The following is a 57,671-nucleotide window of genomic DNA, read 5'->3' on the forward strand; positions in this document are numbered from 1 at the left end:
GGGCGCGGCGGCCGGACCCGGCGTGGCGGCCGGACCCGGCGTGGCGGCCGAACCCGGCGCGGCGGCAGGACCGATCGGGGCGGCCGGGGGTGGCGCGGGCGGTGGCGTGGGCGGTGGCAGGGGGCGGCCGTCGGGTGACCAGAAGGCGACCCTGCCCTCGCGCGGCAGCGCGGCGGGCAGGAACACCGCGGCGAAGGTGTGCAGCGCCTGCTGCCGCATGGTCGGTCACCTCCCTCAACCCTGGTCGTGTCCTGGATCTACGACCTTACGGGTGGGGTCTGACAATCGGTCCGAGCGCCGTCAGCGCACCCCCTCCCACAGCGCCCGCTCCGCCGCCCGCGGGTCACCGACCACGCCCGGCCCGACGTCGTCGAAGACCATCGTCGTACGGCTCTGCAGGTCATACGGGGCCCAGCCCGGCTCGCCGGTCGTCGCGAACGCCACCCACGCCCCGTGCATCGCGTCCGCCACGGCCTGCGGCGGGTCCTCGCCGGTCATCGGCGCGTACACCGGGTCGCCGAGCCGGTCGAAGACATAGGCGAGCTCGCCGGCGTGGCAGGCGCCGAGCCGCCCGTCGAAGGCGGTGGAGCGCCGGGCGAACTCGTACATGTGCGAGCCCGGCACCGACTCGGCCAGCCGGATCGCCGGGATCCGGTAGAACCAGTCCGTCGCCATCGCGTCGAACAGCTCGCCGGGCGCGGCGCCCGGTCGCGCGTCCCGGTAGACCGGGAGGGCCTTGTCGGGGTCGAGGCCGTAGGCCTGGGCGGTGGCCCGGAGCTTGGCCTCCGACAGGAGGTGCAGCCGCTCGGTGGGGACGAGGAACAGCCGGTACTCCTCGCGGTTGCTGCCGACCAGCAGGTCGACGCCGCAGTCGGGCCCCGGCAGCGCCAGGCCCTCGGTCACCGGCTCGAACGGCATCGCGTTGAGCGCCGCCTCACCCCACAGGGCGGGGTCGGGGCGGGCGCCGATCTCGCCGCGCAGTTCCGCTTGCGCGGCGAGGAACCGGCCGAGCGGTACGGCGGCGAAGGCGTCGGCGGTCGGTTCGATCGCCAGCTTCTCGGCCAGGCGCGCGGTGATCCGGCGGGCGGACGGGGGGCGCAGGAAGTGGTGCGCCGCTCCGCTCTGGAGGATCGCCCGGTGGAACAGGCCGCGCGCCCGTGCGTGGGTCAGCAGGACGCCGATGCTCATCGCGCCGGCCGACTCACCGAAGAGGGTCACCCGGTCGGGGTCGCCGCCGAAGGCCGCGATGTTGTCCCGTACCCACTCCAGCGCCGCGATCTGGTCGAGCAGGCCCCGGTTGTCCGGCACGCCGTCCAGGTGCAGGAACCCGTCCACGCCGAGGCGGTAGTTGAGCGACACGAACACCACGCCGTCCCGGGCGAAGGCACTGCCGTCGTACGCGGACGAGGACGCCGCCCCGTTGGCGAAGGCCCCTCCGTACAGCCAGACCATGACCGGCAGCCGGGCGCCGGGGCCGGGGGACGGCGTCCATACGTTGAGGTTGAGGCAGTCCTCTCCCGGAATCGTGGCCTCCGGGAGGAGGGCGTCGAAGGGAGGGGTGTACGGGGCCTTCGGCGGGGTGGGGCCGTAGGAGGTCGCGTCCCGTATCCCGCTCCACGCGCGCGGTGGGGCCGCTGGCCGGAAGCGCAGCTCACCGAAGGGCGGGGCGGCGTACGGGACGCCGAGGAAGGAGGCGACCCCGCCCGCCGACGCCTTTCCGCGCACCACGCCGTACTGGGTCGTGCACACCGGCCCCATCTGTGCCCCTCCGCTCATGTGCCCCGCCCGCCACCAGGCCCAGTCTTTCGTACCGCGCCGCCCTCGCCCGCGTAAAGGCCGCCCTTGAGCCGGACGACCGCGCCCTGCCGCACGCTACGCCCCGCCACACGCCACGCCCCGCCGCACGCCACGCCCCGCAGCACGCCGTGCCGCGGCTCACAGCCGCCTACGGGCCAGCTCCAGGAGCTCCGCGTTCCGGTGGCGACGCGTCCACGCGATCACCGCCGGGGACGGCGAGGATGCCTCTCATACGGCGGTGGATACCCCTTCGCGTGGGCCCAGGTGGTCGGACACCGCTCGGCCGGGTACCCGCCCCGCAGGAGGGCGATCACCATGCGTACTGGCAGTGAACCGAGAACCGCGCGCAGTCCCCTCCGGACCCGGTTCTGGCTCAGCGTCTGGGGCCTGATCTGGGCGGGAGCAGGAACGGCGGCCTTCGCTCTGGCCGGCCGCCCCGGCTGGGCGGCTGCCTGCGGACTGCTGTGCGTGGTCATCCTGGTGGACCTGGGGTTCATCGTGCGCCACATCCGCCAGGGCCCGCACTACCAACCGGGCCGGGACATACCCCCGTACGAGCCGGGGGACGGCAGCCCGCGCGGCCGGTGACGCAGGCCCGGGCAGCTGCCGGGCCGGGAGGGAGCGGCCTTATTCCTCGGGCGGCAGATCGGACGGGAAGTCGACCGGGAAGCGTGCGGCTTCCAGGTACTCCGGCTTCGGGTCGAGAGCGGCCGCCAGGCGGAAGTGGCGTTTGGCCCGGTCGGGGCGGCCTGAGCGCTGGAAGGTGCGGGCCAGGGCGAAGTGGGCGAACGCGTTGTCCGGCTCCCGCTCCAGGACCAGCTCGAATTCCAGCTCGGCCGGCCGGAGTTGGGCGGCCGCGAAGAAGGCGCGGGCACGCAGCAGCCGGGCGGCGGTGTTCTCGGGGTAGGCCGCGATCACGGAGTCGAGCAGCTTGACGGCTCCGCGTGGGTCCCGGGCGGCGAGCAGTTGCTCCGCCGCGCGGAAGTCGATGACGTGGGTCTCCGGGTTGGTCTCGGGCACACTCGCATCCTTCCCTCGCTCCGGCGGTTCAACGTCTGCGGGACGGGCGGTATTCCTGTGGCACGGGTGCGGATCAGGCGCCGCCGGGCCCGGATGAGCGGCGGGCGGCCCGCTCCCTCAGCTCCGTCCAGACCTTGCGGACCTGGGGTTCCAGGGCCTCCAGCGGTCCGTCGTTGTCGATGATGATGTCCGCGACGGCTCGCCGCTGCTCCCGTGTGGCCTGTACGGCCATCCGGGCGCGGGCCTCGGACTCGGTCATGCCGCGCAGCCGTACCAGCCGGTCCAGCTGCGTCTCGGGTGAGGCGTCGACGACCACGACGAGGTCGTAGAGCGGCGCCAGGCCGTTCTCGGTCAGCAGCGGCACGTCGTGGACCACCACCGCGTCCGGCCCCGCGGCCGCTTCGAGCTCCGCCGAGCGCGCGCCGACGAGGGGGTGCACGATGCCGTTGAGCGTGGCCAGCCGGTCGGCGTCGGAGAAGACGATGGAGCCGAGCCGGGGTCGGTCGAGGGCGCCGTCAGGCGTGAGGATGTCCGGGCCGAATGCCGCCACGATGGCCTCCAGCCCGGGCGTTCCGGGCTCGACCACCTCGCGGGCGATCTTGTCGGCGTCGATGAGCACCGCCCCGTACGAGGAGAGCAGCCGCGACACCTCGCTCTTTCCGGCACCGATTCCGCCGGTCAACCCCACCTTCAGCATGACCGGAAGCCTAGGGCCTGCCTTCCCGATCTTTCCAGGGCCGTGGGTCCTGTCCCGGCCCGGTCGACCGGACGGGCCCTAGGCGTCGCCCTCCCGCTCGGCGAGGAACCGCTCGAACTCGCGGCCGATCTCGTCGGCCGAGGGCAGGTCCACCGGTTCGGCGACCAGGCTGCCGCGCGTCTCGGCTCCCGCCATCGCGTCGTACTGGTGCTCCAGCCCCTGCACCAGCGCGACCAGTTCCTCGTCGCCCTCGCCGATCTGGCGCTCGATCTCGGTCTGGGTGCGCTGTGCCTGCGTACGCAGGGAGTGCGCGATGCCCGGCAGGACGAGGCCGGTCGCCGCCGTGATGGCCTCCACGGCGGTCAGCGCGGCGTCCGGGTACGCGGACCGCGCCACGTAGTGCGGTACGTGCGCGGCGACGCCGAGGACGTCGTGCCCGGCCTCCATGAGGCGGTACTCGATCAGCGCCTCGGCGCTGCCCGGTACCTGCGCCTCATCGAAGGGGCTGCGGTGGCCCGGCATCAGGTCGGTGCGGTTGCCGTGCGGGGTGAGGCCGACGGGGCGGGTGTGGGGGACGCCCATGGGGATGCCGTGGAAGTTGACCGAAAGCCGCACACCGAGGCGTTCGACGATCTGACGTACGGCGGCGGCGAACCGCTCCCACTCCACGTCGGGTTCGGGTCCGGACAGCAGCAGGAAGGGCGCACCCGTGGCGTCCTGCACGAGACGGACGTCGATGCTCGGGGTCTCGTACCCGCTCCAGCGGTCGCGCCGGAAGGTGAGCAGCGGGCGGCGGGCCCGGTAGTCCACGAGCCTGTCGTGGTCGAAGCGGGCCACCACCTGGTGGGGCAGCGAGTCCAGCAGGTTGTCGACGATCTGCTCGCCGGTCTCACCCGCGTCGATGTATCCGTCGAAGTGGTAGAGCATGACCAGGCCGGCCGAGTCCTGGGCCAGCGCCATGTCGACGGCGGCCAGGCCCTTCGGCTCCCATTCGTACAAACCCTGCGGATCAAGCACGATTACCGCTCCTCCTCGTGTCCGTAGGAAGAACGTCACTCGCCGTGGGCACATTCCCCGCGCAGGGGCCATATCCGGTCCGCCACGCGCCCTTTGACGCCCACGTGGTCGAGACCTTCGCCTGCTGGTACCCCCTCCCTACCGTCACGGGGCCACACGCCGCTTCAGATCCCCGCCCGGCGTACACCCACGCGACCTGACGGGAAGGCACCCCCCATGCGCACCTGCCGGGAACCACACGATGGAGGCCCTTCCCTGCCGGGGATCACACACGACTGAGGCCCGCCCCCTCCAGGGGACGGGCCTCAGTGCTAGCTACTGCTACCGCTCAGCGGTGAGCCGGGAATTCAGCTCTGACCGCCGGCCAGCTTCTCGCGGAGAGCGGCCAGGGCCTCGTCCGACGCCAGGGCGCCGGAGTTGTCGTCCGACTCCGAGGAGTACGAGCCACCGGAGGCACCCGCCGGGGCACCGGCCGGAGCGGCGGCGCCACCCTCGGCAGCGGCGGCCTCGTCGGCCTCGCGGGACTTGATGACCTGGGCCTGGTGCTGCTCGAAGCGCTGCTGCGCCTCGGCGTACTGGGTCTCCCACGCCTCGCGCTGGGCCTCGTAGCCCGGCAGCCAGTCGTTGGTCTCCGGGTCGAAGCCCTCGGGGTAGATGTAGTTGCCCTGGTCGTCGTACGACGCGGCCATGCCGTACAGCGTCGGGTCGAACTCCACCGAGGCCGGGTCGGTACCGAAGGACTCGTTGGCCTGCTTCAGCGAGAGGCTGATGCGACGGCGCTCCAGGTCGATGTCGATGACCTTGACGAAGATCTCGTCGTTGACCTGGACGACCTGCTCCGGGATCTCCACGTGGCGCTCGGCCAGCTCGGAGATGTGGACCAGACCCTCGATGCCCTCGTCCACGCGGACGAACGCACCGAACGGAACCAGCTTGGTGACCTTACCCGGGACGACCTGACCGATCTGGTGCGTACGGGCGAACTGCTGCCACGGGTCCTCCTGCGTCGCCTTCAGCGACAGGGAGACACGCTCGCGGTCCATGTCCACGTCGAGAACCTCGACGGTGACCTCCTGGCCGACCTCGACAACCTCGGAGGGGTGGTCGATGTGCTTCCAGGACAGCTCGGAGACGTGAACCAGACCGTCGACGCCACCCAGGTCCACGAACGCACCGAAGTTGACGATCGAGGAGACGACGCCGGAGCGGACCTGACCCTTCTGCAGGGTGGTGAGGAACGTCTGACGCACCTCGGACTGGGTCTGCTCAAGCCAGGCGCGGCGGGACAGGACCACGTTGTTGCGGTTCTTGTCCAGCTCGATGATCTTCGCCTCGAGCTCCTTGCCCACGTAGGGCTGGAGGTCGCGGACACGGCGCATCTCGACGAGGGAGGCCGGCAGGAAGCCACGGAGGCCGATGTCGAGGATGAGACCACCCTTGACCACCTCGATGACGGTGCCGGTGACGATGCCGTCCTCTTCCTTGATCTTCTCGATGGTGCCCCAGGCACGCTCGTACTGGGCGCGCTTCTTCGAGAGGATCAGGCGGCCTTCCTTGTCCTCCTTCTGGAGAACAAGGGCCTCGATCTCGTCGCCGACCTTGACGACCTCGTTCGGGTCGACGTCGTGCTTGATCGAGAGCTCGCGGCTCGGGATGACACCTTCGGTCTTGTAACCGATGTCGAGCAGGACCTCGTCCCGGTCGACCTTCACGATGACGCCGTCGACGATGTCGCCGTCGTTGAAGTACTTGATCGTCTCGTCGATCGCGGCGAGGAAGGCTTCCTCGTTACCGATGTCGTTGACCGCAACCTGCGGGGTGGTGGCGGTGGTCTCGGTGCTGCTCGTCATGTGGGAAAGGGCTCCGGTACGGACATTGAAGTCGTAGGTACTGCTACGCCGAGAGCCCGTATCGCAGCTGCAGAAGCCGGACAGCCAAGGAAGCGCCCTTCCCCGCCAGGGGTGGCGCCTCGACAACCGAGGGGACATACAACAGATGCGAGCGCGGCCTGCTCCGTCTGAGGCGCGCAGGCCCGCAGCGCAACCTTTAGCATACGGGGGCGGCCGGAGACGGTCAATGCGCGAAGGCGCACACCCGGGGCAGAACGTCACATACCCGGCACATTTAATGTTTCCCAAGGCCATAGTGGCCGCGCAGTCGGCCACGGTGGCCGCGCAGTCGCGCACCGCCGGTGCGCGCAGTGCGCAAATTACAACGGCGGGCGGGATGATCCAAGAGTACGAGCCTGAAGCCACTCGGCGCCACGTAGGCGACACGGAGAGCAGCCGCGCGAACCGTGGCTGGTGGGACCGGAACGCCGACGAGTACCAGTGCGAGCACGGGGCGTTCCTGGGCGACGACCGGTTCGTCTGGGGCCCCGAGGGGCTGGACGAGTCCGAGGCCCGGCTCCTGGGGGACGTCTCCGGGCTGGACATCCTGGAGATCGGTGCGGGCGCCGCCCAGTGTTCGCGCTGGCTGGCCTCCCAGGGCGCCCGTCCCGTCGCGCTGGACCTCTCCCACCGGCAGCTCCAGCACGCCCTGCGTATCGGACAGGACGTTCCCCTGGTGGAGGCCGACGCCTGCGCGCTGCCCTTCAGGGACGGCTCTTTCGACGCGGCGTGCTCGGCGTACGGGGCGGTGCCCTTCGTGGCCGATCCGGTTCAGCTCTTCCGGGAGGTGCACAGGGTGCTCCGGCCGGGCGGGCGGTGGGTGTTCTCCGTGACGCATCCGATCCGCTGGGCGTTCCCGGACGAGCCGGGCCCGGAGGGTCTGTCGGTGGCGGCCTCCTACTTCGACCGCACTCCGTACGTGGAGCAGGACGAGGAAGGGCGTGCGGTGTACGTCGAGCACCACCGGACCATGGGTGACCGGGTGCGGGACGTCGTCGCCGGCGGGTTCCGGCTGGTGGACCTGGTCGAGCCGCAGTGGCCTGCCTGGAACACCCAGGAGTGGGGCGGCTGGTCGCCGCTGCGCGGAAACCTGATCCCTGGGACGGCGATTTTCGTGTGCGAGCGCGCGTGATGCGTGCGCAGGCACGGGACCTTCCCGTACGGACCGCGCTGCCCGCGCTGGAACGGGCGCTGGACACGCACGGGGCGGCGGTGCTGTGCGCCCCGCCCGGGACCGGCAAGACCACTCTGGTGCCGCTCGCGCTGGCCGAGCGCGGAGCGCGGGTCCTGGTGGCGGAGCCGCGGCGGATCGCGGCGCGGGCGGCGGCCCGGCGCATGGCGTGGCTGCTGGGCGAGCGGGTGGGCGGCCGGGTGGGATTCACGGTGCGCGGCGAGCGGGTCGTGTCGGACGAGACGGTCGTCGAGGTGGTGACGACCGGTGTCCTGTTGCAGCGGCTCCAGCGGGACCAGGAGCTGCCCGGGGTCGACGTGATGATCCTCGACGAGTGCCATGAGCGGCACCTGGACGCGGATACGGCGGCCGCCTTCCTGCTGGACGTACGGGCCGCTCTGCGGCCGGAACTGCGGCTGGTGGCGGCTTCCGCAACGACGGACGCGGAGGGCTGGGCCCGGCTGCTGGGCGGTGCGCCGGTGGTGGAGGCGCAGGGCGTGGCGCATCCGGTGGAGGTGGTGTACGCGCCTGCCGCCGGGACGGTCCGGCCGCCGCGCGGGATGCTGGTCGATCCGGCGCTGCTGGCGCATGTGGCGTCCGTCGTACGGCGGGCGCTGGCCGAGCGCTCGGGTGACGTGCTGTGCTTCCTGCCCGGGGTCGGGGAGATCGCGCGCGTGGCGGGCCTGCTGTCCGGTGTGGACGCCGATGTGCTCCAGGTCCACGGCCGGGCTCCGGCGTCCGTCCAGGACGCGGTGCTGGCCGGCGCCGATCGCGGCCGCCGGGTGGTGCTGGCGACGTCCGTCGCGGAGTCGTCGCTGACGGTGCCGGGTGTGCGGGTGGTGGTCGACTCGGGCCTGGCGCGTGAGCCGCGCATGGACCATGCCCGGGGCCTCGGCTCGCTCACGACGGTACGGGCCTCCCGGGCGGCCGCCCGGCAGCGCGCGGGACGTGCGGGGCGGGAGGCGCCGGGAGTGGTCTACCGGTGCTGGGCCCAGGCGGAGGACGCGCGGTTGCCCCGGTTTCCGGCGCCGGAGATCCAGGTGGCCGATCTGACTGGGTTCGCGCTGCGGGCGGCCGCCTGGGGCGACCCCGACGCGTCGGGGCTGGCGCTGCTGGACGCGCCGCCCGAGGGCGCGATGGCCGCCGCGCGGTCGGTGCTGGGCGCGATCGGTGCCGTGGACGCGGCGGGGCGGGCGACGGACCGGGGCGTACGGATGTCCCGCCTGGGTCTGCACCCCCGGCTGGCCCGCGCGCTGCTGGACGGCGCTCCGGCGGTCGGTGCGCGGCGGGCCGCGGAGGTGGTGGCCCTGCTGAGCGAGGAGCCGCCGCGTGAGTACGGCGACGACCTGGCGGCCGCGTGGCGGGCGGCGCGGCGGGGCACCGACGCGTACGGGGCGCGCTGGCGGCAGGAGGCGCGGCGGCTGGCGGGGCATCTGGACGGCGCCTGGGGAGCACCGGCTGCCGCCCCGCCCGACGACGCCGTCGTGGGGACCGTCACCTCGCTCGCGTACCCGGAGCGGGTTGCCAGGGCTCGGGGCGAGGGCGCTTTCCTGATGGCCTCGGGCACCGGGGCGGAGCTGGGCGAGGGGTCGCGGTTGCGGGCCGCGCCGTGGCTGGCCGTCGCCGTCGCGGACCGGCCGTCGCATGCCGCCTCCGCGCGCGTGCGGCTGGCCGCCGTGGTGGACGAGGAGACCGCCCGGGCGGCCGCCGCACATCTGCTCGTGGCGCGGGAGGAGGTGCGCTGGGAGGACGGTGACGTGGTCGCGCGGGCCGTGGAGCGGCTGGGTGCCATCGAGGCGGCCGTACGGCCGCTGAGGGACCCGGACCCCGGTCTCGTACGCGCCGCCCTCCTGGACGGGCTGCGGCGCGACGGGCTGGGGCTGTTGCGCTGGTCGCGGGGTGCGCAGGAGCTGCGGCAGCGGCTGGCCTTCCTGCACCGGGTGCTGGGTGCGCCGTGGCCCGACGTGTCGGACGGCGCTCTGCTGGAGCGTACGGAGGAGTGGCTGGAGCCGGAGCTGTCGCGGGCGCGGCGCCGCGCGGATCTGGGCCGGATCGACGCCGGGCAGGCGCTCCAGCGGCTGCTGCCGTGGGCGACCGGGGACGCGGCCCGGCTGGATGAGCTGGCGCCGGAGCGGATCGAGGTGCCGAGCGGGTCGCGGATCCGGGTGGAGTACGGCGAGGGCGAGCAGCCGGTGCTGGCGGTGAAGCTCCAGGAGATGTTCGGCCTCGCCGAAACGCCCTCCATAGCGGGGGTTCCGGTGCTGGTGCACCTGCTGTCCCCCGCGGGCCGCCCCGCCGCCGTCACGGCGGACCTGGCGTCGTTCTGGCGCGACGGCTACCGCGCCGTACGGGCCGAGTTGCGCGGCCGCTACCCGAAGCACCCGTGGCCGGAGGACCCTTCGGCGGCGCAGCCCACCCGCCGGACGAACGGGCACCGCTGACGGCCGGGCGCCGGAGAGGCGGTGCGTGCGGCCGTGCCTGCGGCGCGTCCGTGCGGTGCGTGCGGCCGTGCGGTGCCGTGCCTGCGGTGCCGTGCCTGCGGCGCGTCCGTGCGGCGGGTCAGGCGACCTTGAGCTCGATGGTCAGGGTCGCGCCGCCGGTGGTGGTGAGGCGGAGCAGGAACGTGCCGGTCTCACCGTCCGCGTACATCCTGGGGAGCGTGAGCAGGCCATCGGCGTCGGTCTTCAGGTCCTTGAGGACGCGAATGGGGTTTCCCTGCTCATCCTTGGAGAAGTAGGGGCCCTTGGCGTTCACGGTGTCGTCGTCCGCGGCCGTGATCATGGTGGCGGTCACGGCGACACCGGAAGCGGCGGCGCCCTGGTAGGTCGCCTTCACCTGGACCTGGTCGGCGAACTGCGACTCGGGCTTGGCCGTCAGCTCCTTGCCGTCCGTCCGGGCGAGCGTGTCGGCCTGGCGGGCGGTGACGGTCGCCGTGTAGTCGAGCGCCGGGACCGAACGGCCCGCCACAGTGGCCCGGACGGTGAACTCGCCGGTCCGCTCGCCCGCCTGGAGCGCGGGAGCGGTGGCGGTGCCGTCTGCGCCGGTGAGGACGGTGGCGCTGGTGGCACCGTCCGGGAAGCGGGAGTCGGTGTCGCCGGCGACGGCGAACGTCACGCTCACCCTGGCCACCGGCTCGCCCGCCGCGTTCAGCGCCGTGACGGCGGGCCGCTCCGCGAACCGGGTGCCCGCCATCGCGGTCAGCGTGCCCGTACCGGCGTCCTTGAGGCGGGTGACGGTGGCGGACGGCGACGGCGAGGGCGCGGGGGCCGACGGTGGCGTGGGCTTCGGGGTCGGCTTGGTGGCGCCGGGGCTGGGCGTGGGGGCGGGCGTGGGGGTCGGCTTCGGCGTGACCGAGGGGCTCGGTGTCGGGGTGGGGCTGGGAACCGTGGGCGTGGGCGTGGGCGTCGTGCCCGCGCCGCTGTCGCTGCGGTCGACCGGCAGAACGCCCGTGCCGTCCGGCACCTCGTGGCTGCCGTTCTTGTAGAACTCGAACCAGGACAGCACCGTTCGCAGGTACTCCTGGGAGCGGTTGTAGCTGAGGATCGCCCGGTCGAGGTCGGCCTTGAGCGCCAGGTTCCGGTTGTTGGCGCACAGGTACATACCGGCGGCCCGCGCGGCGTCGTAGATGTTGTTCGGGTCCTTGCGGCCGTCGCCGTTGGCGTCCTGGCCCCAGTCGGCCCAGGTGGAGGGGATGAACTGCATGGGGCCGACCGCGCGGTCGTGCGTGGTGTCGCCGTCGTACGCGCCGTTGTCGGTGTCGGAGATGTTGGCGAATCCGACGCCGTTGAGGACGGGGCCGAGGATCGGGGTGAGGGTGGTGCCGTTGGCGTCGACGCGCCCACCGCGCGCCTGGCCGGACTCCACCTTGCCGATGCCGGCGAGGAGTTGCCACGGCAGGTTGCAGCCGGGGTCGTTGGTCTTCAGGTACTGCTCGGCCTGCTTGTAGGCCGCGAGAACGGTCGCCGGTATGCCCGCTTCCGCGGCGCCCGTCGCGGGCAGGTCGATGGAAGCGCCGGGCTTGGTGGGGGTGTTGAGCGGCGGCAGGTCCGTGTAGTAGGGGGAATTGCCGGTCGCCGTGCCGTCCGCCGAGGGGGGTGTCGCGTCGGTCGCCCGCTGGTCGGGGCCACCGCCCGCGGACGGCGTCACACCCGGCGCCTGCGAGGCGGAGAGCGCGGCCACCGCCGCGGCGGCGACCGCGGTGCTGGTGGCTCCCTTGCGCAGCCGACGGCCGATGTGCGCTGCCATGCGTCCGGTCCCTCCCCGTGTGACTGCCCTTCGCGCTCCCCAGCGCGATGACTCAGGCGACCTTACGTCAACTCATCACCCCGGGACACCGTCACCTGACCGGTTTTCACGCTTTCGTCACCTCCGGGCCGCCCGGAATCGGGTGAGGGAACGTCACGCATACTGAGCGTCATTGACCAGCGGGACCAATTCGGGGGCACAGTCATGCCGTTCACGCTCAGCCACGCCGCGGCAGTACTGCCGGGGATACGGAGGACCGGCACCGCACGCGGCCCCCTGGTGGCCTCGGCGCTCGTCATGGGGTCGCTCTCGCCCGATATGACCTACTTTGCGGATACGGCGATCCCGGGGGCGATGCTCTTCGGGGACGTCACGCACAGCCTGGTGGGGATTCTCACCGTCGATACGGTCATCGCCGCCGTACTGGTGGCGGTGTGGCTGATGGTGCGTGAGCCGTTGCTCGCGCTCGTGCCGGGACGGTGGCAGCGGCGGGTGCACGCGCTGGTACGGGGACGGGCCTGGCGCGAGCGGCACCCGGCGGCGCGGGCGGTCTGGTTCTACGTCTCGGCCGCCATCGGGGCGGCCACGCATGTGGTGTGGGACCTGTTCACGCACGCGGACCGGTGGGGCACCAAGGTCCTGCCCGTCCTGGGGGAGGTGGTGGCCGGCTTCCCGGTGTATCTGTACGCGCAGTACGGCGGCTCCGCCCTCGCGCTGGTCGCGCTGGTGTGGTTCGCCGGCGGCGCGCTGCGCCGGGTGCCCGTGGACGGGGCGGCGGCGGACCTGCCGCGGGTGCCGGTGCTGGGGCGGCGGGGGCGGTGGCTGGCGGCGGGAGTGCTGGGCGGGTGCGTGGCGGTGGGGATCGCGCACCGGTGCGCGCGGTGGTACGCGTACTGGGGGCGGATCGACACGCCGCTGGACATCATCCCTACGGCCTGCTTCGGAGCGGGCGCGGGGCTCGCGGCCGGGCTGCTGCTGTACGGGGCGGGGATGCGGCTGCGCCACGCCGGTGCCCGGCAGCCAGCGGGCTGAGCCGAGGCCCAGGTCGGCCGCCCCGCCGAGGGCTGCGCGCCGGGACCTGCCCCGCCGAGGGCTGCCGCGCCGGGGCCTGCCGCGTTGAAGGGCGGCCGGCGCGGTGGAGTCCCGGCTCCGGCTCCGGCCCGCTCGCGGCGCGGCGGGCAGGACCGGAGCCGGTCGACGGCGTCAGTGCGCGGCGGACTCCCAGTCCGGGCCGACGCCCACCGACACGTCCAGCGGGGCACGCAGTTCGACCGCCGTGGACATTTCGTGGCGGACGATCTCCTCCACGCGGGCGCGCTCCCCGGGGGCGATCTCCAGGACGATTTCGTCGTGGACCTGCAGCAGGATGCGGGAGGTGAGGTCCGCCTCGGTCAGGGCCCGGTCGACATTCAGCATGGCGACCTTCACGATGTCGGCGGCCGTGCCCTGGATCGGGGCGTTCAGCGCCATCCGCTCGGCCGCCTCGCGGCGCTGGCGGTTGTCGCTGTTGAGGTCCGGCAGATAACGCCGGCGGCCCAGCATCGTCTCCGTGTAGCCGGTGGCGCGGGCCTCGTCGACCACGCGGTGCAGATACTCGCGCACCCCGCCGAACCGTTCGAAGTACGTGTCCATCAGGGCGCGCGCCTCGCCCGCCTCGATGTTCAGCTGCTGGGACAGGCCGAAGGCGGACAGCCCGTACGCCAGCCCGTACGACATCGCCTTGATCTTGCGGCGCATCTCCGCGTCGACGGCGGACCGTGCCACGCCGAAGACCTGGGAGGCGACGGTGGTGTGCAGGTCCTCACCGGAGGTGAACGCCTGGATCAGGCCCTCGTCCTCCGACAGGTGCGCCATCACCCGCAGCTCGATCTGGCTGTAGTCGGCGGTCATGAGGGATTCGAAGCCCTCGCCGACGACGAAGCCATGGCGGATGGCGCGGCCCTCGTCGGTGCGCACCGGCACGTTCTGCAGGTTGGGGTCGGTGGACGACAGGCGTCCGGTGGCCGCGACCGTCTGGCTGAAGGTGGTGTGGATGCGGCCGTCCGCGGCGATCGTCTTGATCAGGCCCTCGACCGTGGAGCGCAGCCGGGCCTGCTCGCGGTGGCGCAGCATGATGACCGGCAGTTCGTGCTCGGTCTGCGCGGCCAGCCACGCCAGCGCGTCCGCGTCCGTGGTGTAACCGGTCTTGGTCTTCTTCGTCTTGGGCAGGTTGAGCTCGCCGAAGAGCACCTCTTGAAGCTGCTTGGGCGAACCGAGGTTGAACTCGTGCCCGACAGAGGCGTGCGCCTCCTTCACGGCCTGCTGCACCGCGCCCGCGAACTGCTGCTCCATGGCCTCCAGATGGGCGCGGTCGGCACGGATGCCGTGCCGCTCCATCCTCGCCAGCAGCAGGGAGGTGGGCAGTTCGACGTCGTGCAGCAGCTCGACCGCGCCGACTTCCTCCAGCTTCTCGCCGAGGGCGTCGCCCAGGTCGAGCACCGCGCGGGCCTGGGCCATGAGGGCGTCGGCCTCGGCCTGCTCGTCGGTGCCGAAGGCCAGCTGCCCGTCAGCGGCGGCCGGGGCGAGCTCGCGGTGGAGGTACTCGACGGACAGGGCGTCCAGCGCGAAGGACCGGCGGCCCGGCTTGACCAGGTAGGCGGCCAGCGCGGTGTCCATCGTGATGCCCTCGATGTGCCAGCCGTGCTCGGGGAAGACCCGCAGCGCCTCCTTGGCGTTGTGCATGATCTTCGGCCGGGCGGGGTCGGCGAGCCACGCGGCGAAGGCCTTCTCGTCGGCCTCGTCCAGCTGGGTCGTGTCGAACCAGGCGGCCCTCCCGTCGGCAGCGGCCAGCGCGACCTCGCTGACGTTGCCCACGCCCAGGGCCCACGTCGCGACGGTCGCCACGCCGAGCGGCTGCCCGCCGTGCTGCTCCAGCCAGGAGGCGAGCTCGCCGGCGCCCAGGACCGTGCCGTCCAGCTCCACACCGGCGGCCGTGGCCGGTGCCTGCTCCTCCTCCGCGCCCGGGTCGACGGACAGCAGCCGCTCCCGCAGGCTCGGGTTGCGGATCTCCAGGACCTCCAGGAACCCCTTCAACGCCGTCCGGTCGTACGGCCGGCGCTCCAGGTCCACGACCGTCTTGGGCAGCTCCACGTCCCGCACCAGCTCGGTGAGGTGGCGGTTGAGCTTGACCGACTCCAGGTGGTCGCGCAGGGCCTGGCCGACCTTGCCCTTGACCTCGTCGGCGCGCTCGACCAGCTCCGCGAACGAACCGAACTGGCTGATCCACTTCGTGGCGGTCTTCTCACCGACACCGGGGATGCCCGGCAGGTTGTCGGACGGGTCGCCGCGCAGCGCGGCGAAGTCGGGGTACTGCGCGGGGGTCAGTCCGTACTTCTCCTGGACCTTCTGAGGGGTGAAGCGGGTCAGCTCGGAGACGCCCTTAGTGGGGTAGAGCACGGTCACGTGGTCGGAGACCAGCTGAAAGGAGTCGCGGTCGCCGGTGACGATCAGCACCTCGAAGCCCGCGGCCTCGGCCTGGGTGGCGAGCGTCGCGATGACGTCGTCCGCCTCGAAGCCCTCCACCGCGAACCGCTCCGCGTTCATGGTGTCCAGCAGCTCGCCGATCAGCTCGACCTGCCCCTTGAACTCATCGGGGGTCTTCGAGCGGTTCGCCTTGTACTCGGGGAAGTCCTCGGAGCGCCAGGTCTTGCGGGACACGTCGAACGCCACGGCGAAGTGCGTGGGCGACTCATCACGCAACGTGTTCGCCAGCATCGACGCGAAGCCGTAGATCGCGTTGGTCGTCTGGCCGCTCGCGGTGGTGAAGTTCTCCGCGGGCAGCGCGAAGAACGCCCGGTACGCCAGGGAGTGCCCGTCCATGAGGAGCAGGCGCGGACGGTTGTCGTCGGTCTTCTTCGATGCTGTCTCTACCACGGGGACGATCCTGCCACGGCCCACTGACAATGCCGACCGAGCCGGCCTTGAGTCCGCCGTTGTCAGTGCCACGTGACAGGATCGCAGACGTACACAGGAGACAACCGCTCGAGGGGGAGCGCGATGGCCAGCAAGCCGCCCACAGGTGACCCGGTCCAGGACGCGCCGCAGGTCGCGCCGCCCCAGCACGCCGCCGCCGGGCTCCCCGCGATCGGGCACACCCTCAAGATCTCCCAGCAGCAGATGGGGGTGGCCCGCACCGCGCGCACCCTGCTCAAGGTGAACCAGAAGGACGGCTTCGACTGTCCCGGCTGCGCCTGGCCCGAGGGCGACAAGCGGCACATCGCGGAGTTCTGCGAGAACGGTGCGAAGGCCGTCGCCGAGGAGGCGACGCTGCGCCGGGTGACGCCGGACTTCTTCGCCGCCCATCCCCTCGCGGACCTCGCCACCCGCAGCGGGTACTGGCTGGGCCAGCAGGGCCGCATCACCCACCCCATGTACGCGGCCCAGGGCGCCGACCGGTACGAGCCGGTGAGCTGGGAGCGCGCCTTCGAGATCATCGCGGAGGAGCTGACGGCGCTCGACTCCCCCGACGAGGCCGTCTTCTACACCTCCGGCCGCACCAGCAACGAGGCCGCGTTCCTGCTCCAGCTCTTCGCCCGCGAGTTCGGCACCAACAACCTCCCCGACTGCTCCAACATGTGCCACGAGTCGTCCGGCTCGGCGCTGACCGAGACGATCGGCATCGGCAAGGGCAGCGTCTCGCTGGAGGACCTGCACCGCGCGGACCTGATCATCGTGGCCGGGCAGAATCCCGGCACCAACCATCCGCGCATGCTGTCCGCCCTGGAGAAGGCCAAGGCCGCGGGTGCGAAGATCATTTCGGTGAATCCGCTGCCCGAGGCGGGCCTGGAGCGGTTCAAGAACCCGCAGACCCCACTGGGCATGCTCAAGGGCGCCGCGCTCACCGACCTGTTCCTCCAGATCCGCATCGGCGGCGACCAAGCCCTCTTCCGCCTCCTCAACAAGCTGATCCTCGACAGCGACGGCGCCGTCGACGAGCGGTTCGTACGGGATCACACCCATGGGTACGAGGAGTTCGCGGCCGCCGCCAGGGCCGCCGACTGGGAGGAGACCCTCGCCGCCACCGGGCTGGAGCGCGGCGAGATCGAGCGGGCGCTGCGCATGGTCCTGGACTCGCGGCGCACCATCGTCTGCTGGGCCATGGGCCTGACCCAGCACAAGCACTCCGTGCCGACCATCCGCGAAGTGGTCAACTTCCTGCTGCTGCGCGGCAACATCGGCCGCCCGGGCGCCGGTGTCTGCCCCGTGCGGGGCCACTCCAATGTGCAGGGCGACCGCACCATGGGGATCTTCGAGCGCCCCTCGGCCGCTTTCCTGGACGCCCTGGACAGGGAGTTCGGCATCACCTCGCCCCGCCACCACGGCTTCGACGTGGTCCGCGCCATCCAGGCGCTGCGCGACGGGAAGGCCAAGGTCTTCTTCGCGATGGGCGGCAACTTCGTCGGCGCGACCCCCGACACCGGGGTCACCGAGGCCGCCATGCGCAAGGCCCGCCTCACCGTGCACGTGTCGACCAAGCTCAACCGCTCGCACGCGGTCACCGGCAGGCGCGCGTTGATCCTGCCCACGCTGGGCCGCACCGACAAGGACGTACAGGAAGCGGGCAAGCAGTTCGTGACCGTCGAGGACTCCATGGGGCTGGTCCACGCCTCACGTGGGAACCTGCCGCCCGCCAGCCCCCACCTGCTGTCCGAGCCGGCCATCGTGGCGCGCATGGCGCGGGCCGTGCTGGGCGCCGCCTCCGCCACACCCTGGGAGGAGTTCGAGCGGGACTACGCCACGATCCGCGACAGCATCGCGCGCGTGGTGCCGGGCTTCGAGGACTTCAACGCCAGGATCGCCCGCCCGGGCGGCTTCGCCCTGCCGCACGCCCCGCGCGACGAGCGCCGTTTCCCGACCCCGACCGGCAAGGCCCATTTCACCGCCGCTCCCGTCGAGTACCCCCAGGTCCCCGAAGGCCGGCTGCTGCTGCAGACGCTGCGCTCCCACGATCAGTACAACACCACGATCTACGGCCTGGACGACCGCTACCGGGGCATCAAGGGCGGCCGCCGCGTGGTCCTGGTGCACCCCGACGACGCGGCCGTGCGCGGCCTCGCCGATGGCGCCTACGCCGACCTCGTCAGCGAGTGGACGGACGGCACCGAGCGCCGCGCGGCGGGTTTCCGCGTCGTCCACTACCCCACCGCGCGGGGCTGCGCCGCCGCGTACTACCCGGAGACGAACGTCCTCGTGCCGCTGGAGGCCACCGCCGACGTCAGCAACACCCCCGCCAGCAAGTCCGTGATCGTGCGTCTGGAACAATCGCCGCCCACCTGAGCGTTTGCTCAGGCTGCACGGCAGAGCAGGGACACGACGGTACGACGATCGGAGCCGGCCCCATGGGCGAGCAGACACACGTGAAGTTCCCGCAAGAGGTCCTCGACGAGTACGCCACGCTCGGTGTGGACCTGCCCGCCCTGTTCTCCGCCGGTCACCTCGGCAACCGCATGGGTGTGCAGATCCTTGAGGCGTCGGCGGAGCGCGTCGTCGGCACCATGCCGGTCGAGGGAAACACCCAGCCGTACGGGCTGCTGCACGGCGGCGCCTCCGCCGTCCTCGCCGAGACCCTCGGCTCGGTCGGCTCGATGCTCCACGGCGGCGTCTCCAAGATCGCCGTCGGTGTGGACCTGAACTGCACGCACCACCGGGGCGTGCGCAGCGGACTGGTGACCGGTGTGGCCACCCCCGTCCACCGCGGACGCTCCACCGCCACGTACGAGATCGTCATCACCGACGAGCAGGACAAGCGGGTCTGCACGGCCCGCCTGACCTGCCTGCTGCGCGACGCCTCCCCCAAGGACGCGGACGGCATCCCCGCGCCCGGCGCCGCCGGGGGCACGGACTCACCGGCGGCCTGACGCGCCGCCCGGCCCGGCCCGTCATCCGCGTCCGGCCCGGCGCCCTCCCGTACCGCCGCTCTCCGTCGCTCTCCGTCGCCGACTCGCCGAGCCCCCGCCGGGTGGGCGGCGTCCGCGCGGGAGAAGACCGGCTGACGGTGTTCCGCCGCGCCCCGCGGCACCGGGTCGTCGTCAGCGGCCCTGCCGGCACCCGCGCCCGCCCGGCACCGAGCCGGGGCCCGGGCCACCCCCGTACCCCACATCCGGGCGGCTTTCGGGACCGCGCCCGCCGCCCGCAGGGGCCTGTGAGCGTGACGATCACGCGGGACGCACGTGCCCATCCCACCGCTTCCGCCCCAGCGACACCGGACGGCATCGGACACCACCAGCCCGCAACACCCGGAAAAGCCAGTGCCATTGTGTGACCGAAGGTGACCGCCTAGCGTTGCCGCATGAGGTTCACCGGCCGCCCCGGAGCAGGCCGGCGCGCCGCGGCCGCCGGGCCGGCGCTATGCGCGCTGCTCATCGCCCCTGCCACGACCGGCTGTTCGCAATCCGGACCCCCCGCACCGCACAGCGGCACACCTGCCGACATCTGCACCAGCCTCGTGTCCCACTGGGCCAAGCAGGCCATCGACGACAGCAGTTGGGCGGGGCTCGACTGGGAACAGAAGGGCCTGTCCAACGAACAGCTGACCATCCACGACGACGTGGTCGCCGCCGCCCGCGCCGCCGAGCGCCGCGAAGGCCGCGAGGCGGCGATACGGCTGATCGACCGCCGCGCGCGGCAGCGATGCGAGGCGGCCAACGGCGCCACCGGCAGCTCGCAGAACTGGCGGCCCACCACGACGACGGTCACCCCGCCACCGGTCACGACGACCGAGCGGACACCATCTCGACGTAACACTGCGTTACCCATCCGCAATGCGGAAGAGGCCGGATCACCCGCCCCGGCCCCCGGGTGAACCCCCTGCCAGGCGTGTGGGGACCCAGACCCCTGTCAGGACCAAGATCGGCCCAAGCCCCTTAGCGGAACTGGGCATTCTCACTATGTGAGCGGAGTGGCTGCGACCGGAAAACGCGTATCTGTCCACACCTCACACACGCTCTCTCCCATCCGGCATAACAAGACAGTCACATCCTGACTCCCATGTTCCCGGACTCCGCCGGCTGCGCTTAGAGTCACCGCCAGTCACCGCGCCGCCGGGCGCGACTGCTGCACGGTCAGTACCTATCCAGTGCGTACCAACCCAGTGCGGCCCGGCGACCACACGGCACCTCACCTCGAGGGGGCCGCGCCAGGAAAGGACTCATCGTGCGACACCGTTCCTTGCTCATCCTCACCACCGTGCTCACCACGGGGGCACTCACCCTCACCGCCTGCGGATCGCGCGACGACAGCAAGGGCAGTGGCGGGGACAACGGTGGCAAGACGACCGTCGTCATAGGCGTCGACGCTCCGCTCACCGGATCTCTTTCCGCACTCGGCCAGGGCATCAAGAACTCCGTCGACTTGGCGGTACAGACGGCCAACAAGAACAACGAGGTCCCGGGCGTCACCTTCAAGATCGAAGCCCTCGACGACCAGGCCGTCCCCGCCTCCGGCCAGCAGAACGCCACCAAACTCGTCGGCATGAAGGACGTCCTCGGCGTCGTCGGCCCGCTGAACTCCGGCGTCTCCCAGTCCATGCAGGGCGTCTTCGCCAAGGCGAACCTGGCACAGGTCTCCCCCGCCAACACCAACCCGGCACTCAGCCAGGGCGACAAGTGGGGCTCCGGCGAGCTGAAGCGCCCGTTCAACACGTACTTCCGCACCGCCACCACCGACGTCATCCAGGGCCGCTTCGCCGCCCAGTACCTCTACAACGACGCCAAGAAGCGCAAGGTCTACGTCGTCAACGACAAGCAGACCTACGGCGCCGGTCTCGCCGCGATCTTCTCCAAGGAGTTCCAGCGCCTCGGCGGCAAGGTCGTCGGCACCGACAGCGTCACCGTGAAGGAGACCGACTTCTCCTCCACCGCCGACAAGATCAAGAGCTCCGGCGCGGACTCCGTCTACTTCGGCGGCCAGTACCCCGAGGGCGGCCTGCTCTCCGACCAGGTCAAGAAGGCCGGCGCGAAGATCCCCACCATGGGCGGCGACGGCATCTACGACCCGCAGTTCATCAAGGCCTCCGGCGAGCCCAACGAGGGTGACCTCGCCACCTCCGTCGGCTTCCCCGTCGAAAAGCTCCCCACCGCCAAGAAGTTCATCGCCGACTACAAGGCGGCCGGCTACAAGGACCCGTACGCGGCCTACGGCGGCTACTCCTACGACGCCGCCTGGGCCATCATCCAGGCCGTCAAGGCCGTCGTCGCCGACAACGACGGCAAGGTCCCGGCCGACGCCCGCGAGAAGGTCGTCGAGGCCATGTCGAAGGTCTCCTTCGACGGTGTGACCGGCAAGGTCTCCTTCGACCAGTACGGCGACACCACCAACAAGCAGCTCACCGTGTACCAGGTCAAGGGCGGCGAGTGGAAGGACGTCAAGTCCGCCACCTTCGAGGACTGATCACCCCGCACTGCCCCGCACCGAACTGAACCAAGCCGCGCGAGGGCGCAAACAGCGCCCTCGCGCGGACTCATATCCGACACGCTCATCGGAGGCCCTGCGGTGAACGAACTGCCGCAACAGCTGGCCAACGGCCTGGCCCTCGGCGCCCTTTATGGTCTGATCGCCATCGGGTACACCATGGTCTACGGCATCGTCCAGCTCATCAACTTCGCCCACGGCGAGATCTTCATGATCGGGGGCTTCGGTGCCCTCGCCACGTACACGATCCTCCCCAGCGGCATATCCATAGCCGTCGCCCTGCCCCTCATGCTCATCGGCGGCGCGATCGTGTCCGTGGCGGTGGCCACCGCCGCCGAACGCTTCGCCTACCGGCCCCTGCGCGGCGCCCCCCGCCTCGCCCCGCTGATCACGGCGATCGGCCTGTCGATCGCCCTCCAGCAACTCGTCTGGCGCTTCTACCCCGGCGCCAAGGGACCCGTCAGCTTCCCCGAGTTCACCGGCGAATCGTTCAAGATCCTGGGCAACCTGGCCATCTCCCGCGCCGACGCGTTCGTCCTCGCCGCCGCCCCGCTGTGCATGCTCGCCCTCGGCCTCTTCGTCTCCAAGAGCCGCAGCGGCCGCGCCATGCAGGCCACCGCCCAGGACCCGGACACCGCCAAGCTCATGGGCATCAACACCGACCGCATCATCGTGATGGCCTTCGCCATCGGCGCGGCCTTCGCCGCCGTCGCGGCGGTCGCCGAAGGCCTCGACAAGGGCCAGATCCGCTTCGAGATGGGCTTCCTGCTGGGCCTCAAGGCCTTCACCGCCGCCGTCCTCGGCGGCATCGGCAACATCTACGGCGCCATGGTCGGCGGCGTCGCCCTCGGCATCGTCGAAACACTCTCCATCGCCTACGTGCAGGACATCCCCGGCATGGAGCAGTTCGGCGGCGGCGCCTGGAAGGACGTATGGGCCTTCTCGCTACTCATCCTCGTGCTGCTCTTCAGGCCACAAGGACTGCTCGGCGAACGCGTCGCGGACAGGGCGTGAGAACCATGACCACAGACACCACCACCCTCAAGACCCCCGAGCCGACCGCGGACACCGCCACCGGCACCGGACCCCTGTACTGGACCGTCGCCCTCGGCGGCGTCGCCACCATCGCCAGCACGTTCCTCTCCTGGACGTACACCGCCGAATTCCCCGGCGACCTCACCGTCTACGGCTACCCGGGCGGCCTCCAGGTCCTCACCCTCGTCGCCGGCGCGCTCCTGGTGCTCTTCGCACTGGCCGCCCTCGACACCAAGGGCCTGCGCTGGCTCACCCCCGCCGGCGCCAACAAGCCCCTCAAGCTCCTCGCCCTCGGCGCGTTCGGCACCACCTGGTACACCGTCCTCGCCATCGCCGTCGAGCTCGGCGGCCTGGTCAACCTGGAGCCCGGCGGCTTCGTCGCCGCCGTCGCCACCCTCATCCCCCTCGCGGCACTCCGGCTCCCCGACGACGCCCGCCCGCTCAGCCGGCCCAAGGAACTCCCCTCCTGGGCCGAGATCCTCATCATTGTCGCCGCGTTCGCCATCGGCCTGTACGCCGTCACCTACGGCATCGACACCGAGTACCCCGAGCTGTTCATCGGCTACCTCATCACCCTCGGCTTCGCCGTCGCCGCGCTGATCAAAGCCGGACTCGTCCAGCGCTTCTCGGCACTGACCGCCACATACCGCGGCATCGCCGTCATCGCGGCCTTCGTCGCCGCCGCGGCGTTCCCCTTCACCCAGAGCACCGACCAGTACACCCTGATCGCGGTCAACATCCTCATCTTCGCGACCGTCGCCCTGGGCCTCAACGTCGTCGTCGGCCTCGCCGGCCTCCTCGACCTCGGATACGTCGCCTTCCTCGGCGTCGGCGCCTACACCGCCGCCATCGTCTCCGGATCGACCGCCTCCGCCTTCGACATCCAGTTCCCCTTCTGGGCCGCCGTCCTCACCGGCGCCGTCGTCTCACTGATCTTCGGCGTCGTCATCGGCGCGCCCACCCTGCGGCTGCGCGGCGACTACCTCGCCATCGTCACCCTCGGCTTCGGCGAGATCTTCCGCATCGTCATGCTCAACCTCGACGGCGAATCGGGACCACAGATCACCAACGGCCCCAACGGCATCCCCAACATCCCCGACCTCAACTTCTTCGGGTACGACTTCGGGGAACCCCACACCGTCCTCGGCATGGAACTCGGCTCCTACGCCAACTACTACCTGCTGATGCTGCTCGCGATGATCCTCGTCGTGCTGGTCTTCAGCCGCGCGCAGAACTCCCGCATCGGCCGCGCCTGGGTCGCCATCCGCGAGGACGAGACCGCGGCGACGGCCATGGGCATCAACGGCTTCCGCGTCAAGCTCATCGCCTTCGCGCTCGGCGCCACGCTCGCCGGCCTCGCCGGCACCGTGCAGGCCCACGTACAGAGCACCGTGGTCCCCGAGATGTACCAGTTCGCCGGCCCCGTGCCACCCAACTCGGCGTTCCTCCTCGCGGCCGTCATCCTCGGCGGCATGGGCACCATCAGCGGACCCCTGCTCGGCGCCTCCCTGCTCTACCTCATCCCGGCCAAGCTGGAATTCCTCAAGGACTACCAGCTCCTCGGCTTCGGCATCGCGCTCATCCTGCTGATGCGCTTCCGCCCCGAAGGCCTCATCGCCAACCGGCGCGCCCAGCTCGAATACCACGAGACCGGCCAACTCGACGTACCACAGCAGCAGAAGCTGACCGACGACCCGGCGGCCGGCACGGCGAAGGCGGGGGCGTGACCACCATGACGACCACGACCACCACCACGACCACCACCGCGCACACCGCGGCCACCGTCCTCGACGCGAGCGGCGTCACCATGCGCTTCGGCGGCCTCACCGCCGTACGCTCCGTCGACCTCACCGTCCGCGAAGGCGAGATCGTCGGCCTCATCGGCCCCAACGGCGCGGGCAAGACGACCTTCTTCAACTGCCTCACCGGGCTGTACGTCCCCACCGAGGGCAAGGTCAGCTACAAGGGCACCGTACTGCCCCCCAAGCCACACCTGGTGACCAAAGCCGGCATCGCCCGCACCTTCCAGAACATCCGGCTCTTCGCCAACATGACCGTCCTGGAGAACGTCCTCGTCGGACGCCACACCCGGACCAAGGAAGGCCTCTGGTCCGCGCTCCTGCGCGGCCCCGGCTTCAAGAAGGCCGAAGCCGCGTCGCACGAACGTGCCATGGAACTGCTGGAGTTCATCGGCCTGGAGCACAAGGCCGACCACCTGGCCCGCAACCTCCCCTACGGCGAACAGCGCAAGCTGGAGATCGCCCGGGCCCTGGCCAGCGACCCCGGCCTGCTCCTGCTGGACGAGCCCACGGCCGGCATGAACCCCCAGGAGACGCGGGCCGCCGAAGAACTGATCTTCGCCATCCGCGACAAGGGCGTCGCCGTCCTCGTCATCGAGCACGACATGCGCTTCATCTTCAACCTCTGCGACCGCGTCGCCTGCCTCGTCCAGGGCCAGAAGCTCATCGAAGGCACGCCGGCGGTCGTCCAGGGCGACGAACGCGTCGTCGCCGCGTACCTCGGCACCCCCTTCGAGGGCGAACCCGGCACGGCGGAAGCCGCCGAGGTCGCCGCGGCGGAGGCGGCGGCGGGCCCGGTATCCGAGGCCCAGGCCCCGTCCGGGGCGGCTGACGCGGCCGACCCGCCTGCCCCGGCTGCCCCGGCTGACGCGGCCGACCCGGTTGACCCGGCCGACCCGGCCGACCCGGCCGACGGTGACCCCGTCACCGCGGCGGCCGACGCCGCGGAGGACGCCACCGGCAGGGTCGACACCGCCGCGGAAGCGGCCGACACCACCACGGCCGACACCGACCCTTCCGCGGACGCGCACAGCACCACCACAGAAGGAGACTCCAAGTGACCGCACTCCTGGAGGTCGAGGACCTCAGGGTCGCCTACGGCAAGATCGAAGCCGTCAAAGGCATCTCCTTCTCCGTCGAGGCCGGCCAGGTCGTCACCCTCATCGGCACCAACGGCGCCGGCAAGACCACCACACTGCGCACCCTCTCCGGGCTCCTCAAGCCCTCCGGCGGCAAGATCCACTTCGACGGCCAGGTGCTCAACGGCACCCCCGCCCACAAGATCGTCGCCCTGGGCATGGCCCACTCCCCCGAAGGCAGGCACATCTTCCCCCGCCTGACCATCGCCGAAAACCTCCAGCTCGGCGCCTTCCTCCGCAACGACAAAGCCGGCATCGAAAAAGACATCCAGCGCGCCTACGACCTCTTCCCCATCCTCGGCGAACGCCGCAAGCAGGCCGCCGGAACCCTCTCCGGCGGCGAACAGCAAATGCTCGCCATGGGCAGGGCCCTCATGTCCCAGCCCAAACTGCTCATGCTCGACGAGCCCTCCATGGGCCTCTCCCCGATCATGATGCAGAAGATCATGGCCACCATCAGCGAGCTCAAGGCCCAAGGCACCACCATCCTGCTCGTCGAGCAGAACGCCCAAGCCGCGCTGTCCCTCGCCGACCACGCCTACGTCATGGAAACCGGCACCATCAAACTCTCCGGCACCGGCCAAGACCTCCTCCACGACGAGTCCGTCCGCAAGACCTACCTCGGCGAGGACTGACCCCTACGCACACGAGAGGGCCCACCCGGTAACGGGCGGGCCCTCTCGTCGTCCACGTACTACTGACCCTTCGCGGCCTTCTTCTCCTCGGCGTCCTCGATGACCGCCTCCGCCACCTGCTGCATCGACATCCGCCGGTCCATCGACGTCTTCTGGATCCACCGGAAAGCCGCCGGCTCCGACAGCCCGTACTGCGTCTGCAGAATGCTCTTCGCCCGGTCCACCAGCTTCCGCGTCTCCAACCGCTGCGAGAGGTCCGCGACCTCCTTCTCCAGCGCCTTCAGCTCCGCGAACCGCGACACCGCCATCTCGATGGCCGGCACCACATCGCTCTTGCTGAACGGCTTCACCAGATACGCCATCGCCCCGGCGTCCCGAGCCCGCTCCACCAGATCCCGCTGCGAGAACGCCGTCAGCATCAGCACAGGCGCGATCGACTCACCCGCGATCTTCTCCGCGGCGGAGATCCCGTCCAGGACGGGCATCTTCACATCCAGGATCACCAGATCCGGCCGGTGCTCCCTGGCCAGCTCCACGGCCCGGGCGCCGTCACCGGCCTCGCCGACGACCGAATAGCCCTCTTCCTCAAGCATCTCTTTCAGGTCGAGGCGAATGAGGGCCTCGTCCTCCGCGATGACGACACGGGTCGTCAGCGGCGGGACGTGAGACTTGTCGTCATCGTCGGCGGCGACGGGCTGGGGCGACTCGGGGGCGGTCACGCGGGCTCCTCGTTCCAAGGGCAGGTACAGCTCCCCATGAGCCTACCTAGCTGCGGTATGGTGGACGAGCAGCAGGTGAAGGGAAACCTTCGATTCTGCGAGCCCCGGTAGCCCAATCGGTTAGAGGCCGTGCTCTCAAACAGCATCCAGTGTGGGTTCGAATCCCACCCGGGGTACTTTTCCTTCGTTTCCAAGGTCGCCGTGCGGTCACTCAAATTCTCTTGATCGCGGTAGGCTGCCTTCTTTTGCCTGCGGAACAACCGGCCACGCCGGCCTCGACCGCGGGTACGACATCCAGTCACGCAACTCCGTCGCCCGACGCGCGTCCGTCGCGCTCATGGACGCGCATGTCGGGCCGAAGCACTGAGGTGTTACGCGAGCGGTTCGCCGATGCGGTGGACGCGGACCAGGTTGGTGGAGCCGGAGACGCCCGGTGGGGAGCCGGCCGTGATGATGACGACGTCGTCCTTCCGGCAGCGGCCGATCTTCTGGAGGTGCTCGTCCACCTGGGCGACCATCGCGTCGGTGGAGTCGACATGGGGGCCGAGGAAGGTTTCCACGCCCCAGGTGAGGTTGAGCTGGGAGCGGGTGGCCGGGTCGGGGGTGAAGGCCAGGAGCGGGATCGGGGAGCGGTAGCGGGAGAGGCGTTTGGCGGTGTCGCCGGACTGGGTGAAGGCGACGAGGTATGTGGCGCCGAGGAAGTCGCCCATTTCGGCGGCCGCGCGGGCGACGGCGCCGCCTTGGGTGCGGGGCTTGTTGCGTTCGGTGAGTGGGGAGAGGCCCTTGGCGAGGACGTCTTCCTCGGCGGCTTCCACGATGCGGCTCATGGTGCGGACCGTGGCGATGGGGTAGGCGCCGACGCTGGTCTCGCCGGAGAGCATGACGGCGTCGGTGCCGTCGATGACGGCGTTGGCGACGTCGCTGGCCTCGGCGCGGGTGGGGCGGGAGTTGTCGATCATCGAGTCGAGCATCTGGGTGGCGACGATGACCGGTTTGGCGTTGCGCTTGGCGAGTTTGATGGCGCGCTTTTGGACGATGGGGACCTGTTCGAGGGGCATTTCGACGCCGAGGTCGCCGCGGGCGACCATGATGCCGTCGAAGGCGGCGACGATGTCGTCGATGTTGTCGACGGCTTGGGGTTTCTCGATTTTGGCGATGACGGGTACGCGGCGGCCTTCTTCGTCCATGACGCGGTGGACGTCTTCGATGTCGCGTCCGCTGCGTACGAAGGAGAGGGCGATGATGTCGGCGCCGGTGCGCAGTGCCCAGCGGAGGTCTTCGACGTCCTTGTCGGAGAGGGCGGGGACGGAGACGGCGACGCCGGGGAGGTTGAGGCCCTTGTTGTCGGAGACCATGCCGCCTTCGACGACGCGGGTGTGGACGCGGGGTCCGTCGACGCCGGTGACGTGGAGGGCGACGCGGCCGTCGTCGACGAGGATGCGTTCGCCGGGGGTGACGTCGGTGGCGAGGCCGTGGTAGGTGGTGCCGCAGGTGTGGCGGTCGCCTTGGACGCCGGGTTCGGCGGTGATGGTGAAGTCGTCGCCGCGTTCAAGGAGTACGGGGCCTTCGCGGAAGCGTCCGAGGCGGATCTTCGGGCCTTGAAGGTCGGCGAGTACGCCGACGCTTCGGCCGGTTTCGTCGGAGGCTTTACGTACGTGTTGGTAGCGCTGTTCGTGGTCGGCGTAGGTGCCGTGGCTGAGGTTGAAGCGGGCGACGTCCATTCCGGCTTCGACCAGTGCCTTGATCTGGTCGTATGTGTCGGTGGCTGGGCCCAGGGTGCAGACGATTTTGGCTCGGCGCATGGTCCGAGCCTATGGCTTACCGGTGGGTAGACCACGGGTGTCGTGTGACTGCTCAACCACCTTTGTGTTGAGGCGGAGTTGACAAGTGTTGAATTGTGCGGAGGGGCGCTCTGTTGAGCGCCCGGATGGCGTGGTCAGAGCCGTGGGGGGTGCATGGTGAATCGGGCGTTGACCTGCGCGGTGACGGTCTGGCGCTGGGGTTCGAGGTCGAGTGCGGGGGCGGCCTGTTCGGTGGCTTCGGCGGCGGCGAAGGCCATGCGGGCTCCGGCGGGGGCCGGGGGGAGGTAGGGGGTGGTGTTCTCGGCGCCGAGGTCGGCGAGTTCGACGAGGGCCGCGAGGTGGGTGCCGAGGGCCTGGGCGTATTCGCGGGCGCGTTGGACGGCTTCTTTGACGGCTTGGCGGCGGGCTTCGCCATGGGCGGGTGAGTCGGGGCGCAGGGCCCACCAGGGGCCGTCGATGCGGGTGAGTTCGAGGTCGGCGAGGCGGGTGGTGAGTTCGCCGAGGGCGGTGAAGTCGGTGAGTTCGGCGGTGAGGTGGACGCGGCCGTGGTAGGCGCGGACGCGTTCGGCGCGGCCGTGGCGAGTGAGTTCGGGGGTGATGGAGAAGGCTCCGGTTTCGAGCTTTTCGACGGCTTCGCCGTAGGACTTGATGAGGTCGAGGGCGGTGGCGTTGCGGCGGGTGAGGTCGTCGAGTGCGCTGCGCCGGTCGGTGCCCCGGGCGGAGACGGTGATGCCGATGCGGGCGATCTCGGGGTCCACTTCGAGGCGGGCTTCGCCGCGTACGGCGACGCGTGGCGCGTCGGGGGTGCCGTAGGGGAGGTCGCTGGTCATGGCGGGTCATTTCCTCCTGGTCATCCAATCGAAACCTGGCGCGTCTACCGCTGGGTAGCTGCTCTGCGCCAGAATCTACGCGCGTTGTGCACTGGACGAAGGAGATCACATGCCGCTGAACCGTAGGACTTTCCTGGAGCGGTCGGCCGCCGCCGGCGCTGGTGTGGCCGTTGCCGGGGCGGTGGGGGCGCCGGCGTCGGCGGCGGCGCGGGAGAAGCGGTACTCCTTCACCGTCATGGGCACCACGGACCTGCACGGCAATGTCTTCAACTGGGACTACTTCACGGACCGGGAGTTCGACGACAAGGCGCACAATGACGTCGGTCTGGCGAAGATCTCCACGCTGGTGGAGCGGGTGCGTGCGGAGAAGGGCCGGGGCAACACTCTGCTGATCGACGCGGGTGACACCATCCAGGGCACCCAGCTGTCGTACTACTACGCCAAGGTGGATCCGATCACCGCCGAGCGCGGGCCCGTGCATCCCATGGCGCAGGCGATGAACGCGATCGGGTACGACGCGGCCGCGCTCGGCAACCATGAGTTCAACTACGGCATACCGGTGCTGCGGAAGTTCCAGGAGCAGTGCGACTTCCCGCTGCTCGGTGCCAACGCGCTGGACGCGAAGACGCTGCGCCCGGCGTTCCCCCCGTACAGCATGCACCGGCTGCGTACGCCGTGCGGCCGGGATGTGCGGGTGGCGGTCCTCGGGCTGACGAACCCCGGTATCGCCATCTGGGACAAGGCGAACGTCAGCGGCCGGATGGTGTTCCCGGGTCTTGAGGAGCAGGCCGCGAAGTGGGTGCCGAAGCTGCGCTCGATGGGCGCGGACGTGGTGATCGTGTCGGCGCATTCGGGGTCGAGCGGTACCTCGTCGTACGGGGATCAGCTTCCGTACGTCGAGAACGCGGCCGCGCTGGTGGCGGAGCAGGTGCCGGGCATCGACGCGATCCTGGTCGGTCACGCGCACACGGAGATCCCGGAGTACCGGGTGAGGAACAAGGAGACGGGCAGGGACGTCGTGCTGTCGGAGCCGCTGAAGTGGGGGCAGCGGCTGACGCTGTTCGACTTCGGTGTGGTGTGGTCGAAGGGGCGCTGGGTGGTGGAGAGGGTCGGCGCGCGGGTGCTGAACTCCAACACCGTCGAGGAGGACCCTCGGATCGTCAAGCTGCTGGGTGATGAGCACGAGAAGGTCGTGGCGTACGTCAACCAGGTGATCGGCACGGCGACGGTGGCGATGTCCACGGCGCAGGCGCCGTGGAAGGACGAGCCGATCATCGATCTGATCAACCATGTGCAGGCGGAGACGGTGCGGGCGGCGCTGGCGGGTGGCGAGTACGCGTCGCTGCCCGTCTTGTCGCAGGCGTCGTGTTTCTCGCGTACGGCGAGGATTCCTGCCGGTGAGGTGACGATCCGGGACGCGGCGGGGCTGTACCCGTTCGAGAACACGCTGGAGGCCCGTGTGCTGACGGGGGCGCAGCTGAGGGACTATCTGGAATTTTCCGCGCGGTATTACGTGCGGACGCCGGCGGATGCTCCGGTGGACACCGCGAAGCTGACGAACGCCGGCGGGACGCCGGATTACAACTACGACGCTGTGTATGGCCTGACGTATGAGATCGACATCGCGAAGCCGGCGGGTTCGCGGATCGTGAATCTGTCGTTCGAGGGGAGGCCGCTGGACCCGGCGGCGCGGTTCGTGCTGGCGGTGAACAACTACCGGGCGTCCGGTGGCGGTGCGTTCCCGCATGTGGCGGGGGCGAAGCAGGTGTGGGCGAACTCGGAGGAGATCCGGAACACGATCATCCAGTGGGTGCGGGCGCAGGGGACGGTCGACCCGGGCCGGTTCGCGTCGGTGGACTGGAGGCTGACCCGGGACGGCGTGCCGGTCTTCTAACGGTTGCGTGGGGTGTGCAGGGGCGTCTGGCTGGGAATGCCGGGCGCCTCGTGCCGTTCGAGGCCGAAGGTGGTGAAGGCGGTGCGGCGCGGGAGGGGGTAGGGCTCCTTGCCGGTGAGGTGGTTGAGGATGGTGGCGCTGCGCCAGGCGGCGAGGCCGAGGTCGGGGGCGCCGACGCCGTGGGTGTGTGTCTCGGCGTTCTGTACATAGATGGAGCCGGTGACGGAGGGGTCGAGGACGAGCCGGTAGTGGGCGTCGATGCGGGGGCGGTCGTGGGAGTCGCGCCGCATGTAGGGGTCGAGGCCGGCGAGGATGCGGTCCAGGGGGCGTTCGCGGTAGCCGGTGGCGAGGATGACGGCGTCGGTGGTGAGGCGGTCGCGGGTGCCCTGCTGGATGTGTTCGAGGTGGAGTTCCACTTTGGTGGTGGCGAGGCGTCCGGCGGTGCGGACGCGTACGCCGGGGGTGAGGACGGCGTCGGGCCAGCCGCCGTGGAGGGTGCGGCGGTAGAGCTCGTCGTGGATGGCGGCGATGGTGTCGGTGTCGATGCCTTTGTGGAGTTGCCATTGGCGGGGCACGAGGTCGCTGCGTACGTGTTCGGGGAGGGCGTGGAAGTAGCGGGTGTAGTCGGGGGTGAAGTGTTCGAGGCCGAGTTTGGAGTACTCCATGGGGGCGAAGGCCTCGGTGCGGGTGAGCCAGTGGATCTTCTCGGCTCCGGTGGGGCGGGTGCGCAGGAGGTCGAGGAAGATCTCGGCGCCCGATTGGCCCGAGCCGATGACGGTGATGTGTTCGGCGGCGAGGAGCCGTTCGCGGTGGTGGAGGTAGTCGGCGGAGTGGATGACGGGCACGGCGGGTTGTTCGGCGAGGGGCCGCAGGGGGTCGGGGATGTAGGGCTCGGTGCCGACGCCGAGAACGAGGTGGCGGGTGTGGGTGCGGCCGAGGGCTTCGGCTTCGCCGGTCTGGTCGAGCTGGGTGTAGTCGACTTCGAAGACGTCGCGTTCGGCGTTCCAGCGGACGGCGTCGACCTGGTGGCCGAAGTGGAGGGTGGGGAGGTGGCCGCTGACCCAGCGGCAGTAGGCGTCGTATTCGGCGCGGTGGGTGTGGAAGCGCTCGGCGAAGTAGAAGGGGTAGAGGCGGTCGCGGCTGCGGAGGTAGTTGAGGAATGACCAGGGGCTGGTGGGGTCGGCGAGGGTGACGAGGTCGGCGAGGAAGGGGACTTGGAGGGTGGTGCCTTCGATGAGCTGGCCGGGGTGCCAGCAGAAGGTGGGGCGCTGTTCGTAGAAGGCGGCGTCGAGGCCTCCGGGTACGCCGTCGGCGAGGGCGGCGAGGGAGAGGTTGAACGGGCCGATGCCGATGCCCACCAGGTCGTGGGGGTGGTGGGGGTCCATCCGCGCCGCCTGGGTGGCCTGGGTGGGCTGGTGTTCCTCGGCGTGCGGGGTGGGTGCGGGCTGGGGCGTGCCGGTCATCGGGTGGTGCTGCCTTCCACGAGTGCGGTGAGGTGGGCGAGGTCGTCGGGGGTGGTGTGGGGGTTGAGGAGGGTGGCTTTGAGCCAGAGGCGGCCGTCTGCGCGGGCGCGGCCGAGGACGGCGTGGCCCTGGGTGAGGAGGGCGCGGCGGGTGGCGGCGACCGCGTGGTCCGTGGCGTCGGTGGGGCGGAAGAGGACGGTGGTGAGGGTGGGGCGCTGGTGGAGCTGGAGGTGGGGGCTTTTCTCGATGAGGTCGGCGAGGTGGTCTGCGGTGGTGCAGACGCGGTCGACGAGGGTGCCCAGTCCGGTGCGGCCGAGGGCGCGGAGGGTGACGGCGACTTTGAGAATGTCGGGGCGGCGGGTGGTGCGCGGGGAGCGGCCGAGGAGGTCGGGGATGCCGGCGTGGGTGTCGTCGTCGGGGTTGAGGTAGTCGGCGGTGTGGCCGAGCGCGGCGAGCTGTGCGGTGTCGGATACGGCGAGGAGTCCGGCGGCGACGGGTTGCCAGCCGAGTTTGTGCAGGTCGAGGGTGACGGTGCGGGCGCGGTCGAGGCCGGTGAGGAGGTGGCGGCGGGCGGCGCTGAACAGGAGCGGTCCGCCGTAGGCGGCGTCGATGTGGAGGGTGGCGCCGTGCGTGTCGCACAGGTCGGCGATGTCGGCGAGGGGGTCGATGCTGCCGGTGTCGGTGGTGCCGGCGGTGGCGGTGACGAACAGGGGGCCGCGCAGGTCGGTGAGGACGGCGGCGAGGGCGGTGAGGTCGATGGTTCCGCCGGGGGCGGGGACGGTGACCGGTTCGGGCAGGCCGAGGAGCCAGGCGGCGCGGCGGATGGAGTGGTGGGTGTTGGCGCCGCAGACGGTCTGGAGGGTGGGGCCGTGGTGCTCGCGGGCGAGGAGGAGGGCGAGTTGGTTGGACTCGGTGCCGCCGGTGGTGACGAGGGCGTCGGGGCGCGGGGCGGTGGGGTAGGTCTCGGAGGCGAGGGCGCGGGTGACGAGCTGTTCGAGTACGGAGGCGGCGGGGGCCTGGTCCCAGGAGTCGAGGGAGGGGTTGAGCGCGGAGGCGGCGAGGTCCGCGGCGGCGGCGAGCGCGAGGGGCGGGGTGTGGAGGTGGGCCGCGCAGTGCGGGTGGGCGGGGTCGGCGGCTCCATGGGCGAAGGTGCCGATGAGGGTGCGGAGGGCTTCGTCGGCGCCGGTTCCGGTGTCGGGGAGTACGTCTCCCACGGCGCCCCGCACGTGTGCGGCGACGGCGTCGGGGCCGCCGGCGGGGAGCGGGCCGCTGCGGGTGACGGCGCCGTGGTGGAGGGCGTCGAGCACGGTGTCGAGGAGCGGCCGCAGGGCCTCGGGACCTTCGGGGCCTCCGGCGAGGGGCGGGGTGCTCATGCTGCCAGCGTGGCCCGGCGGGGCGGGGCGTGGCCGTGCTGCGGGGGGATCGCAACCCGAAAGGGGGACGGCGGTGGGGGCGGGCGGGCCGGGCGTGCTATGGGCGGGGCGCACCGCCGGGGGGCGCACCGCCGGGGGGCGCACCGCCGCGGGGGCGCACCCGCGGGTAAGGCGCCCCGCGGGTGGGGGCGCCCCTGGGGGGTCAGGCTTTGCGGGCGTGGAGGGCGCGGCGGAGGTCGTCGATCTGGTCGATGAGCTTGCGGCGGAGGGCCGGCAGGAGGGTGTCGTCGGTCAGGTGCTGTTCGCCGAGGCGGAGGTGTTCACGGTCCACCGCGTGGGCAGGGAAGGCGTACCGGCCGGCGGCCTCGGCGATGGCGGGGCCGCGGCGCTGGGCGAGGGCGGCGGCGTCGGGGTAGAAGCGGGGGACGTACTCCCGTACCAGTTCGGCCTGTTCGGGTTGCCAGAAGCCCTGCGCGGTGGCGGTGAACAGGTAGTTGGACAGGGTGTCGGAGCTGAACATGCGCTCCCAGGCGGCCGCTTTCGCCTCGGGCGTCGGCAGGGCGGCGCGGCAGCGCGCGGCGCCCTCCTGGCCGGTGGCGCTGGCGTCGCGGTCCAGCTCGGCGGCGATGGCGGCCTCGTCGGTGGCGCCGAGGACGGCGAGCCGGCCCAGGATGCGCCAGCGCAGCTCCGGGTCGAGGTCGGGTCCGCCGGGCACGGCGCCCTCGTCGAGCCAGCCCTGAAGGGTGGCGGCCCGGTCGGCGACGTCGATGAAGTGGCGTACGGCGGTGAGGCGCAGGCCGGGGTCCTTGCCGTCCTCGGTGCGGCGGATGAGGTCGCGGGTGAGGTCGGTGAGCAGGGCGAGCGCGGCGGGGCGGGCCTCGGCGGGCAGGTAGCGGTCGGCGATGTGGACCGACGCGAAGCCGAGGACGCCCTGGACGATCGCGAGGTCCTTTTCGTGCGGGAGGTGGGCGCGGGCGGCGTCCAGGTAGGCGGTGGGGGCCAGTTCGCCGTCGCGGACCATGTCACGGGCGGCGTTCCAGACGACGGCGCGGGTGATGGGGTGGGGGATGCCGGACAGGGAGCGTACGGCGGTGTCCCACGAGGTGGTGTCGAGGCGGACCTTGGCGTAGGTGAGGTCGCCGTCGTTGAGGACGACGAGCGCGGGGCGGGGCCCGGGGAGGGCGGCGGGGGCGTCCTGCGGGACGTCGGCCTCCAGGCGGTCGCGCAGGACGAGGCGGGTGTCGTCGGCCAGGTCGTGGTCGTAGACGCCGATGGTGATGCGGTGGGGGCGGCTGCCGGCGCGGCTGATGGTGAGGGTGCCGCTGGCCTGGTCGTAGGCGGGGGTGAGGGTGTCGACGCCGGTGGTGCGCAGCCATGCCTCGGCCCAGCCGTGGACGTCGCGGTCCGTGGCGGAGGCGAGGTTGTCGATGAAGTCGGCGAGGGTGGCGTTGGCGAACTTGTGGCGGGCGAAGTGGGCGTTGATGCCCGCGAGGAACTCCTTCTCACCCATCCAGGTGACCAGTTGCCGCAGCGCGGAGGCGCCCTTGGCGTACGAGATGCCGTCGAAGTTGAGCATCGCGGCGGCGGTGTCGGGCACGGCCTCGGGGTCGGGGGCCACGGGGTGGGTGGAGGGGCGCTGGTCGGCGTCGTACCCCCACGCCTTGCGTACGACACCGAAGTCGACCCAGGTGTCGGGGTAGCGCGTGGTGGCCTCGTTGATGATCTGGTAGCCCATGTACTCGGCGAAGGACTCGTTCAGCCAGATGTCGTCCCACCAGGCGAGGGTGACGAGGTCGCCGAACCACATGTGTGCCATCTCATGGGCGATGACCATGGCGCGGGTCTGGCGTTCGGTGACGGTGACGGCGGAGCGGTAGACGAACTCGTCGCGGAAGGTGACCAGGCCGGGGTTCTCCATGGCGCCCGCGTTGAACTCGGGGACGAAGGCCTGGTCGTAGGAGTCGAAGGGGTACGGCTCGTCGAACTTCTCGTGGTACCGGTCGAAGCACTGCCGGGTGACCTCCAGGATCTCCTCGGCGTCCGCGTCGAGGTGGGGGGCGAGGGAGCGGCGGCAGTGGAGGCCGAAGGGCAGTCCGGCGTGCTGGGTGCGGATGGAGTGCCAGGGGCCGGCGGCGACGGCGACGAGGTAGGTGGAGATGGGGGGCGTGGGCGCGGCCTGCCAGCGGCCGTCGTCCTGGCGGGTGGTGATGCCGTTGGCGAGGACGGTCCAGTGGGCCGGGGCGGTGACGGCGACCTCGAAGACGGCCTTGAGGTCGGGCTGGTCGAAGGCGGCGAAAACGCGCTGGACGTCCTCCATGAACAGCTGGGTGTAGGTGTAGGTCTCGCCGTCGCTGGGATCGGTGAAGCGGTGCATGCCTTCGCCGGTGTGCGAGTAGCGCATGGCGGCGTCGACGCGCAGGGTGTGCTCGCCCGGGGTGAGGGTGAGGGGCAGCCGGTTGTCGGTGAGCGTCTCGGGGTCGAGCGGCTGCCCGTCGAGGGTGACGGAGCGGAGGGTGGCGGGCTTCAGCTCGACGAAGGTGTTCCCGGCGGTGCGGGCGGTGAAGCGGATGAGGGTGGTGGAGTCGAAGGTGTCGTCGCCGGTGGTCAGATCGAGGTCGACCGTGTACCGGTGGACGTCGAGGAGCTGGGCTCGGGTCTGCGCTTCGTCGCGCGTCAGTACGGGCATGGGGCCATGCTGCCCGATGGGGTGGGGGCGGGGCACGGCGGTTCATCTCACGGCTGATCCGGCGCCGGGCGCCCGGGACGGGGTGGTAGGGCGGCGGCTATGGGCGTCGGGAGCTGCCGCTACCGCGCGCGGCGATCGCTGCACTGGGGGCGCGGGTGCCGACACGTGGCGATCACCGGGCGTCGCGGGTGCAGATACCGCCTGCGGCGATCACCGGACGTCGCGGGCGGGGGTGCCGCCCGTGGCGATCACCGGACGTCCGGGGCGCGGGTTCTGGTCTGCGGCGTTCACTGGACGTCAGGACGGGGATGCCAGCCGCGACGGTCACCGGGCCGCGAGGGGCAGGGACGCCGCCGCGACGGTCAGCGGGTGTCGCGGGCACGGGTGCCCATCCGCAGCGATCACTCGACGTCGGACCGGGGATACGCCGCGGCGATCACTGGACGTCGGGGACGGGATGGCAGCCGCGAGGGGCAGGGACGCCGCCGCGACGGTCAGCGGGTGTCCGGGGCGCGGGTGCCGTCTGCGATCGTCTCGTGGTGGCGGATCACCTCGGCGATGATGAAGTTCAGCAGCTTCTCGGCGAACGCGGGGTCGAGTTTCGCGCTCTCCGCGAGCTGCCGCAGCCGGGCGATCTGGCGGGCCTCGCGGCCGGGGTCGGCCGGGGGCAGGTGGTGGCGGGCCTTGAGGTGGCCGACCTGTTGGGTGCACTTGAACCGCTCGGCCAGCATATGGACGACCGCCGCGTCGATGTTGTCGATGCTTTCGCGCAGCCGTGTCAGTTGCGCGCGTACGGACTCGTCGAGGACGGGTTCGATCACGGCCTCGTCGCTCTCGTCGGGCCGGTCGGTCTGGCTGGTGCTCATGGTGAGCGAGCTTAGACGGCTCCCGTGGGGATGGTCGGCGGGTGGTCGGGATGCGGGATCCGGTCGCTCCAGCCGCCGGGGACGGCGCGGCCCTGCTGCTCGCGGAAGCGGATCGGGGCGGTGCCGACGCGGCGGGTGAACAGGCGGGAGAAGTACGCGGGGTCGTCGTAGCCGACGCGGCGGGCGATGGCGGCGACGGGCAGTTCGGTGCCGGTGAGGAGCTCCTTGGCCCGGCCCAGCCGTATCCCGAGCAGGTAGTCCTTGGGGCTGCGGCCCGCTGTGCGCCGTACCGCCGCGCGCAGTTCGGCGGGGGACATGCCGTGCCGGGCGGCGTGTTCGGCGACGGTCAGCGGCCGGAAGGCGTCGCGGGCCAGGGCCTCCAGGACGGGGTCGCCGTCGGGGTTGGTGTCGGCGCGGGCGCGGCGCAGCGCGACGAGCAGCTCGTGGACGGCGGCGGCGGTCTCGACTTCGAGGAGGGGGTTGCCGCGTCGGGCCGCCCGGGCGATGCGGCCGATGGCGATGCGGGCCGGGCCCGCGTCGGCGAGCGGGACGACGGGGCGGTCGGGCTCGATGTAGCCGAGTTCGGTGTACGTGGCGGTGACCGGTCCGGTGAAGTCGACGAACCCCTCGTCCCAGCCGGTGGCCGGGTCGGGTCCGTAGTGGTGCGGGACCCCTGGGGTGAGCCAGAGCAGCGCGGGCGCGGTCACCGTCAGGCGCCGCCCGTCCGGGCACCGGTACCAGCCGCCGCCCGCGCTGATGACGACGGCGACGTGGTGGTCGAGGGTGCGGGGGCCGACCGCGGGCAGGGTGCCGTGCTGGAGGCCGACGCCGAGGCAGACCAGGCCGAGGCGCTGGTGCAGCGGGCCGGGCGTGAAGAAACGCATCCAGGTGTGGTACATCCCGCGGCCTCCCCGAGCCTCCCGGCTGAACCGTTTTTGCGTCCAAACAGCGCCGATCTTTGTCCATGGACCGCCCGCCCGCCAGAGGGCGAGGGTGGGCCGCGGCAGGTGATCAAGGGAGGCAGGGGTACGTGGCCGGGTTCGCGGTGGGTGATGAGGACTTTCTGCTGGAGGGCCGGCCGGTGCGGCTGCTGTCGGGGGCGCTGCACTACTTCCGGGTGCACGAGGAGCAGTGGGACCACCGGCTGGCGATGCTCCGGGCGATGGGCCTGAACTGCGTGGAGACGTACGTCCCGTGGAACCTGCACGAGCCTCGGCCCGGGCGCTACCGGGACGTGGGCGCGCTGGGGCGGTTCGTGGACGCGGCCGGCGCGGCGGGGCTGTGGGTGATCGTGCGGCCGGGCCCGTACATCTGCGCGGAGTGGGAGAACGGCGGGCTGCCGCACTGGCTGACGGGGCGGCTGGGGCGGCGGGTGCGGACGGCTGACCGGGAGTACCTGTTCCACGTGGACCGCTGGTTCCGGACGCTGCTGCCGCAGGTCGTGGCGCGGCAGATCGACCGGGGCGGTCCGGTGATCATGGTGCAGGCGGAGAACGAGTACGGGAGTTACGGCTCCGACCAGGGCTATCTGCGGTACGTCGCGGATCTGCTGGGCGCCTGCGGGGTGACCGTACCGCTGTTCACCTCGGACGGGCCGGAGGACCACATGCTCACCGGCGGATCGATTCCGGGCGTGCTGGCGACGGTGAACTTCGGGTCGGGGGCACGGGCGGCGTTCGAGGACTTGCGCCGGCATCAGCCGCGCGGGCCGTTGATGTGCATGGAGTTCTGGTGCGGCTGGTTCGCGCACTGGGGTGACCGGGGTGACGAGGGTGCCGCGCGGGACGCGCGGGACGCGGCGGCGGCGCTGGCGGAGATCCTCGGCCTCGGGGCGTCGGTGAACATCTACATGGCGCACGGGGGCACGAACTTCGGCGGCTGGGCGGGCGCGAACCGGGCGGGCGAGCAGCATGACGGTGCGCTGGAGGCGACGGTGACGTCGTACGACTATGACGCGCCGATCGACGAGGCGGGGCTGCCGACCGCGAAGTTCTGGGAGTTCCGGTCGGTGCTGGCGCAGTACGCCGAGGGCCCGCCGCCGCCGGTTCCGGCGCCGCCCGCGCGGCTGGCCGCGCCCGTGGACACCGGTTTCACGTGGTGGGCGCCGCTGGACGACGTACTGGACGCGCTGGGCGAGATGGAGCGAGACGGTCCGGTGCCGCCCACGTTCGAGGACTTGGGCGTCGACCGGGGCCTGGTGCGCTACCGGCTCCGGGTGCCGGGGCCGCGGCGAGCGTATCCGCTGTACGTCACGGGCCTGAGGGACCGGGCGGTGGTGTACGTGGACGGGGTCCGCGCGGGCGTCCTGGACGCCGAGGACGCGGTCCTGGCGCAGCCGGTGGCGGGGCCGGCGGTGGTGGACCTGTGGGTGGAGTCGCTGGGGCGGGTCAACTACGGGCCCCGGCTGGGTGAGGCGAAGGGCATCACGGGCGGCGTACGGCACGAGCGGCAGTATGTGCACGGGGTACGGGCCCGGGGGCTGCGGCTGGACGCGTTCACCGCGGACGGGGTGGCGAAGGTGGCGTTCAGGCCGGTGGCGGGGCGTGAGCCGGGGCTGTACCGGGGGGTCGCCGAGGTGTACGGGCCGGGTGACGCGGCGCTGGAACTGCCCGGCTGGACGCGCGGGTTCGTGTGGCTGAACGGGTTCTGTCTCGGGCGGTACTGGGGGGTGGGGCCGCAGGAGTCGCTGTTCGTGCCGGGGCCGGTGCTGCGGGAGGGTGCGAACGAGGTCTGGGTGCTGGAGCTGGAGGGCGCCGGGACCTGCGTACGCCTGGCATAGCGGGAGGGGCAGGCCCCGCCGGGCCTGCCCCCGCTGATCGGTCTGCCGTACGACAGGCGTACGGCAGACGTACGACGGACGTACGACGGACGTGTTACAGACTCGCCGCCGCGGACTTGATGGCGGAGGCGAAGGTGGACACCTCGGTGTAGACGCCGGGGTAGTCGGGCCGTGCGCAGCCCTGGCCCCAGCTGACGATGCCGACCTGTATCCACGCCCCGGCGTTGTCCCGGCGGAACATGGGACCGCCGGAGTCGCCCTGGCAGGTGTCGACGCCGCCCTGGGTGTAGCCGGCGCAGAGCTCCTCGGCCGGGACGAGCTCGTTGCCGTACGACTGCTTGCAGGTGGCGTCGGAGACGAAGGGCACCGTGGCCTTGCGCATGTACCGCTGCTGGGTGCCGCCTTCGCGGGTGGCGCCCCAGCCGGCGACGGTGAAGGTGCCGGTGTTGTACGCGGTGTTCGTGGCGATGTTCAGGGTGGGCAGGTTGATCGGCTGCGCGAGCTTGATCAGCGCCCAGTCCTTGCCCTTGCCGTTGTAGCCGGGCGCCTGGAGGACCTTGGTCGACTTGACCTTGATGGCGCTGGAGCTCTGCAGGTCCACGACACCGGCGGTGGCGGTGATGCTGGTGTTGTTGCCGGAGCCGCTGACGCAGTGGGCGGCGGTCAGCACGATCTGCTGGGTGAGCAGGGAGCCGCCGCAGCCCATGGACAGGCGGACCATCCACGGGAACTCGCCCTGCGCGGCGGTGGTGCCGCCGACGACCGGCTGGGGAGCCGCGGAAGCGGTGGTGGGCTGGAGGCTGACCGCGGCGAGGGCGACGGCGCCGACCGCAGCACATCTTTTGAGGGTGCGGAGAATGCTGGACAACTGTCTGCCTTTCGTGGGGGGTTGAGTCGTGCGCGCACAACGGAGCCTCTGCCGCCAGGCAGCGCGGTGACATGGGCTCGTCAAGGCGTGCTGGGATTATCCGGAGGCGATCACACGCACCACAAGGCCGACTTTTCAGCCATCGCGCCCCGGGCGGCACACGGCCGGTCCGGCCCCGCGCGAGGGCGGGAGCCCGGCTCGTACAGTGGAAGGGAGTCGACGTCGCACATGGGGGCAGGGACGTGACCAACGGCAGTGAGGTCGTGCACGGCTACCCGCACCTCGACACCGTGCGGGCGGCGATCACGGCGCTGTACCGGCGGCTCTCCCAGGAGGGGCTGTACGCGTACGCCGGCAGCGTCGCCCCCGCCGACGTGGCCTTCGCGGACGATGACGACCTGCACCTGGGCGCACAGCGGGTGGCCCACGCGCTGGTGCAGCAGCTGCGGCTGCCGGACGCGCGGATGATCGTCAGCTTCCGGGAGATGTCCCACGCCGCGAGCGTCGAACTGGCGGCGGGGCCCGAGTACTTCATCGAGCTGAACGACCGGTTCCGTACGCATCGCCGCGACATCGGGGCGGCGCTCGCGCATGAGGTCACGCATGTACTGCTGCACCGGCTGGACCTGAGCTTCCCGGGCACGCGGGACAACGAGATCCTCACCGACACGGTGACGACGTATCTCGGGGCGGGCTGGCTGCTGCTGGACGCGTACCGCGAGGACGGTGTGTCGAGCCAGAAGCTCGGCTATCTGACACCGGAGGAGTTCGGGTACGTTCTGGCCAAGCGGGCCCTGGCCTTCGGCGAGGACCCCTCGCCGTGGTTCACCAGCCCGCAGGCGTACACCGCCTACACGGAAGGGCGGGCGCGGGCGCTGCGCGACGGGCGGCAGCCGCCGCTGACCGCGGCGGGCTGGACGGGCCGCCACCGCTACGCCAAGGACCGCCGCTACGCCCAGGACCACCCCGGTGCGGCCCCGGCCCCCGGCCCCGCGTACGCCTTCGAGGGCGGCGGCCGGGACGTCGCCCTGCGCGTCTCCTTCCCGTGCCCGACCTGCCACCAGCGCATCCGCATCCCGGTACGGGGACGGGTGCGGGCGCGGTGCGGACTGTGCCGGACGGTGCTGGAGTGCGACACGTAGGCCGTAGGGGCGCCAATCCCGCCTTCCCTCGTCCGGCTTCCCTCGTCCGGCTTCCCGCGTCCGGCTTCCCGCGTCCGGTCGGGGCTGCCCGCCGGTCGCGGCGCGGAGGGCGGGTTGTCAGCGCAAGCGGAGCACGCCCGGGGCCGTCTCCCGGATGATGTCCACGAGCCGGTCGAAGAGGGCCGGCCCCTCGCCGGCCTCGGCGTGCGCCAGTTCGGTGCGGATCCGGTTCCGGTGGGACGGGTGGGCGCGCGCGAGGCGGAGCCGGAGTTCGCGTGCGGTCTCCGGGTGGCCGAGGGCGCGCCGCGAGACGTCGTGGTCGCGCCACTCGATGACGAAGTCGTCGCCGTCCGGCGTGCCGAACCCTCCGGACAGGCAGTCCGCGAACGCGTCGAGGTTGCGGCCGAAGTAGCCGCCGGGGCCGTTCACGGCTTCACCGATCACCTGCCAGAAGCTCTCCAGCCCGGTGACCCGTCGGCCCTCGATCACGTACACGGTCGTCATGGCGGGCTCAGCATCCGTGGTCGACGAGGTCGAACGACTCGTAGTGGTCGGCGGTGTAGTAGTCCTCCCGCTCGGTGTCGCCGGTGACGATGCGGCGGGCGCCGCGGGTCTGGGAGCCGGGGGTGATGACGGTGTACTCGTGGTAGTAGCCGGTGGTCCGGCTCGGCAGGACGCGTTCGCGGTTCTGGAAGACGGTGCCGTCCTGGCGGAAGGGGTAGGGCCCGCCGTCGTCGATGAGGTCGAGGGTGTCGTGGGCCTGGGAGGGCAGGTCGGAATAGCAGATGTCGCCGACCGCGGCCGCGGCGGAGGGCGCCGCCGTCGCCGGGCCGGCGAGCAGCGTGGACAGGAGGGCGGCCGCGCCGCCGAGCAGAGTGAACCGTGGGGGGATTCGCATGCGCCGATGATGACGCGTGTAGACAGGTCCGCGTCAACGCCAACGCCGTTGAGTTCTCCGGACGTTGACACGCCCGACACCTACGGGTCGAGACGGTGAACGTCTCCCTCGTACGCCGTCGCCATGGGCCCGAGCACGCATACGGCCGCTTCCCCCGTATGCGCTCGGTGCCGCGCCACCCGGTTGCCCGGCATGCCGCTGGGCCCGGCTCGCCGCGCGGTGGCGGCGGGCCGGGCCCAGTGAGGTGGTGTCGTTACGCGGCGGTGCGGCGGCCTCCGCGGCCCGTGCCGGAGCCGTTGCGCCCGGAACCGGCACCGGCACCGGAGCCGTTGCGGGTGGCGGCTGCGCCCGTGGCGGCACGGCGGCGGCGCGGGGCGCCGGCCTGGGTGCTCGCACCGGCGGCGGTCGCGCCGCCCTGGCCGCTACCGCCACCGCTACGGCGGGGGCGGCGGCGTCGCGACGCGGACTTGCCGTCGGTCGGCGCGGCCTGGGCCGGCTGCGGAACCTCGATGGTGACCGGTATGCCGGAGGGCTCGCGCGCGCCGGTGAGGCGGGCCAGTTCGTCGTCCGACGACTTCACGCGGGCGGTGCCCGGCGTGATGCCCGCGTGGGACATCAGCCGGCTCATGTCGCGCTTCTGGTCCGGCAGGACGAGCGTGACGACGCTGCCGGACTCACCCGCGCGGGCGGTACGGCCGCCGCGGTGCAGGTAGTCCTTGTGGTCGACGGGCGGGTCGACGTTGACGACGAGGTCGAGGTCGTCCACGTGGATGCCGCGGGCCGCGACGTTGGTCGCCACCAGGGCGGTGACCTGGCCGTTCTTGAACTGGTCCAGGGTCCGGTTGCGCTGCGGCTGCGAGCGGCCGCCGTGCAGGCCCGCCGCGCGTACGCCACTGGCGAGGAGCCGCTTGACCAGCCGGTCCACGGACCGCTTGGTGTCCAGGAAGAGGATCACCCGGCCGTCGCGGGCGGCGATGCGCGCGGTGACGGCCTTCTTGTCGGTCTCGTCGGCGACGTACAGAAGGTGGTGCTCCATGGTGGAGACCGCACCCGCCGACGGGTCGACCGAGTGCACGACCGGGTCGGTGAGGAACATCCGGACCAGGCGGTCGATGTTCTTGTCGAGCGTCGCCGAGAACAGCATGCGCTGCCCGTCCGGCTCGACCTGCTTCAGCAGCGCGGTGACCTGCGGCAGGAAACCCATGTCGGCCATCTGGTCGGCCTCGTCGAGGACGGTGACGGCCACCCGGTCGAGCCGGCAGTCGCCACGCTCGATCAGGTCCTTCAGACGGCCGGGCGTGGCCACCAGGATCTCGGCGCCGCGCCGCAGCGCGCCCGCCTGCTTGGTGATCGACATGCCGCCGACGACGGTGGCGATCCGCAGTTGCACGGAGGTGGCGTACGGGCTGAGGGCGTCCGTCACCTGCTGGGCGAGCTCGCGCGTGGGGACGAGGACCAGACCGAGCGGGGCCTTCGGCTCGGCGCGGCGGCCCACGGTGCGGGCGAGCAGGGCGAGGCCGAAGGCGAGGGTCTTGCCGGAGCCGGTACGGCCGCGGCCGAGGATGTCGCGGCCCGCGAGGGAGTTCGGCAGCGTGGCGGCCTGGATGGGGAACGGCTCGGTGACGCCCTGCGCGGTGAGCGTCTTGAGGAGGGCGGCGGGCATGTCGAGCTCGTCGAAGGCCGCGACCGCGGGGAGCGCGGGGGTGCCGGTTTCCGGCAGGGTGAATTCGCGCGGGGGTGCGAGGGGAGCGCGGCCCGCCGCTTTACGGGAGGGTCCGTTTCCGGATCGGACACCGCCGGACTTCGCATGGCCGGAGGTCATGCTTCCGGTCCTGGCGCTGCCGGACTTCGCGGGGCGCTGACGGGCGGGGCGTTCGGGTCGAGTCGTCAAGGAGTCTGCCTTCCTGGCCTGAGCACAGCACAAGCCGGGACCCGCACCAGCGCGTGGTGCGGGTCCCGGCCGTGAGATACCGAGCTGCGTATCCGTGTATCCGTGATCAGGCGGGGAGGATGTTCTCCGCCTGGGGGCCCTTCTGGCCCTGCGTGACGTCGAAGGTCACCTTCTGGCCTTCCTGGAGCTCACGGAAGCCCGAGGTGGCAATGTTGGAGTAGTGGGCGAAGACGTCGGCGCCGCCGCCGTCCTGCTCGATGAAGCCGAAGCCCTTTTCCGCGTTGAACCACTTCACGGTTCCAGTGGCCATGTGTATCTCCTGATGGTGTAGGGGCCCCATCCGGAGATGCCGGTAAAACAATAATGCGCCTGAGGAACATTCCCGTCAGGCGCACATAAAGTTCATGGGTACCAAAACTGCAACGTGGCCAACCGTAGCACGCCCTCCACCGGGCGACGCAAGCCCCCCCAGGCGTGACGGGCGTCACTCACACCCCGGGAAACACCCGCCCGGAAAACCCCTCCCCAGGGCGCCGGCCGACTCGGCGAGTTCGCCGTCATGGCCGACCCCCAGGGAAGCACCGATGCCCGGCACCCCTGCGCCGGGCATCGGCTTATCGGCTATCGGCTTCAGAGGCCCGCGTACGGGTTCGCGGTGATGTACCGCGTCTCGCAGTGGTCGGGCATTCCGGCGGCCCTGCGGCACAGGGTCATCGACAGCCTTCTGATTCCGCTCGCGTCGGTGGTACGCACGCCTCGGTGCTCGGCGACCGTGCCGCAGCCGCCCGTGTTGTGCTTGTCGCCCAGCGAGAGGATGCCGCCGGCGCCCGTCTGGATGGTCAGGGTGACGTAGAACGACCGCTCGTCGCACGTCTGGTCCGCGACGGCGAGCGTGATGCCCCGGAGGGAGTTCCGGTCGTTCCAGGTCACCTCGATCCGGGCCCGGTCTCCCCAGCTGGCGGTGATGTCACCGCTGGAGGTGGAGCTCGCCCAGCCCTGCCCGGCGGACCCGAGCGTGAGCGCGGTCGCCACGGCGACGACGGAACCTGCACGGCGCATATGAATGTCTCCTGTCCGTTGGCCGGCCCCGAGGTGCAGCACTACCCGCCGGACGCCGCCGTCCACGGCGAGCCGGGCAAGACCACACGGCCGGCTCAGCCCGTCCGGCTCAGCGTGACCACCGCGGCGTGCCCGTCCGTGCACAGCAGCTCCTCCGCCGACCCGGTGCACAGCACGGCGTCATACCGCCCCAGTTCCACATCCGCCACCCGCGCCGGGCCGTCCAGGGCGACGATCAGCACCGTCGCGCCGGAGGGCACCCCCACGGGCAGCGTGCCGCGTACGACGGCGACCGTCGCCGTGACCGCGCCCCGCCGGTGCATCACGTTCAGGTTGACGACCGGCCCGGCCAGGAGCCGTCCGTGGGTCGGGACGTCACCGGGAAAGGCCCGGGGGACGTACCGCTCCGCGAGCAGGCGGCTCCCGCCCGCCGTGAGGTGCATCCCCGTGCCGTCGGCGACCGTCAGGATCCGGTCGGTGCCGGGGAAGGACGAGAACGCGCCGTCGGCGCCGACGTCCGCGAGGCTCACCCGCCAGTCGAACCCGTCGCCGAGGTGGCCCGCCCGATCCCCCGCGACGTTTCCCACCCCGACCCCGGTCCCGGCCTCCGCCCACTCCCCCGCGCCGTCCCTGGCCTGGTCCCCCGCGCCGACCCCGGTTCCGTTCTCCGGCCGGGCGGCGGCGATCTCCCGGGTCACCCCGCCGCCGTTCTTCCACGGCACCGCCGTACGGTCGGCCGCCCGCAACACCCGTACCGTCATCGCACGATCCCCCGCGCCCGTGCCGCGGCCAGCCACGCCGGGAACTCGGCGAGCAGCCGGTCGTACAGCTCGGCGTCCGGGACGCCGCGCGGGTCGGTGCCCGCGGGGAAGAAGCCCGCGTTGTCGACGCAGCGCTTGCCCGGCACGGCCAGCTCGTCCAGCCGCCGCAGGAAGTCGAACTGGCGACTGTCCGGGTCGCCGAAGCCGATGAACTGCCAGAAGAGCGGCAGCTCGGCCGCCTTGCACAGGTGGCGCTCGGCGGCGATCTTGCTGCTCGGTCCCCCGTCCGTCTGGAAGACGACGAAGGCCGGGTCGGTGGCGCCGCTGTCCAGGTAGTGGTCGATGACCGCGTCCATGGCCAGGTGGTAGTTGGTCCTGCCCATGTGGTCGAGGTTCGCCACGATCCGGTCGATCCGGCCCTGATGGTTCGCGAGGGCTATCTCCGTCTCGGCGTCGATGTCCGTGGAGAAGAACACGACCGGCACGCGCCCGTCGTCGTCCAGGTTCGCCGACAGGCCCAGCACCCGGTCGGCGAGCGCCTGGACGCTGCCGTCCTTGTAGTACGGCCTCATCGACCCGGAGTGGTCCACCACCAGGTAGACCGCGGCGCGCTCGCCGCTCAGCCCGTGTTTGCGCAGGGACACGCCCGCCGTCTTGTAGAGGCTCACCAGCGCGGGGGCGGTCTCTTCGATCTTCTGCAGGCTGATCGGCATACGGCGAGACTATGCGATCCTCTCGGCGATTCCCCCGGCGGCAACTCGCCCAACTCCCCCGCCACATCGCCCTGGTGCCTGCGGCCCCCGGGAGGGCCGGCGTGCGCCGGGCAAGGCGCAGCGCCTGCCATCGGTCCGGTCGGGGACGCGGCAGGCGCTGCTGTGTTCCGTACGCCGTTGTACGGGACGACTGTTCCCTTGCTCTCCCGCACCGGAGGAGCGATCCGGCGCGGGGGGAGCGTCAGACCGTGAGCGCGCCGTCCGTGGGGCGGATGGGGGCGGGCAGTTCGCTGGTGCCCGTCAGGTAGCGGTCCACGCCGCGTGCCGCCGAGCGGCCCTCGGCGATGGCCCAGACGATGAGCGACTGGCCGCGGCCCGCGTCACCGGCGACGAAGACGCCGTCGACGTTGGTCGCGTAGTTCTCGTCGCGCGCGATGTTGCCGCGCTCGTCGAGCTCCAGGCCGAACTGCTCGACCAGGCCGTTGGACCGGTCGGTGCCGGTGAAGCCCATCGCGAGGGTGACCAGCTGGGCCGGGATCTTGCGCTCCGTGCCGGGCTTCTGCTCCAGCTTGCCGTCCTTGAACTCCACCTCCACCAGGTGCAGCCACTGGACGTTGCCGTCCTCGTCGCCCTCGAAGTGGGTGGTGGAAACGGAGTAGATCCGCTCGCCGCCCTCCTCGTGGGCCGAGGTGACCTTGTAGAGCATCGGGAAGGTCGGCCAGGGCTGGTTGGCGTTCCGCTCCTCGCCCGGCCTGGGCATGATCTCCAGCTGGGTGACGGACAGCGCGCCCTGCCGGTGGGCGGTGCCCACGCAGTCCGCGCCGGTGTCGCCGCCGCCGATGACCACGACGTGCTTGCCCTCGGCGGTGATGGGGGGCGCCACGAAGTCGCCCTCCTGCACCTTGTTGGCGAGCGGCAGGTACTCCATCGCGAAGTGGATGCCCTTGAGGTCGCGGCCCGGGACGGGCAGGTCGCGCGAGACGGTGGCGCCCGCCGCGATGACCACCGCGTCGTACCGGCGCCGCAGCTTCGCGGCGTCGATGTCGCGGCCGATCTCGACCTCGGTGCGGAACTTGGTGCCCTCCGCGCGCATCTGCTCGATGCGCCGGTTGATGTGCACCTTCTCCATCTTGAACTCGGGGATGCCGTACCGCAGCAGACCGCCGATGCGGTCGGCCCGCTCGTACACGGCGACCGTGTGACCGGCGCGGGTCAGCTGCTGGGCGGCGGCGAGGCCGGCCGGACCCGAGCCGATGACGGCGACGGTCTTGCCCGAGAGCCGCTCGGGCGGCTGCGGGGTGACGTCACCGGTCTCCCACGCCTTGTCGATGATGGAGACCTCGACGTTCTTGATGGTGACCGGCGGCTGGTTGATGCCCAGCACGCACGCCGACTCGCAGGGCGCCGGGCACAGCCGCCCGGTGAACTCCGGGAAGTTGTTGGTGGCGTGCAGCCGCTCGCTCGCGGCCTGCCAGTCCTCGCGGTAGGCGTAGTCGTTCCACTCGGGGATCAGGTTCCCGAGCGGGCAGCCGTTGTGGCAGAACGGGATGCCGCAGTCCATGCACCGGCCGGCCTGCTTGCTGATGATCGGCAGCAGGGAGCCGGGGACGTAGACCTCGTTCCAGTCCTTGACGCGCTCCTCGACGGGCCGGGTCTTGGCGACCTCGCGCCCGGTGGTCAGGAAGCCCTTGGGGTCAGCCATTGGTCGCCGCCTCCATCATCTTCTCGGTGGTCTCCTGCTCGGAGAGACCGGCGAGCTCAGCGGCGTCCTTGGCGGCGAGCACGGCCTTGTACGTGGTCGGGATGATCTTGCTGAATCGGCCCACGGCCGCGGGCCAGTCGGCAAGGAGCTTCTCGGCTACGGTCGAGCCCGTCTCCTCGTGGTGGCGGCGCACGACATCGTGCAGCCACGCCCGGTCGGCCTCGTCCAGGGCCTCGATCGCGCCGAGGTTCCCGGAGTTGACGTTGTCGGGGTCGAGGTCGATGACGTACGCGACACCGCCCGACATACCGGCCGCGAAGTTGCGGCCCGTCTCGCCGAGCACCACCGCGTGACCGCCGGTCATGTACTCGCAGCCGTGGTCGCCCACGCCCTCGGAGACGACCAGCGCGCCGGAGTTGCGGACGCAGAAGCGCTCACCGGTGCGGCCCCGCAGGAAGATCTCGCCGCCGGTCGCGCCGTACGCGATGGTGTTGCCCGCGATGACGCTGTACTCGGCGAGGTGGTCGGCGCCCCGGTCGGGGCGGACGATCAGACGGCCGCCGGACAGGCCCTTGCCGACGTAGTCATTGGCGTCGCCCTCCAGCCGCAGCGTGATGCCGCGGGGGACGAACGCGCCGAAGGACTGGCCGGCCGAGCCGGTGAAGGTGATGTCGATGGTGTCGTCGGGCAGGCCGGCGCCACCGAACTTCTTCGTCACCTCGTGGCCGAGCATGGTGCCGACCGTGCGGTTGATGTTGCGGATCCCGATCTGGGCGCGGACCGGCTGCGCCTCCTCGGCGCTCGCCGCGGAGAGCGCTTCGGCGGCGAGCTCGATGAGCTCGTTGTCGAGCGCCTTCTCCAGACCGTGGTCCTGCTCGGTCAGCTGGTGGCGCACCGCGCCCTCGGGCAGCTCCGGCACGTAGAACAGCGGCTCCAGGTCCAGGCCCTGCGCCTTCCAGTGCGTGACGGCCCGCTCCGTGTCGAGCAGCTCGGCGTGTCCTACGGCCTCCTCCAGCGTACGGAAGCCGAGTTCGGCGAGCAGTTCGCGCACCTCCTCCGCGATGAACCGGAAGAAGTTGACGACGTGCTCGGCCTTGCCGGTGAACCGCTCGCGCAGCACCGGGTTCTGGGTGGCGATGCCGACCGGGCAGGTGTCCAGGTGGCAGACGCGCATCATGACGCAGCCGGAGACGACGAGCGGCGCGGTCGCGAAACCGAACTCCTCGGCGCCGAGCAGCGCGGCGATGATGACGTCACGGCCGGTCTTGAGCTGGCCGTCGGTCTGGACCACGATCCGGTCGCGCAGGCCGTTGAGCAGCAGGGTCTGCTGGGTCTCGGCGAGGCCGAGCTCCCAGGGGCCGCCCGCGTGCTTCAGCGACGTGAGCGGGGACGCGCCCGTACCGCCGTCGTGGCCGGAGATGAGGACGACGTCCGCGTGGGCCTTGGACACGCCCGCGGCCACCGTCCCGACGCCGACCTCGGACACCAGCTTCACGTGGATGCGGGCGGCCGGGTTGGCGTTCTTGAGGTCGTGGATCAGCTGGGCCAGGTCCTCGATGGAGTAGATGTCGTGGTGCGGCGGCGGGGAGATCAGGCCGACGCCCGGGGTGGAGTGCCGGGTCTTGGCGACCCACGGGTAGACCTTGTGGCCGGGCAGCTGGCCGCCCTCGCCGGGCTTGGCGCCCTGGGCCATCTTGATCTGGATGTCGTCCGCGTTGACCAGGTACTCGCTCGTGACGCCGAAGCGGCCGGAGGCGACCTGCTTGATGCTGGACCGGCGCGCCGGGTCGTACAGGCGCTCGGGGTCCTCGCCGCCCTCACCGGTGTTGGACTTGCCGCCCAGCTGGTTCATGGCGATGGCGAGGGTCTCGTGCGCCTCCTGGGAGATGGAGCCGTACGACATGGCGCCGGTGGAGAACCGCTTGACGATCTCGTCGGCCGGCTCCACCTCCTCGATCGGGATCGAGGGGCGGTCCGACTTACCGTTCTTATTTGTCTTGAGGGCGAACAGCCCGCGCAGCGTCATCAGGCGCTCGGACTGCTCGTTCACCCGGTCCGTGTACTTCTTGAAGATGTCGTAGCGGCCGGAGCGCGTGGCGTGCTGGAGGCGGAAGACCGTCTCCGGGTCGAACAGGTGCGGCTCGCCCTCACGGCGCCACTGGTACTCGCCGCCTATCTCCAGCGCGCGGTGCGTGGCGGAGATGCCGGAGGCGGGGTAGGCCTTGGCGTGGCGGGCGGCGACCTCCTTGGCGATGACGTCCAGGCCGGCGCCGCCGATCTTGGTGGCGGTGCCGTTGAAGTACTTCCCGACGAAGGCCTCGTCCAGGCCGACGGCCTCGAAGACCTGGGCGCCGCGGTAGGAGGCGACGGTCGAGATGCCCATCTTGGACATGACCTTCAGGACACCCTTGCCCAGGGCGTAGATCAGGTTGCGGATGGCCTGCTCGGGCTCCAGGCCCTCGACGAACGTGCCGGCGCGGAGCAGGTCCTCGACGGACTCCATGGCGAGGTACGGGTTGACGGCGGCCGCGCCGTACCCGATCAGCAGCGCCACATGGTGGACCTCGCGGACGTCACCGGCCTCGACCAGCAGCCCGACCTGCGTGCGCTGCTTGGTGCGGATGAGGTGGTGGTGGACGGCGGAGGTGAGCAGCAGCGAGGGGATCGGCGCGTGCTCGGCGTCGGAATGCCGGTCGGAGAGCACGATCAGGCGGGCGCCGCCCTCGATGGCGGCGTCGGCCTCGGCGCAGATCTCCTCGATACGGGCGGCCAGGGCGTCGCCGCCGCCGGAGACCCGGTAGAGGCCGGAGAGCGTGGCGGCCTTCATACCGGGCATGTCGCCGTCGGCGTTGATGTGGATGAGCTTGGCCAGCTCGTCGTTGTCGATCACCGGGAAGGGCAGGGTGACGGAGCGGCACGAGGCGGCGGTGGGCTCCAGCAGGTTGCCCTGGGGGCCGAGCGAGGAGCGCAGCGAGGTGACGAGCTCCTCGCGGATGGCGTCCAGCGGCGGGTTGGTGACCTGGGCGAACAGCTGGGTGAAGTAGTCGAACAGCAGCCGGGGGCGCTCGGAGAGCGCGGCGATCGGCGAGTCCGTACCCATCGAGCCGATCGGCTCGGCGCCGGTGCGGGCCATCGGCGCGAGGAGGACGCGCAGTTCCTCCTCGGTGTAGCCGAAGGTCTGCTGGCGCCGGGTGACCGAGGCGTGGGTGTGGACGATGTGCTCGCGCTCGGGGAGGTCCTCCAGCTCGATGGTCCCGCTCTCCAGCCACTCCTGGTACGGGTGCTCGGCGGCGAGGGCGGCCTTGATCTCGTCGTCCTCGATGATGCGGTGCTCGGCGGTGTCGACCAGGAACATCCTGCCGGGCTGCAGGCGGCCCTTGCGGACGACCTTGGCGGGGTCGATGTCGAGGACGCCGACCTCGGAGGACAGCACGACGAGCCCGTCGTCGGTGACCCAGTAACGCCCGGGCCGCAGACCGTTGCGGTCGAGCACGGCGCCCACCTGCGTACCGTCGGTGAAGGTGACGCAGGCAGGGCCGTCCCAGGGCTCCATCATCGTGGCGTGGTACTGGTAGAAGGCGCGCCGGGCCGGGTCCATCGAGTCGTGGTTCTCCCACGCCTCGGGGACCATCATCAGGACGCTGTGCGGCAGCGAGCGGCCGCCGAGGTGGAGCAGTTCCAGCACCTCGTCGAAGGAGGCGGAGTCGGAGGCGTCCGGCGTGCAGACCGGGAAGATCCGGTCCAGCTTCTCGGCCCCGAAGAGGTCCGAGACCAGCTGCGACTCACGGGCCCGCATCCAGTTGCGGTTGCCCTTGACCGTGTTGATCTCGCCGTTGTGCGCGACGAAGCGGTACGGGTGGGCCAGCGGCCAGCTCGGGAAGGTGTTGGTGGAGAACCGCGAGTGGACCAGCGCGACGGCGGTCGCGCAGCGGCGGTCCGACAGGTCGGGGAAGAAGGGCTCCAGCTGACCGGTGGTGAGCATGCCCTTGTAGACGATGGTGCGGGCGGAGAGCGAGGGGAAGTACACCCCGGCCTCGCGCTCGGCGCGCTTGCGCAGCACGAACGCCTTGCGGTCGAGTGCGATGCCCGTGCTCGTGCCGCCGTCGCTCACGAAGAGCTGACGGAAGGCGGGCATGGTGGAGCGGGCGGTCGCGCCGAGCAGCTCGGGGGCGACGGGGACCTCACGCCAGCCGAGGACGGTCAGGTCCTCTTCGGCGGCGAGCGTCTCGATGTGCGAGACGGCCTGTGCGGAGCCGTCTGCGGGGAGGAAGGCGATGCCGACGGCGTACGCACCGGCTGCCGGGAGCTCGAAGTCGGTGACCTCGCGGAGGAACGCGTCCGGGACCTGGAGCAGGATGCCCGCGCCGTCGCCGGAGTCGGGCTCGGAGCCGGTGGCGCCCCGGTGCTCCAGGTTGCGCAGAACGGTCAGCGCCTGCTCCACCAGCGCGTGGCTGGCAACACCGGTGAGGGTGGCCACGAACCCGACACCACAGGCGTCGTGCTCGTTGCGGGGGTCGTACATACCCTGCGGGGCGGGGCGACCGTCCATGGGCGACCAGGCGTCGGAACGCATCGGCTCTCCCGTCGTCGTCGTGGCATATCAGTGCCGAAGGGACGACGTTGGCCCTCCGCGAAATTTCGTGCAGGTTACATGATGGAGTGCTTCTCGGAAAGCGGATAGCTCATTCCAGCATGCGGACACCGCTCGTAGCGGTGGAGGTGGTTCACGGGCGTACGGATCGGCGTCCGGGGGCCCTGGGGGAAGCAGGCGTGGGAAGCAGGCGTCATTGCCCGCAGCGCTAACGGCTCATGCCCTGGGATGAAGGAATCGAAACCGCCGTGTTACGGCTACTTATGTGCCGCGTTGCATAGTGTCGCACCGCCGGGGCGAGTCCTGCTATTGGACGTTCGTCACAACGACCCTCCCCACGGTACGGCGAAGACCCCTCGATCGCACGACAACCTCGACCGCACGACGGGAGGAGGCTCCGGGATCAGGCACGTCCCCGTGCCGGGTCAGGCCGTGGCGTTCGCGTGGAACCCGCAGGCGCCCGGGTCAGGCCGCGGCGTTCGCGCGGAACCCGCCGGCGCCCGCGCGCGGAACCCGCAGGCGCCCGGGTCAGGCCGCGGCGTTCGCGCGGGTCACGTCGGTGGCCGGGTCAGGCCGGGGCGTTCGCGCGGAACCCGCCCGCGCCCGGGTCAGATCGTGGCGTTCGCGTGATACCCGCCGGCGCCCGGGTCAAGCCGGGCGTTAGGCGTGGGTCACGCCGGCGCCCGGTCATGTCGTGGCGTTCGCGTGGAACCCGCCCGCGCCCGGGTCAGATCGCCGCCCCGAACAGGGCGCCCAACCCATAGGTGACGGCCGCCGCCGCACCGCCAAGGGTCAGCTGGCGCAGGCCGCTGTACCACCAGGTGCGTGCGGTCACCCGGGCCACCAGGGCGCCGCAGGCGAACAGCCCGAACAGCGCCAGCAGGACCGCCGGCCACAGGGCGGTCGCGCCGAGCAGATACGGCAGGACGGGCAGCAGCGCGCCGAGCGCGAACGATCCGAAGGAGGACAGCGCGGCGACCATCGGCGAGGGCAGGTCGTCCGGGTCGATGCCGAGCTCCTCGCGGGCGTGGATCTCCAGCGCCTGCTCCGGGTCCTTCGACAGCTGCATCGCGACCTCGCGGGCGAGCCGCGGCTCGACGCCCCGCGCCACGTACAGCGCGGCCAGCTCCTCCATCTCGTCCACCGGGTGCTTGCGCAACTCGCGGCGCTCCACGTCCAGTTCGGCCTGCACGAGCTCGCGCTGCGAAGCGACGGAGGTGTACTCGCCGGCGGCCATCGAGAACGCGCCGGCCGCCAGGCCCGCGAGGCCGGTGATGACGATGGTGTGCGGGGACACCGCGCCGCCGGCCACACCGGTCATCAGGGCGAGGTTGGACACGAGACCGTCCATCGCACCGAAGACGGCCGGGCGGAGCCAGCCGCCGCTCACATCGCGGTGGGTGTGGTTGTCGCGGTGCGCCTCGTGGAGCGCCGCCTCGGTCTCGATGATGGACACAGCTATCCCCTTACGTCACACAGCGGGTGCGGGTGACCCCGCCCCCCCTCAACACCTCGAAAGTACGCGCGATGTAAGGGGCTCGCCAGCAAGGCAGGCTTTACTAACCAGGGGTCGCCGGGTGACGGTCACCCGGGTGAAGCGGCCCTCCCGACGAGATCCGGCCCGCCCTCCGTGGCACAGATCCAGGAATGGATCGGTGCGCACGAAAGGGCCACGCGATGGAGTCGACTGCATGCGATCCCGCCCCGCCCGCCGGCACAGCGGTTCTGCTCGACCGCGCGCGGGGTGCCCTGCTGGGACTGGCCGTCGGCGACGCGCTCGGGGCGCCCGCCGAGAACATGCGGCCCTCCGAGATCCGCCGCCGCTGGGGCCGCATCGAGGGGTTCGTCGCCGAGGAGCCGGCCGGCACGGACGACACGGAGTACGCGATCTTCTCCGGGCTCCTCCTCGCCCGGCACGGTTCGGCACTGACCGTCTCGCATGTCGAGACGGCCTGGCACCACTGGATCGCCGACCTCGACGAGGGGCCGTTCCGTGGGGCAGGCTTCAGCGAGCGGGGCACCCTGGAGAACCTCCGGCGGGGCCTGGCGGCTCCGATCTCGGCGCAGCACCGGCACGCCTGGAGTGACGGTCTCGCCATGCGGGCGGCGCCCTTCGGGGTGTTCGCGGCGGGCCGCCCGGCCGAGGCGGCGCGGCTGGTCGCCATCGACGGCACGGTGAGCCACGAGGGCGAGGGCATCTACGGGGGCCAGGCGGTCGCGGCGGGCGTCGCGGCGGCGATGTCGGGCGCCGGGACCGCCTCGGTCATCGCGGCCGCCCTCTCGGTCGTCCCCATGGACTCGTGGACCGCCAGGTCGATGCGCCGCGCGGTCGTCGCGGCCCAGCGCGTCCACCCCGACCCGCTGGTGCGCGAACGCGCCGTCCGCTCGGCGGTGGTCATCGGCGGCTATCCGTGGACGGACCTGGCCCCGGAGGCGGTGGGCCTCGCCTTCGGGGCGTTCGCCGCGGCCCGCGGCGACTTCCGTACGTCGGTCCTGACGGCCGTCAACATGGGCCGCGACGCCGACACGACGGCCGCGGTGGCGGGAGCCCTGGCCGGGGCGATGTCGGGCGCGACGGCCATCCCGCCGGAGTGGGCGGCCGCCATCGGCCCCGTACGCGGCAGCTGCCTGCCCTCGATGCGCGGCTACCACGTCCTGGACATCGCGGAGCTGCTGACCCCGTACGACGACACACCCGAGGCCACCTGATGCCCCCGACGCCCTACGCCCCCGAAGACCCCCGCCCCACCACCACGCCCCACGCCCCCCAAGCCCCGGACACGGCAACCGCCACCGACGTAACAACGCCCCCGGCACACCACCCCGACACGGCGAAGCCCGCGCCTCCCTCGGAGTCCGGGTGCGCGGCCGCAGGCAACGTCGCCGGGCCCGGCGCGGCGGCGGCCGTGCTTGCGTCGGGGTCCGGGGGCTTGCCCACGGTTTCGGGAAGGGGCGGGGCGGGGAAGGCGTCCGCCGCTACGGCAGGCGGGGCCCGCCCACCACGCGGTCCCCGCCGTATCGAAGGGCTGCTCCTCGGGCTCGCGGCCGGGGACGCCGCCGGGTGGCCGGCCGCCCGCCACCGCGCCGCCCGGATGCCCGAGTGGACCCGGCGTCTCACCCGGGAGCTGGACACGTTCGCCGAGCAGAACGCGACGACCACCCTCCCCGTCCCCATCGCCCTCAACCAGCCGCCCGAACCACTCCGGCTCGGCCCGTCCGACGACGCCGAATGGGCGGTGTTCACCGCCGAGACGGTGCTCACCGCCGCCGGGGGGCTCTTCCACGGCCTGCCCGCCGCCCGTCGCATGTGCGCCGCCGTCGACCTGGCCTGGAACTCCCTCGCCGCCGAGGTCGCCGCGGCCTCCGACCGCGCCGCCGAGGTCGAGTCCGCCGTCCTCCCCCTGCGCGCCCGTATCTCCGTACGCGCCGGGCTCGGCAACCTCGCCACCGGACTGCGCCCGCCGGCCACCGGCCATGACAACCCGCACTACTTCGACGACGCCGCCTGCGTACGCGCGGCCGTCCTCGCCGTCGCCCACCCCGGCGACCCGCGTGCCGCCGCCGAACTCGCCGAGTTCGACGCCCGCTACACCCAGGACGGCGACGGGGTCCACGGCGCCCGCGCCATGGCCGCCGCCGTCGCCGCGGCCCTCGGCGGCGCGCCGGCCGAGGACGCCGTGGACGCCGCGCTCGACCAGCTCCCGCCCACCACCGAGATCGGCCGCAACGCCCGGCACGCCACC

The 57,671-nt window shown here is 71.6% G+C and carries 44 protein-coding genes and 1 tRNA gene (1 of these 45 running past the window's edge); 18 read left to right on the top strand and 27 right to left on the bottom strand.

Annotated features, from left to right (window positions below):
• Both QWM81_RS22310 and QWM81_RS22315 read right to left on the bottom strand, forming a co-directional pair.
• Positions 1–219, bottom strand: a 219-nt coding sequence (locus tag QWM81_RS22310; RefSeq protein ID WP_290114035.1) for a hypothetical protein, incomplete at its 3' end; no start/stop codon positions are given.
• Positions 220–300: 81 nt separating this feature from the next.
• Entirely contained in the window at positions 301–1,776 is a 1,476-nt protein-coding gene (locus tag QWM81_RS22315; protein WP_290114037.1) for a carboxylesterase/lipase family protein, read from the bottom strand.
• Positions 1,777–2,112: 336 nt separating this feature from the next.
• On the opposite strand from QWM81_RS22315, the gene QWM81_RS22320 reads away from it, so the two are divergent.
• On the top strand, positions 2,113–2,385 hold the full coding sequence (locus QWM81_RS22320; protein WP_290114039.1) for a DUF6343 family protein: 273 nt from the start codon (positions 2,113–2,115) through the stop codon (positions 2,383–2,385).
• Positions 2,386–2,424: 39 nt separating this feature from the next.
• Here QWM81_RS22320 and QWM81_RS22325 read toward each other — a convergent pair whose 3' ends face one another.
• The 4 genes from QWM81_RS22325 to rpsA all read right to left on the bottom strand — a co-directional run bounded on the left by QWM81_RS22325 (position 2,425) and on the right by rpsA (position 6,381).
• Positions 2,425–2,817 (bottom strand): tetratricopeptide repeat protein, encoded by a 393-nt coding sequence (locus tag QWM81_RS22325; protein WP_290114041.1) that lies wholly within the window; start codon positions 2,815–2,817, stop codon positions 2,425–2,427.
• Positions 2,818–2,890: 73 nt separating this feature from the next.
• On the bottom strand, positions 2,891–3,514 hold the full coding sequence (coaE, locus tag QWM81_RS22330) for a dephospho-CoA kinase (protein WP_290114042.1): 624 nt from the start codon (positions 3,512–3,514) through the stop codon (positions 2,891–2,893).
• 78 nt (positions 3,515–3,592) lie between these two features.
• Complete coding sequence (locus QWM81_RS22335) at positions 3,593–4,531, bottom strand: PAC2 family protein (protein ID WP_290114043.1); 939 nt, start codon at positions 4,529–4,531, stop codon at positions 3,593–3,595.
• A 347-nt stretch (positions 4,532–4,878) separates the two neighbouring features.
• On the bottom strand, positions 4,879–6,381 hold the full coding sequence (rpsA, locus tag QWM81_RS22340; protein WP_290114045.1) for a 30S ribosomal protein S1: 1,503 nt from the start codon (positions 6,379–6,381) through the stop codon (positions 4,879–4,881).
• A 376-nt stretch (positions 6,382–6,757) separates the two neighbouring features.
• Here rpsA and QWM81_RS22345 point away from each other — a divergent pair, with 376 nt between their 5' ends.
• Together QWM81_RS22345 and hrpB are read left to right on the top strand one after the other, a co-directional pair.
• Positions 6,758–7,552, top strand: a complete 795-nt coding sequence (locus QWM81_RS22345; protein WP_290114047.1) for a class I SAM-dependent methyltransferase — start codon at positions 6,758–6,760, stop codon at positions 7,550–7,552.
• On the top strand, positions 7,552–10,032 hold the full coding sequence (gene hrpB / locus QWM81_RS22350) for an ATP-dependent helicase HrpB (RefSeq protein ID WP_435372422.1): 2,481 nt from the start codon (positions 7,552–7,554) through the stop codon (positions 10,030–10,032). Before QWM81_RS22345 ends, hrpB begins: the two co-directional genes overlap by 1 nt.
• A gap of 118 nt (positions 10,033–10,150) precedes the next feature.
• Here hrpB and QWM81_RS22355 read toward each other — a convergent pair whose 3' ends face one another.
• Complete coding sequence (locus tag QWM81_RS22355) at positions 10,151–11,836, bottom strand: lytic transglycosylase domain-containing protein (protein WP_290114051.1); 1,686 nt, start codon at positions 11,834–11,836, stop codon at positions 10,151–10,153.
• A gap of 204 nt (positions 11,837–12,040) precedes the next feature.
• Here QWM81_RS22355 and QWM81_RS22360 point away from each other — a divergent pair, with 204 nt between their 5' ends.
• Positions 12,041–12,868, top strand: coding sequence for a DUF4184 family protein (locus tag QWM81_RS22360; protein WP_290114052.1), 828 nt, complete (start codon positions 12,041–12,043; stop codon positions 12,866–12,868).
• A 171-nt stretch (positions 12,869–13,039) separates the two neighbouring features.
• On the opposite strand, the gene polA is transcribed toward QWM81_RS22360, so the two are convergent.
• Positions 13,040–15,748, bottom strand: a complete 2,709-nt coding sequence (gene polA, locus QWM81_RS22365) for a DNA polymerase I (RefSeq protein WP_290114053.1) — start codon at positions 15,746–15,748, stop codon at positions 13,040–13,042.
• A 123-nt stretch (positions 15,749–15,871) separates the two neighbouring features.
• On the opposite strand from polA, the gene QWM81_RS22370 reads away from it, so the two are divergent.
• The 8 genes from QWM81_RS22370 to QWM81_RS22405 all read left to right on the top strand — a co-directional run bounded on the left by QWM81_RS22370 (position 15,872) and on the right by QWM81_RS22405 (position 25,891).
• On the top strand, positions 15,872–18,151 hold the full coding sequence (locus QWM81_RS22370) for an FdhF/YdeP family oxidoreductase (RefSeq protein WP_290114054.1): 2,280 nt from the start codon (positions 15,872–15,874) through the stop codon (positions 18,149–18,151).
• 62 nt (positions 18,152–18,213) lie between these two features.
• Positions 18,214–18,732, top strand: a complete 519-nt coding sequence (locus QWM81_RS22375; RefSeq protein WP_290114055.1) for a PaaI family thioesterase — start codon at positions 18,214–18,216, stop codon at positions 18,730–18,732.
• A gap of 431 nt (positions 18,733–19,163) precedes the next feature.
• On the top strand, positions 19,164–19,676 hold the full coding sequence (locus tag QWM81_RS22380) for a hypothetical protein (RefSeq protein ID WP_290114057.1): 513 nt from the start codon (positions 19,164–19,166) through the stop codon (positions 19,674–19,676).
• A 350-nt stretch (positions 19,677–20,026) separates the two neighbouring features.
• On the top strand, positions 20,027–21,262 hold the full coding sequence (locus tag QWM81_RS22385; RefSeq protein ID WP_290114058.1) for a branched-chain amino acid ABC transporter substrate-binding protein: 1,236 nt from the start codon (positions 20,027–20,029) through the stop codon (positions 21,260–21,262).
• Positions 21,263–21,364: 102 nt separating this feature from the next.
• Complete coding sequence (locus QWM81_RS22390; protein WP_290114060.1) at positions 21,365–22,297, top strand: branched-chain amino acid ABC transporter permease; 933 nt, start codon at positions 21,365–21,367, stop codon at positions 22,295–22,297.
• Between the two features lie 5 nt (positions 22,298–22,302).
• On the top strand, positions 22,303–24,045 hold the full coding sequence (locus tag QWM81_RS22395; RefSeq protein ID WP_290114062.1) for a branched-chain amino acid ABC transporter permease: 1,743 nt from the start codon (positions 22,303–22,305) through the stop codon (positions 24,043–24,045).
• A gap of 5 nt (positions 24,046–24,050) precedes the next feature.
• Positions 24,051–25,178, top strand: coding sequence for an ABC transporter ATP-binding protein (locus QWM81_RS22400; protein WP_290114105.1), 1,128 nt, complete (start codon positions 24,051–24,053; stop codon positions 25,176–25,178).
• Positions 25,175–25,891: an ABC transporter ATP-binding protein gene (locus QWM81_RS22405; protein ID WP_290114064.1), complete on the top strand. Its 717-nt coding sequence runs from the start codon at positions 25,175–25,177 to the stop codon at positions 25,889–25,891. Before QWM81_RS22400 ends, QWM81_RS22405 begins: the two co-directional genes overlap by 4 nt.
• Positions 25,892–25,950: 59 nt before the next feature.
• Here the strand turns inward: QWM81_RS22405 and QWM81_RS22410 are convergent, their stop codons facing one another.
• Positions 25,951–26,610 (bottom strand): ANTAR domain-containing response regulator, encoded by a 660-nt coding sequence (locus QWM81_RS22410; protein ID WP_290114065.1) that lies wholly within the window; start codon positions 26,608–26,610, stop codon positions 25,951–25,953.
• Positions 26,611–26,711: 101 nt separating this feature from the next.
• Here QWM81_RS22410 and QWM81_RS22415 point away from each other — a divergent pair.
• Positions 26,712–26,786, top strand: a tRNA-Leu gene (locus QWM81_RS22415).
• A 195-nt stretch (positions 26,787–26,981) separates the two neighbouring features.
• Here QWM81_RS22415 and pyk read toward each other — a convergent pair.
• On the bottom strand, positions 26,982–28,412 hold the full coding sequence (pyk, locus tag QWM81_RS22420) for a pyruvate kinase (RefSeq protein WP_290114066.1): 1,431 nt from the start codon (positions 28,410–28,412) through the stop codon (positions 26,982–26,984).
• A gap of 134 nt (positions 28,413–28,546) precedes the next feature.
• On the bottom strand, positions 28,547–29,242 hold the full coding sequence (locus tag QWM81_RS22425; protein WP_290114067.1) for an SIMPL domain-containing protein: 696 nt from the start codon (positions 29,240–29,242) through the stop codon (positions 28,547–28,549).
• A 109-nt stretch (positions 29,243–29,351) separates the two neighbouring features.
• On the opposite strand from QWM81_RS22425, the gene QWM81_RS22430 reads away from it, so the two are divergent.
• Positions 29,352–31,136: a bifunctional metallophosphatase/5'-nucleotidase gene (locus QWM81_RS22430; RefSeq protein WP_290114069.1), complete on the top strand. Its 1,785-nt coding sequence runs from the start codon at positions 29,352–29,354 to the stop codon at positions 31,134–31,136.
• On the opposite strand, the gene QWM81_RS22435 is transcribed toward QWM81_RS22430, so the two are convergent.
• From QWM81_RS22435 to QWM81_RS22455, 5 genes are all read right to left on the bottom strand, one after another.
• Entirely contained in the window at positions 31,133–32,599 is a 1,467-nt protein-coding gene (locus QWM81_RS22435) for a lysine N(6)-hydroxylase/L-ornithine N(5)-oxygenase family protein (RefSeq protein WP_435372423.1), read from the bottom strand. The genes QWM81_RS22430 and QWM81_RS22435 overlap by 4 nt on opposite strands.
• Positions 32,596–33,972 carry a pyridoxal phosphate-dependent decarboxylase family protein gene (locus tag QWM81_RS22440; protein ID WP_290114070.1) on the bottom strand — a complete coding sequence of 459 codons (1,377 nt, stop codon included), beginning with the start codon at positions 33,970–33,972 and terminating at the stop codon, positions 32,596–32,598. Before QWM81_RS22440 ends, QWM81_RS22435 begins: the two co-directional genes overlap by 4 nt.
• Positions 33,973–34,174: 202 nt before the next feature.
• The gene (gene pepN, locus QWM81_RS22445) at positions 34,175–36,658 is read right to left on the bottom strand and encodes an aminopeptidase N (protein ID WP_290114071.1); all 2,484 of its coding nucleotides are present in this window, start codon (positions 36,656–36,658) and stop codon (positions 34,175–34,177) included.
• A gap of 494 nt (positions 36,659–37,152) precedes the next feature.
• On the bottom strand, positions 37,153–37,524 hold the full coding sequence (locus QWM81_RS22450; protein ID WP_290114072.1) for a chorismate mutase: 372 nt from the start codon (positions 37,522–37,524) through the stop codon (positions 37,153–37,155).
• 11 nt (positions 37,525–37,535) lie between these two features.
• The gene (locus tag QWM81_RS22455; RefSeq protein ID WP_290114073.1) at positions 37,536–38,423 is read right to left on the bottom strand and encodes a helix-turn-helix domain-containing protein; all 888 of its coding nucleotides are present in this window, start codon (positions 38,421–38,423) and stop codon (positions 37,536–37,538) included.
• Between the two features lie 131 nt (positions 38,424–38,554).
• Here QWM81_RS22455 and QWM81_RS22460 point away from each other — a divergent pair, with 131 nt between their 5' ends.
• Positions 38,555–40,303 carry a glycoside hydrolase family 35 protein gene (locus QWM81_RS22460; protein ID WP_290114074.1) on the top strand — a complete coding sequence of 583 codons (1,749 nt, stop codon included), beginning with the start codon at positions 38,555–38,557 and terminating at the stop codon, positions 40,301–40,303.
• 94 nt (positions 40,304–40,397) lie between these two features.
• On the opposite strand, the gene QWM81_RS22465 is transcribed toward QWM81_RS22460, so the two are convergent.
• On the bottom strand, positions 40,398–41,171 hold the full coding sequence (locus QWM81_RS22465) for a serine protease (protein ID WP_290114075.1): 774 nt from the start codon (positions 41,169–41,171) through the stop codon (positions 40,398–40,400).
• A gap of 242 nt (positions 41,172–41,413) precedes the next feature.
• Between QWM81_RS22465 and QWM81_RS22470 the strand changes: the two genes are divergently transcribed.
• Complete coding sequence (locus QWM81_RS22470; protein WP_290114077.1) at positions 41,414–42,313, top strand: hypothetical protein; 900 nt, start codon at positions 41,414–41,416, stop codon at positions 42,311–42,313.
• Positions 42,314–42,430: 117 nt separating this feature from the next.
• Here the strand turns inward: QWM81_RS22470 and QWM81_RS22475 are convergent, their stop codons facing one another.
• The 10 genes from QWM81_RS22475 to QWM81_RS22520 form a co-directional block, all read right to left on the bottom strand.
• Positions 42,431–42,817: a barstar family protein gene (locus QWM81_RS22475; RefSeq protein ID WP_290114079.1), complete on the bottom strand. Its 387-nt coding sequence runs from the start codon at positions 42,815–42,817 to the stop codon at positions 42,431–42,433.
• Positions 42,818–42,824: 7 nt separating this feature from the next.
• On the bottom strand, positions 42,825–43,211 hold the full coding sequence (locus QWM81_RS22480) for a guanyl-specific ribonuclease (protein ID WP_290114080.1): 387 nt from the start codon (positions 43,209–43,211) through the stop codon (positions 42,825–42,827).
• Between the two features lie 253 nt (positions 43,212–43,464).
• Positions 43,465–45,033 carry a DEAD/DEAH box helicase gene (locus QWM81_RS22485; protein ID WP_290114081.1) on the bottom strand — a complete coding sequence of 523 codons (1,569 nt, stop codon included), beginning with the start codon at positions 45,031–45,033 and terminating at the stop codon, positions 43,465–43,467.
• Positions 45,034–45,208: 175 nt separating this feature from the next.
• A complete protein-coding gene (locus QWM81_RS22490; protein WP_290114082.1) occupies positions 45,209–45,412 on the bottom strand; it encodes a cold-shock protein in 204 nt (67 codons plus the stop codon).
• 320 nt (positions 45,413–45,732) lie between these two features.
• The gene (locus tag QWM81_RS22495) at positions 45,733–46,161 is read right to left on the bottom strand and encodes a hypothetical protein (protein WP_290114083.1); all 429 of its coding nucleotides are present in this window, start codon (positions 46,159–46,161) and stop codon (positions 45,733–45,735) included.
• 95 nt (positions 46,162–46,256) lie between these two features.
• Positions 46,257–46,922: a HutD/Ves family protein gene (locus tag QWM81_RS22500; RefSeq protein ID WP_290114086.1), complete on the bottom strand. Its 666-nt coding sequence runs from the start codon at positions 46,920–46,922 to the stop codon at positions 46,257–46,259.
• Positions 46,919–47,635, bottom strand: coding sequence for a vWA domain-containing protein (locus QWM81_RS22505; protein WP_290114088.1), 717 nt, complete (start codon positions 47,633–47,635; stop codon positions 46,919–46,921). Before QWM81_RS22505 ends, QWM81_RS22500 begins: the two co-directional genes overlap by 4 nt.
• A 241-nt stretch (positions 47,636–47,876) precedes the next feature.
• Entirely contained in the window at positions 47,877–49,337 is a 1,461-nt protein-coding gene (locus QWM81_RS22510) for a glutamate synthase subunit beta (RefSeq protein ID WP_290114089.1), read from the bottom strand.
• The gene (gene gltB / locus QWM81_RS22515) at positions 49,330–53,910 is read right to left on the bottom strand and encodes a glutamate synthase large subunit (protein ID WP_290114090.1); all 4,581 of its coding nucleotides are present in this window, start codon (positions 53,908–53,910) and stop codon (positions 49,330–49,332) included. Before gltB ends, QWM81_RS22510 begins: the two co-directional genes overlap by 8 nt.
• Before the next feature lie 745 nt (positions 53,911–54,655).
• Positions 54,656–55,384, bottom strand: coding sequence for a VIT1/CCC1 transporter family protein (locus QWM81_RS22520; protein ID WP_290114091.1), 729 nt, complete (start codon positions 55,382–55,384; stop codon positions 54,656–54,658).
• Between the two features lie 221 nt (positions 55,385–55,605).
• On the opposite strand from QWM81_RS22520, the gene QWM81_RS22525 reads away from it, so the two are divergent.
• Both QWM81_RS22525 and QWM81_RS22530 read left to right on the top strand, forming a co-directional pair.
• Positions 55,606–56,637 (top strand): ADP-ribosylglycohydrolase family protein, encoded by a 1,032-nt coding sequence (locus QWM81_RS22525; protein ID WP_290114092.1) that lies wholly within the window; start codon positions 55,606–55,608, stop codon positions 56,635–56,637.
• Positions 56,634–57,671, top strand: the 5' portion of a protein-coding gene (locus QWM81_RS22530) for an ADP-ribosylglycohydrolase family protein (RefSeq protein WP_435372425.1). It continues 474 nt past the right edge of the window; 1,038 of the gene's 1,512 nt are visible here — the first part of the coding sequence; the start codon lies at positions 56,634–56,636; the stop codon falls past the right edge of the window. Before QWM81_RS22525 ends, QWM81_RS22530 begins: the two co-directional genes overlap by 4 nt.

It is taken from the genome of Streptomyces ficellus (assembly GCF_030406405.1).
Taxonomy (GTDB): Bacteria; Actinomycetota; Actinomycetes; order Streptomycetales; family Streptomycetaceae; genus Streptomyces; species Streptomyces ficellus_B.

Bases quoted from the DNA above. Each gene is read 5' to 3' on its own strand.
- QWM81_RS22510 (WP_290114089.1), bottom strand. From the start codon at position 49,337: ATGGCTGACCCCAAGGGCTTCCTGACCACCGGGCGCGAGGTCGCCAAG.
- QWM81_RS22380 (WP_290114057.1), top strand. From the start codon at position 19,164: ATGAGGTTCACCGGCCGCCCCGGAGCAGGCCGGCGCGCCGCGGCCGCC.
- hrpB (WP_435372422.1), top strand. From the start codon at position 7,552: ATGCGTGCGCAGGCACGGGACCTTCCCGTACGGACCGCGCTGCCCGCG.
- pyk (WP_290114066.1), bottom strand. From the start codon at position 28,412: ATGCGCCGAGCCAAAATCGTCTGCACCCTGGGCCCAGCCACCGACACA.
- gltB (WP_290114090.1), bottom strand. From the start codon at position 53,910: ATGCGTTCCGACGCCTGGTCGCCCATGGACGGTCGCCCCGCCCCGCAG.
- QWM81_RS22395 (WP_290114062.1), top strand. From the start codon at position 22,303: ATGACCACAGACACCACCACCCTCAAGACCCCCGAGCCGACCGCGGAC.
- QWM81_RS22355 (WP_290114051.1), bottom strand. From the start codon at position 11,836: ATGGCAGCGCACATCGGCCGTCGGCTGCGCAAGGGAGCCACCAGCACC.
- QWM81_RS22345 (WP_290114047.1), top strand. From the start codon at position 6,758: ATGATCCAAGAGTACGAGCCTGAAGCCACTCGGCGCCACGTAGGCGAC.
- QWM81_RS22495 (WP_290114083.1), bottom strand. From the start codon at position 46,161: ATGCGCCGTGCAGGTTCCGTCGTCGCCGTGGCGACCGCGCTCACGCTC.
- QWM81_RS22425 (WP_290114067.1), bottom strand. From the start codon at position 29,242: ATGACCAGCGACCTCCCCTACGGCACCCCCGACGCGCCACGCGTCGCC.
- QWM81_RS22360 (WP_290114052.1), top strand. From the start codon at position 12,041: ATGCCGTTCACGCTCAGCCACGCCGCGGCAGTACTGCCGGGGATACGG.
- coaE (WP_290114042.1), bottom strand. From the start codon at position 3,514: ATGCTGAAGGTGGGGTTGACCGGCGGAATCGGTGCCGGAAAGAGCGAG.
- QWM81_RS22490 (WP_290114082.1), bottom strand. From the start codon at position 45,412: ATGGCCACTGGAACCGTGAAGTGGTTCAACGCGGAAAAGGGCTTCGGC.
- QWM81_RS22485 (WP_290114081.1), bottom strand. From the start codon at position 45,033: ATGACCTCCGGCCATGCGAAGTCCGGCGGTGTCCGATCCGGAAACGGA.
- QWM81_RS22315 (WP_290114037.1), bottom strand. From the start codon at position 1,776: ATGAGCGGAGGGGCACAGATGGGGCCGGTGTGCACGACCCAGTACGGC.
- QWM81_RS22320 (WP_290114039.1), top strand. From the start codon at position 2,113: ATGCGTACTGGCAGTGAACCGAGAACCGCGCGCAGTCCCCTCCGGACC.
- rpsA (WP_290114045.1), bottom strand. From the start codon at position 6,381: ATGACGAGCAGCACCGAGACCACCGCCACCACCCCGCAGGTTGCGGTC.
- pepN (WP_290114071.1), bottom strand. From the start codon at position 36,658: ATGCCCGTACTGACGCGCGACGAAGCGCAGACCCGAGCCCAGCTCCTC.
- QWM81_RS22475 (WP_290114079.1), bottom strand. From the start codon at position 42,817: ATGACGACCGTGTACGTGATCGAGGGCCGACGGGTCACCGGGCTGGAG.
- QWM81_RS22430 (WP_290114069.1), top strand. From the start codon at position 29,352: ATGCCGCTGAACCGTAGGACTTTCCTGGAGCGGTCGGCCGCCGCCGGC.
- QWM81_RS22440 (WP_290114070.1), bottom strand. From the start codon at position 33,972: ATGAGCACCCCGCCCCTCGCCGGAGGCCCCGAAGGTCCCGAGGCCCTG.
- QWM81_RS22450 (WP_290114072.1), bottom strand. From the start codon at position 37,524: ATGAGCACCAGCCAGACCGACCGGCCCGACGAGAGCGACGAGGCCGTG.
- QWM81_RS22375 (WP_290114055.1), top strand. From the start codon at position 18,214: ATGGGCGAGCAGACACACGTGAAGTTCCCGCAAGAGGTCCTCGACGAG.
- QWM81_RS22500 (WP_290114086.1), bottom strand. From the start codon at position 46,922: ATGACGGTACGGGTGTTGCGGGCGGCCGACCGTACGGCGGTGCCGTGG.
- QWM81_RS22400 (WP_290114105.1), top strand. From the start codon at position 24,051: ATGACGACCACGACCACCACCACGACCACCACCGCGCACACCGCGGCC.
- QWM81_RS22480 (WP_290114080.1), bottom strand. From the start codon at position 43,211: ATGCGAATCCCCCCACGGTTCACTCTGCTCGGCGGCGCGGCCGCCCTC.
- QWM81_RS22370 (WP_290114054.1), top strand. From the start codon at position 15,872: ATGGCCAGCAAGCCGCCCACAGGTGACCCGGTCCAGGACGCGCCGCAG.
- QWM81_RS22505 (WP_290114088.1), bottom strand. From the start codon at position 47,635: ATGCCGATCAGCCTGCAGAAGATCGAAGAGACCGCCCCCGCGCTGGTG.
- QWM81_RS22435 (WP_435372423.1), bottom strand. From the start codon at position 32,599: ATGACCGGCACGCCCCAGCCCGCACCCACCCCGCACGCCGAGGAACAC.
- QWM81_RS22525 (WP_290114092.1), top strand. From the start codon at position 55,606: ATGGAGTCGACTGCATGCGATCCCGCCCCGCCCGCCGGCACAGCGGTT.
- QWM81_RS22455 (WP_290114073.1), bottom strand. From the start codon at position 38,423: ATGTACCACACCTGGATGCGTTTCTTCACGCCCGGCCCGCTGCACCAG.